This is a genomic window from Nocardioides zhouii, from assembly GCF_004137345.1.
Classification (GTDB): domain Bacteria; phylum Actinomycetota; class Actinomycetes; order Propionibacteriales; family Nocardioidaceae; genus Nocardioides; species Nocardioides zhouii.
Window position 1 is genome coordinate 222907 of sequence record NZ_SDWV01000003.1, and the last position, 56060, is coordinate 278966.

Sequence of the window (56060 nt, forward strand, 5' to 3'; positions counted from 1 at the left end):
ACCTCGCCGCCCTTGTGGCCGGACGCGTCGTCGATCGGGAAGGGAAGCGGGTCGGAGGTGGAGAGCACGACCAGGTCGGTGGCGACCACCTCGATGTCGCCCGTGGCGAGGTTGGGGTTCTGGTTGCCGTCCTTGCGGGCCACGACCTCGCCGGTCACCTTGAGGCAGAACTCGCTACGGAGGCTGTGCGCGACCGCTTCGTCGCGGACGACGACCTGCACCACGCCGCTGGCCTCGCGGAGGTCCAGGAACGCGACCCCGCCGTGATCGCGTCGCCGCGCCACCCACCCGGCGAGCGTGACGGTCTGGCCGACGTGCTCGGCGCGCAGGGCGCCGGCGTCATGGGTGCGGATCACTGGTTCTCCTCTTGATCATGGGGGGAAGTGCTGACGGTGCTGACGATGGTGGGCCGGAGGTCGTGCTCCGGCGGGGCCCAGGTGGACGGGTCCGCGTCGACCTGGGTGCCCGTGCGGATGTCCTTGACCTGGTGACGGATCTCATTCGTGCTGGCGTCGGCCTGGACGAACCAGACGTACGGGATCCCGCGCCGCTCGGCGAAGCGGATCTGCTTGCCGAACTTGGCCGGCGCAGGGGCGGTCTCGCAGGCGATCTCCCGGGCGCGCAGGGCCGTAGCGACCGCGGCGCTGGCATCGCGGTCGTCCTCGGTGTTGAGGGCGACGAGCACGACGCTCGGCACGGGCCGGCTGCCGGACAGCACGCCGTCGGCGATCAGGGGGATGAGGGTGCGGGAGACGCCGAAGGACACGCCGACGCCGGGATAGGTCGTACGACCGTCGCTGGCCAGCGCGTCGTAGCGCCCTCCCCCGCCGACCGACTTCAGCCGCTCATAGCCCGCCATGAAGATCTCCACAACGGTGCCGGTGTAGTAGTCGAGGCCGCGCGCGATGCGCAGGTTGGCCTCCACGTCGACGCTGTCGCCGGCGACGGCGCGGCAGCCCTCGATCACGGCGGCCAGCTCCTCGAGCCCCTCGTCGAGCAGCTCATCGGTGACGCCCAGCGCGCGGACCCGCTCGACGAAGGAGGAGTCGCCGACCCGGATGGTGGCGAGGTCCAGGCAGCGCTGCGCCTGCTCCGGCGTGGTGCCGACCCGCTCGACCAGCATCGTGGCGACCTCGTCGGCCGGGAGCTTGTCGAGCTTGTCGATGACGCGGATCGCGTCGGTCACGTCGTCGATGCCCAGGCCCCGGTAGAAGCCCTGGATGAGCTTGCGGTTGTTGAACTGGAACGACAGCCGCGGGATCGGGAGCCGACGCAGCGCGTCGACCATCACCGACATCACCTCGACGTCGTGGTGGAAGGGCAGCTCGTCACGACCGACGATGTCGACGTCGGCCTGCGTGAACTGGCGGTAGCGGCCCTCCTGCGGCCGCTCGCCGCGCCAGGCCGGCTGGACCTGGAAGCGCCGGAACGGGAACTCGAGGTGCCCCGCGTGCTCGAGGACGTACCGCGCGAACGGGACGGTGAGGTCGAAGTGCAGGCCCAGCTCGGCCTTCGCGTCGGGCGCGGCGGCGATCCGCTGGAGGACGTAGATCTCCTTGTCGACCTCGCCGCCCTTCGCCAGCCGGTCGATCGGCTCGACCACGCGCGTCTCGATGTTGGCGAAGCCGTGGAGCTCGAAGGTGCGCGACAGAGACGCGATCACCTCGCGCTCGACGGCGCGCTGCGCGGGCAGCAGCTCGGGGAACCCGCTCAGCGGGCTGATCTTGCTCATCAGAGGTCCTGGTCGAGGTCGTGGAGGAAGGGGTTGGTGGCGCGCTCGCGCCCGATGGAGGTCTGCTCGCCGTGGCCCGGCAGCACGACGATGTCGTCGGCCAGCGGCAGCACCTTGCCGGCGAGGCTGCGCAGCATCTTCGCGTGGTCGCCGCCGGGGAGGTCGGTGCGGCCGATGGAGCCGGCGAAGAGCAGGTCGCCGGAGAACATCACCTCGGAGACGTCCTGCTGCGCGTACGGCGAGCGGAACGTCACCGAGCCCTCGGTGTGCCCGGGCGTGTGGTCGACGACGAACTTCATGCCGGCCAGCTCGAGCTCGGCGAGGTCGGACAGCTCGCGTACGTCGTCCGGCTCGGCCCACGTGTGGTTGCCGCCGAGCAGCATCTGGGTCGTCTCGGGGCTCATCCCGGCCATCGGGTCGGCCAGCAGGTGGCGGTCGCTCGGGTGGATCCAGGCGGTCGCGTCGTACGTGCCGGCGACCGGGGCCACGCACCACATGTGGTCGACGTGCCCGTGGGTGACCAGCACGCTCACCGGCTTCAGCCGGTGCTCGCGGACCACCTGCTCGACGCCCGCGGCCGCGTCCTTGCCCGGGTCGATGACCACGCACTCGGCACCGGGACCCGTGGCCACGACGTAGCAGTTGGTCCCCCAGGGTCCGGCGGGGAAGCCAGCGATGAACACAGCGTCAGTCCTTGCTCGTATGGCGGGTCGGGGGCAGCGGTCTCGTCGTGCCGGGTCGAGTGGTGAGGTGGGAAGCCTACCGAGGGCCGTCCGGGCCATGACTACGATGGTTGACCATGAGCGCCGACAAGCAGTCCAGCGACGCCGTGGCCCCCGCTGACACAGCGTGGGGCCGGGTCGCCGAGGACGGCACAGTCTTTGTCCGCACCGCTGACGGGGAGCGTTCCGTCGGGTCCTACGAGGCCGGCACTCCGGACGAGGCCCTGGACTTCTTCACCAAGCGCTTCGACGAGCTGGAGGGCAAGGTCCACCTGCTCGAGCAGCGGGTGGCGTCGGGCCGGCTCGCGCCGGAGGAGGCGACCTCCTCCGTACGTGCGCTCCGGGAGCAGGTCGTCGACGCCCACGCCGTCGGGGACCTCGTGTCCCTGGCGGGCCGGCTCGACGCGCTCGCCCCCGTCATCGCGGTCCAGCGCTCGGCCCGCAAGGAGGAGCGCGCGCAGAAGACCGCGGAGTCGAAGACGGAGAAGGAGAAGCTCGTCGCCGAGGCCGAGAAGCTGGCCGAGGGCACCGACTGGCGCAACGGCGCCAACCGGCTGCGCGACCTCCTCGCGACGTGGAAGGAGCTGCCCCGGCTGGACCGGGCCACCGACGACGCACTGTGGCGTCGCTTCTCCACCGCGCGGACGACGTACACCCGGCACCGCAAGGCGCACTTCTCCGAGGAGCACGAGCGCCGCGACGGCGCCCGCGTCATCAAGGAGCGGCTGGCCAAGGAGGCCGAGGCGCTGTCGACGTCGACCGAGTGGGGCCCGACCGCGGGTCGCTACCGCGACCTCATGCGCGAGTGGAAGTCGGCCGGACCGGCTCCGCGCGAGGTGGACGACCAGCTGTGGCAGCGCTTCCGGGGAGCCCAGGACACCTTCTTCGGTGCCCGCGACGCCGCCAACGCGGCGCTCGACGAGGAGTTCGCCGCCAACGCGGACGTCAAGGAGCAGATCCTCGTCGAGGCCGAGAAGCTCGTCCCGGTGACGGACCTCGACGCGACCAAGAAGGCCTTCCGCGACCTGGCCGACCGGTGGGACGCGGCCGGCAAGGTGCCGCGCGACCGGATGAAGGACCTCGAGGCCCGGATCCGCAAGGTCGAGCAGGCCATCCGGGCGGTCGAGGACGAGCAGTGGAGTCGCAGCGACCCGGAGAAGTCGGCCCGCGCCGACGACATGATCGGCAAGCTCGAGGCCGGCATCGCCGAGACGCAGGCCAAGCTGGACAAGGCCACGGCCGCCGGCGACGCCAGGCGCACCAAGGACCTCGAGTCCGAGCTCGCCAACAAGCAGGCGTTCCTCGACATGGCACGCAAGGCCGCCGCCGACTTCGGCTGACCGGGCACTTCGTGCCCGTCCGGAGCACTGACCGGGCACTTCGTGCCCGTCTTGAGTGGTGACCGGGCACTTCGTTGCGCAACACGGGCACGAAGTGCCCGATCACCTCGGCACGAGCACGAAGGGGGAGCTCACCCTTGATTCAGGCGGTGACGCGGTAGGCGTCGAAGACGCCCGGCACCGCGCGGACTGCGCGGAGCACGCCGTCGAGGTGGGCGGCGTCGGCCATCTCGAAGGAGAACCGGCTCTTCGCAACCCGGTCGCGGGTGGTGGAGAGCGTCGCGCTGAGGATGTTCACGTGGGCGTCCGAGAGCGCCATGGTGATGTCGGAGAGCAGGCGGGCGCGGTCGAGCGCCTCGACCTGGATGTTGACCAGGAAGGTCGACTGCGACGTCGGCGCCCACTCGACCTCGAGCACGCGCTCCGGCTGGGTGAGCAGGCTGGAGGCGTTCGTACAGTCGCGCCGGTGGACCGAGACTCCCCCGCCCTTGGTGACGAAGCCGAGGATCGAGTCGGGCGGCACCGGCGTGCAGCACTTGGCGAGCTTGACCCAGAGGTCGTCCACGCCCGGGACGATCACGCCGGAGTCGGTGGGCGAGCGCTTGGCGCGCGAGCGACCGGTGATCGTGACGCCCTCGGACATGTCCTCCTGCGCGCCGTCGTCACCGCCGTGCAGGTCGATGACCCGGCGTACGACGGCCTGGGCGCTGAGGTTGCCCTCGCCGACCGCGGCATAGAGGGCGGAGACGTCTGCGTGGTGGAAGTGCTCGGCCACCAGCGCCAGCACGTCATGGGTCATCAGGCGGGTGAGGGGCAGCCCCTCCTTGCGCATGAGCTTGGCGATCTGGTCCTTGCCGCGCTCGATCGCCTCCTCGCGCCGCTCCTTGGTGAACCACTGGCGGATCTTGGAGCGGGCCCGCGGTGATTGCACGAAGTTGAGCCAGTCGCGCGAGGGCCCCGACGTGGGCGACTTGGAGGTGAAGACCTCGACCACGTCGCCGTTGTCGAGCGTCGACTCCAGTGGCACCAGGCGGCCGTTGACCCGCGAGCCGATCGTGTGGTGGCCCACCTCGGTGTGGACGGCGTACGCGAAGTCGACAGGGGTGGCACCGCCCGGCAGCGGGATCACGTCACCGCGCGGCGTGAAGACGTAGACCTGCGACTGGTTCATCTCGAAGCGCAGGGACTCGAGGAACTCGCCCGGGTCCTCGACCTCGCTCTGCCAGTCGAGCAGCTGGCGCAGCCAGGTGAGGTCGTCCTTGTCGCCGAGGCGGTCGGTGTCGACGCCGGCCTTGCTGTTCTCCTTGTACTTCCAGTGCGCGGCGACGCCGTACTCGGCGCGGCGGTGCTGGGAGAACGTACGGATCTGCACCTCGACCGGCTTGCCGGCGGGGCCGATGACCGTGGTGTGGAGCGACTGGTACATGTTGAACTTCGGCATCGCGACGTAGTCCTTGAACCGCCCCAGGACCGGGTTCCAGCGCGAGTGGATGACGCCGAGTGCGCTGTAGCAGTCGCGGTCCTCGTCGACGAGGATCCGGATGCCGACCAGGTCGTAGATGTCGGAGAAGTCGCGGCCGCCGACGATCATCTTCTGGTAGATCGAGTAGTAGTGCTTGGGCCGGCCGGTGACCTTGGCGTTGATCTTCGCCGCCTTGAGGTCCTGCTCGATCTCGGCGACGACCTCGGCCAAGAACTGGTCGCGCGACGGCGCGCGCTCGGCGACCATCCGTACGATCTCGTCGTAGATCTTGGGGTGGAGGGTCGTGAAGGCGAGGTCCTCCAGCTCCCACTTGAGGGTGTTCATGCCGAGCCGGTGGGCCAGCGGGGCGTAGATGTCGAGGGTCTCGCGCGACGAGCGCTCCTGCGAGGCGGCCGGGACGTAGCGCAGGGTGCGCATGTTGTGGAGCCGGTCGGCGAGCTTGATCACCAGCACCCGGATGTCGCGCGACATCGCCACGATCATCTTGCGGATGGTCTCGGCCTGCGCCGAGGCGCCGTACTGCACCTTGTCGAGCTTGGTGACGCCGTCGACCAGCAGCGCGACCTCGTCACCGAAGTCGGCGCGCAGCGCCTCCAGCGTGTACGGCGTGTCCTCGACGGTGTCGTGCAGCAGGGCTGCGACGAGGGTCGGCTCGGTCATGCCGATGTCGGCCAGGATCGTGGTGACCGCGAGCGGGTGGGTGATGTAGGGGTCGCCGCTCTTGCGCATCTGACCGGTGTGCCACTTGTCGGCCTCGGCGTACGCCCGCTCGAGGAGGGCGAGGTCGGCCTTGGGGTGGTTGGCGCGGACAGCGCGGAAGAGCGGCTCGAGGACCGGGTTCTGGGTCGGCGGACGGGTGCCGACGCGGGCGAGGCGGGCGCGCATGCCGCGCGCGGTCAGGGGTGCCCTGACCTCCTGCGCGGGGACCTGCTCCTCTGCCATGGGTCGAGTCTAGTGAGGCGCCCTGCAGACCTGTGCGCCACTCTCGCCGCGGGAAGGCGTCAGATCGTCAGCAGGGTGGCGATCGGCAGGTCGCCGGTGACCGAGCGCGGGTCGAGGAAGCCGAGCTCCATCAGCACCGAGGCGCCGACGGCAACGCCACCGCAGGCCTCGATGAGCTGCCGGGTCGCCACGACGGTGCCGCCGGTGGCGAGCACGTCGTCGACCATGAGCACCCGCTCCCCCGGCTCGATGGCGTCGCGGTGCACCTCGAGGGTCGCCTCGCCGTACTCGAGCGCGTACGACACGGCGTGGGTGGCACGCGGGAGCTTGCCGTGCTTGCGCACCGGCACGAAGCCGATGCCGAGGGCCAGCGCCACCGGCGCGGCGAGGATGAAGCCGCGGGCCTCCATCCCGACGACCTTGTCGACCACGACGTTGCCGTGGTCGTCACGACCGGCGGCCGCGAGCGCGGTGATGATCGCGGAGAAGGCATGGTGGTCGGCGAGGACCGGGGTGATGTCCTTGAACGTCACGCCCTCCTGCGGCCAGTCGGCGACGTCGACGGTGAGGCGGCTCAGCGCCTCCTGCGCCGTACGCCGGTCAGGCATCGTCGACCGGCCCGTCGACCGGCCCGACGGGTGCGTCGAGCTTCGCGATCGCGGCGCGGGCGATCTCGATCTCGGTGCCCGGGGCGATCTCGAGGCGGGCGCGCTCGTCGTCGAGCGAGCGCACCGTGCCGTAGACGCCGGAGGTCATCATCACGCGCTGACCGACCTCGATGCTCTCCTGCAGGGCGACGACCGCCTTCTGCCGGCGCTGCTGCGGGCGGACCACCATGAACCAGAACAGGGCCAGGATGGCGACCAGGGGAAGAAGTGCGGCGAGGTCGTTCACGGTCGGGGCTCTCCTAGGAGGGTGGGGTGCGTGAGCGCGTGGAGTCTACGCGGCGCTCACCTCTCCACTCACACCTCGTCGAAGAGGGTGGAGTCGATCGTCGGGATCGCCGGCGGGGTCAGGCCGAGGTGGTGCCAGGCGGCGGGCGTCGCGACGCGCCCGCGCGGCGTACGGGCGAGGAGGCCGGTGCGGACCAGGAACGGCTCGGCGACCTCCTCGACGGTCTCGCGCTCCTCGCCGACGGCGACGGCGAGGGTCGAGATGCCGACCGGTCCCCCACCGAAGCGGCGGCACAGCACGTCGAGCACGGCCCGGTCGAGGCGGTCGAGGCCGGACTCGTCGACCTCGAACAGCTCGAGCGCGGCCTGCGCCACCGGCAGCGTCAGCACGCCGTCCGCGCGGACCTGGGCGTAGTCGCGGACGCGCCGCAGCAGGCGGTTGGCGATGCGGGGTGTGCCGCGTGAGCGCCCGGCGATCTCGCTCGATCCCTCGGCGGTGAGGTGTACGCCGAGCAGGCCGGCGGAGCGGTGCACGATCTGGTCGAGCTCGTGGGGCTCGTAGAACTCGAGGTGCGCGGTGAAGCCGAAGCGGTCGCGCAGCGGCCCCGGCAGCAGGCCCGCCCGGGTGGTCGCGCCGACGAGGGTGAAGGGCGGGATCTCGATCGGGATCGCGGTGGCGCCCGGACCCTTGCCGATGATGACGTCGACGCGGAAGTCCTCCATCGCCATGTAGAGCAGCTCCTCGGCGGGCCGCGACATCCGGTGGATCTCGTCGATGAAGAGGACGTCGCCCTCGTTGAGGCCGGAGAGAATGGCCGCCAGGTCGCCGGCGTGGGTGATCGCCGGGCCGCTCGTGAGCCGCAGCGGAGTGCTCATCTCGCTCGCGATGATCATCGCGAGGGTCGTCTTGCCGAGCCCGGGCGGACCGGACAACAGGACGTGGTCGGGCGCCCGGCCGCGGCGGCGGGCGGCCTCGAGGACCAGGCCCAGCTGGTCGCGTACGCGCACCTGCCCGACGACCTCGTCGAGGGTCTTGGGGCGGAGCGCGGCCTCGACGGCGCGCTCGTCGCCGTCGGCATCCGCGTCGGTGAGCCGCTGCAGGTGGCTCAGCTCGGCGCCGCTCAGGTCGGCCTCGGTCAGCTCGTCGTCGACGTCGGTGTCGTCCCAGTCCATCGCTGCCCCCTCACGCCTTGCTCAGCGTGCGGAGCGCGGCGCGCAGGAGGGCGCCGACGTCGGGCATCTCGCCGGCGTCGGGGGCGACTGCCTCGACCGCCCTCTCGGACTCCTTGGTCGACCAGCCGAGCCCGATGAGGCCCTGCTGCACCTGGTCGCGCCAGGGCGCGTGCTGCGTCGCCGCGGCCGCGGCGTGGTGTCCGCCGGTGGGCGGGCCGATGCGGTCCTTGAGCTCGAGGATGATGCGCTGCGCACCCTTCTGGCCGATGCCCGGCACCCGCGTCAGTGTCTTGACGTCCTCGGTCATGATCGCGCGGCGTACGTCGTCGGGGCTCATCACCGCGACGATCGCCTGGGCGACCTTGGGGCCGACGCCCGAGGCGGTCTGCGCGATCTCGAAGATCTGCTTCTCGTCGTCGTCGAGGAAGCCGAAGATCGTGAGGCTGTCCTCGCGCACGACCATGCTGGTGGGCAGCGTGGCCGGCCGCCCGACGCGCAGCGTGGCGAGGGTGCCGGGGGTGCACATCAGCTCGAGGCCGACGCCGCCAACCTCGAGCACGGCGCTGTTGAGCGTGACGGCGGCGACCTCGCCGCGGACGAAGGCGATCATCTGGTTCTCACGATCTTCTGTGCGGCCTTGGCGTTGGCCATGGCCGCCTCGATGCGGGACTGCGCAGCGCCCCGCCAGAGGTGGGTGATGGCCAGCGCCAGGGCGTCGGCGGCATCGGCGGGCTTGGGCGGCTCGGACAGACGAAGGATCCGTACAACCATCGCGCCGACCTGTGCCTTGTCGGCCCGGCCGTTGCCGGAGACGGCGGCCTTGACCTCGCTGGGGGTGTGCATGGCGATCGGCAGCCCGCGCCGCGCCGCGACGACGAGCGCGATCCCGCTGGCCTGGGCGGTGCCCATGATGGTGCTGGAGTCGGAGCGCGCGAAGACCCGCTCGACGGCCACCGCGTCGGGCCGGTGCTCCTCGATCCAGGCGTCGAGGCCGCGCTCGATGGTGACCAGCCGCTCCGCGACCGGCAGCGACGCGCTGGTGCGGATGACCCCCACGTCGACCATCGTCAGCGGGCGCCCGACGCTCCCGTCGACCACGCCGACGCCACACCTGGTGAGGCCGGGGTCGATGCCGAGCACGCGCACGCCCCACCCCTCTCGCCGACCGATCGTCCGAACACCTGTTCGTCCCGGCAACGCTAACCTCCCCCGCCGACGCTCCGGCGTACGACACGCGGGCGCGGGCGCTCTCCCCCGCTCCCGCCCCCGGTCCGCCGCCCCCGCTGTAACGCCGGGTTAGTGCTTGTACCCCCTAGGTTCCTCGGGGGTGGGTACAAGGAGTAACCCGGCGTTACAGCGGGAGTAGGAGTCACCGGCGGCGCTCGACTCGGTACGGCGTGAGGTCGTCGGTGTCCGTCCCGAAGCGCGCGCAGGTGTCGGCGTACTCGCGCGCCGCCCGGGCCAAGGCCGCACGCCGACCCGCGAAGAGGTCGACGTACGTGATCCGCGAGCCGCCCAGCTTGAAGCCCGTGAGGAAGTCGTGGCGCCGCTTCTCCTCTGCCAGCACGACGAGCGGATCGAGCCCGCTCGGATTGTCCGGCCCGTACTTGAGGAGGCCGTCCGCCTCGAAGAAGTGACGCTTCACGACGATGTCGGCGAATGCCGTGGTGAGTCCATCGCTCAGCCCGAACTGGAGCTCTGGTCGGCCGATGCCGAGCTCGAGGACGAAGTCGCGCACCAGCGACTCGAGATAGGTCTCGGCCAGGTGATCAGCGTGCTCGATGCACCACCGCATGCAGCGGCTGTGCGGCCAGCAGTCCATGATCGACAGCACGTCGAGCAGGACCGACCGTGGCACGCCCGCGCGGAGCGCGGCATCGCAGGCGGCAAGCCCGTGGGCACGTCCGTGCTCACGCACCATGTCGAGGGCTGTGCAGGCACGGTCGAGCACGACCAGGCCGTCGACCTCGAGCGTGTCCTTGGCTGCGTATGGCGCCAGGTGGTGCTTCACCCCCGCCCTGACCGCGTCGCCGTGCACTTTGCGCCGGCTGACGTGCACCAACGCCGTACGCGGGTCGGGTGCGCCCATGCCGAGCACGATCGCCGACGAGTCGTGACTGAAGGCGTACGGGGTCGAGGTGAGGCTCAGGGCCGCCGCCCGCATGCGGAGCACAGGCTGCTCCCGGAACGGGTCCAGGCCCGTCCACGCATCGGCGTCGATATACACCCCTCGTCGGAGGCGCACGAGCCTGCCGACGCGTACCAGGCGATCCACGTCGTGGGGGTCCAGCCCAACCTGTGCGAGTTGGGGCGCGCTGAGAAGACCGTGCTGCGACGCCATGAGTGAGACGGCGGGGAGATACATGCGTCCACGGTGGGAGAGACCTCCGACGTCGACGCGTCTTCGAGGCCGATGGCTGTGGACAGCGGCGTACGGGTGCTGGGTGTGGACGGTTTGAGGTCCAGCTCACCCGCTGTAACGCCGGGTTACTGGGTGTACCCACCCCGGAGCACGGGGGTGGGTACAAGCACTAACCCGGCGTTACAGCGGGTGAGGCGGGGCCTCGGTCAGGCGTCGGCGGACTCGAGCTCGGCGAGGACGTCGGCGGGGATGTCGACGTTGGTGAAGACGTCCTGGACGTCGTCGAGGTCCTCGAGGGCGTCGACGAGGTGCATCACCTTGGCGGCGCCGTCGGCGTCGACGGGGATCTCGAGGCTGGCGACGAACTCGACGTCGGCGGAGTCGTAGTCGATGCCGGCGTCCTGGAGGGAGGTGCGTACGGCGACCACGTCGGTGGCCTCGCTCTGGACCTGGAAGGCCTCGTCGAGGTCGTTGACCTCCTCGGCGCCGGCGTCGAGGGTCGCCTCGAGGACGTCGTCCTCGGAGACCTCACGGACGCTGCCGTCGTGGTCCTGCGACTTGGGCACGATCACGACGCCCTTGCGGGTGAAGAGGCGCGAGACCGAGCCGGGGTCGGCCATCGTGCCGCCGTTGCGGGTCACGGCTGTGCGGACCTCCATCGCGGCACGGTTGGTGTTGTCGGTGAGGCACTCGACGAGGATCGCGACGCCCTGCGGGCCGTAGACCTCGTAGGAGATCGTCTTGTAGTCGACGCCGCCCGACTCGGCACCGGAGCCGCGCTTGAGGGCGGAGTCGATGTTCTTGTTGGGGACCGAGCTCTTCTTGGCCTTCTGGATCGCGTCGTAGAGCGTCGGGTTGCCGGCGGGGTCGCCGCCGCCCTGCTTCGCCGCGACCTCGATGTTCTTGATCAGCTTGGCGAAGAGCTTGCCGCGCTTGGCGTCGACGGCGGCCTTCTTGTGCTTGGTCGTTGCCCACTTGGAGTGGCCTGACATGGAGTTCCTCGATCCGTCTGAGTCGGTGCAGTGGTCGTCAGGCCGAGCGCACCAGGTCCACGAACATGCCGTGGACCCGGTCGTCGCTGCCGACCTCGGGGTGGAACGAGGTCGCCATCAGGGGGCCCTGACGGACCGCGACGATCCTACCCGCGGCCGGTCCCGCCTCGACCTGCGCCAGCACCTCGACGTCGTCGTCGACGGCCTCGACCCAGGGTGCGCGGATGAAGACCGCGCGTACGGGATCGACCAGTCCCTCGATGTGGAGGTCCTCCTCGAAGGAGTCGACCTGCCGCCCGAACGCGTTGCGCCGCACGGTGATGTGCAGGCCGCCGATCGTCTCCTGCCCGGTCGCGCCGTCCTCGATCCGGTCGGCCAGCATGATCATCCCGGCGCACGTGCCGAAGGCGGGCAGCCCGCCGCGTACGGCCTCGCGCAGCGGCTCGAGCAGGTCGAAGATCGTGGCGAGCTTGATCATCGTCGTGGACTCACCGCCCGGGATCACCAGCCCGTCGCAGGCCGCGAGCTCGCCGGGACGGCGTACGGAGATCGGGTCGGCGCCCAGCGACCGCAGGGCTGCAAGGTGCTCGCGTACGTCGCCCTGCAGGGCCAGCACGCCGATGGTGGGATTCACGATCGCCGATCCTAGGACTGCCGCGTCGCCGTAGGGTCGGGGCCCATGAGGCTCTCCCGTCCGGCGGCGATGATCACCACCGTCCTGGCCCTCGCGCTCGTCACCGCGAGCACCCCCGCGGCCACTTCGAGCCCGGCCGACGACCGCTCGCGGACCGTCGAGGGATGGCCCGTGCGTACGCCGTCGAGCCTCGGCCTGCGGGGCAGCGCGATCGAGGAGGGCGCGGCCGAGGCGAAGCGCCTGGGCTCCACCTGCTTCGCCGTGCTGCGCCACGGCAAGCTCGCCGGCGAGTGGAACTGGCAGCTCACCCGTGACGTGCCGCGCGAGGTCTTCTCGATCACCAAGTCCGTGACGAGCACGCTGGTAGGCATCGCGATCCGCGACGGTGACCTGCGGCTCGACGACCGCGTGGCGCGCTACGTCCCCGAGTGGCGCGGCACCCCGGCCGCGACGGTGACGGTGCGCAACCTGCTCTCCAACGACAGCGGCCGCTTCTGGTCGCTCCAGTCCGACTACTCCGACCTGCTGCGGGCCCGGAGCCGCACGAGGTACGCCGTCGGGCTGCCGCAGCAGTACGCGCCGGGCACCGCGTGGGCGTACAACAACGCGGCGATCCAGGTGCTCGAGCCGGTGCTGGAGAAGGCCACCGGGATGCCTGTCGCGAGGTTCGCGCGGGAGCGGCTCTTCGAGCCGCTGGGCATGACGCACTCGACCTTCATCACCGACCGCGCCGACAACGCGGCGGTCGTCTACGGGCTGCAGACCACGTGCCTCGACCTCGCCCGCTTCGGTTCGCTCTACCTCGGCCAGGGCAACGTCGACGGCAGACGCCTGCTCGACAGGAGCTACGTGCGCCGCGCGGTCGGCCGGTCGTCGACCGAACACAACGCGGCCTACGGCTACCTCTGGTGGCTCAACCGTCCCGGCACGCTGCGCGGCGCGACCGACCCGGTCGACGCACAGGGCCAGCCGGTCACGCAGGTGACTGGGCAGCTCGCGGCGAGCGCTCCCGAGCAGGTGTACGCCGCGCTCGGGTTCGGCGGTCAGGTGCTGCTGGTCGACCCGACGACGAGCACGATGGTGATCCGCATCGGCGCGCCCGCCCAGCCGGGCGAGGAGGCGTACGGGTTCGGCCGCGCGGCGACCGTGCTGACGGAAGCCCTGCGCTGACGAGCGGGGCCGACTACCAGCCGCGCTCGGAGAGGCGGTGCGGCTGCGGGATCTCGTCGACGTTGATGCCGACCATGGCCTCGCCGAGCCCGCGGGACACCTTCGCGACCACGTCGGGGTCGTCGTAGAACGTCGTGGCCTTGACGATCGCCTCGGCGCGCTCGGCCGGGTTTCCGGACTTGAAGATGCCCGAGCCGACGAACACGCCCTCGGCGCCGAGCTGCATCATCATCGCCGCGTCGGCGGGGGTGGCGATGCCGCCGGCGGTGAAGAGGACGACCGGGAGCTTGCCCGCGGCCGCGACCTCCTTGACCAGCTCGTACGGGGCCTGCAGCTCCTTGGCCGCGACGTAGAGCTCGTCCTCGGCCATGCCGTGCAGGCGCCGCAGCTCGCCGCCGATGGTGCGCATGTGCATGACCGCGTTGGAGACGTCGCCGGTGCCGGCCTCGCCCTTCGAGCGGATCATCGCGGCACCCTCGGTGATGCGGCGCAGCGCCTCGCCCAGGTTGGTCGCACCGCACACGAACGGCACGGTGTACTGCCACTTGTCGATGTGGTTGGCGTAGTCGGCCGGGGTCAGCACCTCGGACTCGTCGATGTAGTCGACGCCGAGCGACTGCAGGATCTGCGCCTCGGCGAAGTGGCCGATGCGCGCCTTGGCCATCACCGGGATCGAGACGGCCTCGATGATCGAGTCGATCATGTCGGGGTCGCTCATCCGGGACACGCCGCCCTGGGCGCGGATGTCGGCCGGGACGCGCTCGAGTGCCATCACGGCGACGGCGCCGGCGTCCTCGGCGATCTTCGCCTGGTCGGCGGTGACGACGTCCATGATGACGCCGCCCTTGAGCATCTCGGCCATGCCGCGCTTGACGCGGCTCGTGCCGTGCTCGATGGGGGTCTCGCCAGACGTCTGGGGGGTGTGCTCAGCCATGCCCTGATCGTAGTGCGGCACCACCCCGGAGGATGCATCGGGATGGGACCTGGTCAGGGCTGGGACGCCGCCCGCTCCAGCGCCTGGCGGCGAACCACCCAGATGCGCTGCGCGACGGTGACGGTGGCGGCGATCGCGAGCGCCCAGAGGGCGACGTAGAGCAGGATCCAGAGGTCGAGCGCGTCGGCGAAGAAGGCCGGGACGAGCATGCCGACGAGGCGGTCGGGGCGTTCGGCGATGCCGACCTTGGCGTCGTAGCCGAGGACGTCGGCCTTCGCGCGGGCGTACGACGTCACGGCGCCCATGACGAGGATCACGAGGCTCAGCGCGAGGTAGAGGCGGCTCTCGTGGTGCCAGGCGAAGAACAGGGCGAGCCCGCCGAAGAGGGCCCCGTCGGCGACCCGGTCGAGCGTCGAGTCGAGGAAGGCGCCGAAGTCGTCCTTGCGGCCCATCTTGCGGGCCATCGCGCCGTCGATGAGGTCGCTGAAGACGAAGGCGGCGATGAAGAGGACGCCCTGCCACACCCAGCCCTGGGCGAAGAAGAAGATCGCCCCGAAGCTCACTCCGAGCGTGCCGACCAGCGTCACCGCGTCGGGACTGATCCCGAGGCGGATGAAGAGGTTGATGAAGGGCGCGAGCATGACGCCCTGCCAGAACTGCTTGAACCTGTCGAGCACGGCCGCAGGCTACCCGTCGAGCAGCGCGGCGCGGACGTCCGCCACCGCCGCGGACGCCCCGGTGACGGTCCAGTCGACGCCGGCGGCGGGTACGACGACGGAGTCGCCGCCCGCACCGCGGATGATCGCCGCGCCCGGCAACCGGTCCCAGTCGGCGACGGTGTGCTGGAAGAGCACGTCCCACTGGCCCGATGCGATCGACATCACGTCCATCGTCCCCGAGCCGAGCATCCGCAGCGTGCCGACCTGGCCGAGTGCCCGGGCGAACGCCTCCCCCACTCCCGTGCCGAAGAACGGTGGGTGGAGATAGGTGACGGCGCACCGAGCCTCGCGCGGGGTCTCCGGCAGCGCGGCGAGCGGAGCGCCGTTGCAGGTGCTCGGCAGGTCGGGCCCGCCGACCCACGTACGGCCAGTGGCGGCGTGGTGCACCGCGCCGAGCAGCACGTCGGACTCGGTCTCGAGGGCGATCGCGCTGCACCACCAGTCGCTGCCGTGGGAGAAGTTGTACGTGCCGTCGACCGGGTCGATGACCCACGTACGTCCGGAGGTGCCGGGCCGCGACGTGCCCTCCTCGCCCAGGATCGCGTCGTCCGGGCGCTCCGCGGCGAGGCGTTCGACGATCAGCCGCTCGGCGGCCGTGTCGGCCTGGGTGACGATGTCGGAGCCGCTGGTCTTGCGGGCGATGTCGAGTCCATCGACCCGGATCCGGGCGGCGAGCAGGGCCGCCTCACGCACCATGTCGGCGGCCAGGGCTGCGTCGGCGCTCAGCCGCGGATCGTCCACGCAGGCCACGGTAGTGCGGGGGGTAGTGTGGCCGAACGGAGCCATCCAGGCTTCCGACCAGGGAGCCCCGATGAGCGACAAGTCGCCACGGCAAGGCATGACCAAGAAGTCCGGCAAGTCCATCAAGGAAAAGCGTGCCGACAAGCACGCCAAGACAGCCGGGAAGAGCGGCGCCGACGAGACGTTCCTGCCGAAGAAGAAGTGAGCCTGCTCAGCCTCGGCGTCATCGGCACGTCTGCCAAGGAGAACGAGCACCGCCTCCCCCTCCACCCCGAGCACCTCTCGCGCCTGGCGCCCGAGGTGGCCGCGTTGACGACGCTCGAGCACGGGTACGCCGCCCGCTTCGGGATCAGCGACGACGACCTCGCCCCGCACGTGGCCGGGTTCGCGTCGCGCGAGGCGATCATCGAGGGCTCTGACGTCGTGGTGCTGCCCAAGCCGCAGCACGAGGACGTGGCCCGGATGCACGCCGGCCAGGTGCTTTGGGGCTGGCCGCACTGCGTCCAGGACCCGACCATGACCCAGCTGGCGATCGACCGCGAGCTGACCCTGATCGCGTTCGAGGCGATGAATCACTGGACCTCCGACGGCCACGTCGGGCTCCACGTGTTCCACAAGAACAACGAGCTCGCGGGCTACTGCTCGGTGCTGCAGGCGATGGAGCTCGCCGGCATCACCGGCGACTACGGCCGCCGGCTCAGCGCCGTGGTGATCGGCTTCGGCGCCACCGCGCGCGGCGCCGTCACCGCTCTCAAGGCCCACGGCGTCGGCGACGTCGCGGTGCTGACCACCCGCGGTGTCGCGGCCGTCGGCTCGCCCATCCACTCGGTGCGGATCCGGCAGTTCGACCACGACCCCGATGGCGCGGGCATCAGCGTCATCACCGACCGCGGACGCGAGCCGCTGGCGGCGTACCTGGCGGAGAACGACATCGTCGTCAACTGCACGCTGCAGGACACGGCCGCGCCGCTGACGTACCTCCAGACCGACGACCTCGCCGACTTCCGCAACGGCAGCCTCATCGTCGACGTGTCGTGCGACGAGGGGATGGGCTTCTCCTGGGCCGTGCCGACCACGTTCGACGACCCGATGTTCACCGTCGGCGGTCGCGTCCACTACTACGCGGTCGACCACAGCCCGTCGTACCTCTGGAACTCGGCCACCTGGGAGAACAGCGAGGCGCTGCTGCCGTTCGTCGAGCGGGTGCTGAGCGGACCCGAGGCGTGGGACGAGTCGGAGACCCTGAGTCGGGCGATCGAGATCCGCGACGGGCGCATCTGCAACCCGGCGATCTTGGCGTTCCAGGGCCGGTCGGCGGAGCACCCCTACCCCGTCGGCTGACCCGCCTCCCACGCGTCCGCGAGCAGGGCGCGCGTGTCCTCGAGCAGCTGCGGGAGCGTCTTTGTCCCGCCGACGATGGTGATGAAGTTGGCGTCGCCGGTCCACCGGGGGACGACGTGCTGGTGCAGGTGCTCCGACAGCGAGCCGCCGGCCGAGCGGCCGAGGTTGAGCCCGACGTTGAAGGAGTGCGGGCTGCTGATCGTGCGGATGGTGCGCAGCGCCTGCTGCGTCATCGCCATCAGCTCGCCGGACTCCGCCTCGGTGAGGTCGGTGAGGTCCGCGACGTGGCGGTAGGGCAGCACCATCAGGTGGCCCGGGTTGTAGGGGTGCAGGTTGAGCACGACGTACGTCGACTCGCCGCGCGCCACGACGAGGGACTCGTCGTCGGGGTGGCCGGGGATCGCGCAGAAGGGGCACCCCTCGTCGTCGACGACCGTGCGGACGTACGCCATCCGGTGGGGCGTCCAGATCCGTTCGAGACCGTCCGCGCCGTGTTCACCCATGTCAGTGATCCTAGGGTGGGCGCATGACCACGATCCGGCCGGCCGGTGCCGCCGACATGGCAGCGGTGGCGGACCTCTGGCACGAGGGCTGGCACTCCGGTCATGCCGGGCACGTGCCCGAGGGGCTGACAGCCCTGCGAACCCTGGCGGCCTTCCGCGAGCGCACTCCCCTGCGCGTCGACGACACGACGGTCGGCGTCGACGACGCGGGCGAGCTGCTCGGGTTCGTGATGGTGGTGGGCGACGAGGTGGAGCAGGTCTTCGTCGGGCCCGCCGCTCGCGGGACCGGTGTCGCTGCCGTGCTGCTTGCGGAGGCCGAGCGCCAGGTCGCCGCTGCCGGGCACGCGTCGGCGTGGCTCGCCGTGGTCGCGGGCAACGCGCGGGCGCGCCGGTTCTACGAGAAGTACGGCTGGGTCGACGAGGGCGACCTGCCGTACGAGGTGACCGCCGGCGGGCAGACGTGGACCTCGCCGTGCCGGAGGTACGTCAAGCCGGTCTGAGCCGGCCCGGGGACGTCAGACGGAGGGGGCCACCACTCGACAGGGCCACCACTCACCCGGTCCGTATGACGTCAGCACGGTCCGTCAGGTCCAGGCCTTCGCCAGCCGCTCGACGATCTCGGTGAGCCGGTCGGGCGACGTCGCGATGTTGAGCCGGACGTGCCCGGTCGAGCCGGGGGCGTACGACGCGCCGTCGCTCAGCCTCACCCGGCCCCGCTCGAGCGCGACCGCTGCGGCGTCGTCGTGGCCGTAGGCGGACGCGTCGAGCCAGGCGAGGTACGTCGCCTCGAGCGGGCGCATCCGCACCTCGGGCAAGTGGGTGGCGAGCAGCGAGCCGAGCAACGACCGCTGCTGGTCGAGACGTTCGACCAGCGAGGCGAGCCACGGGTCGCCGTGGTCGTACGCAGCGAGGGCGGCGACCACGCCGAGGGCGGAGTACGAGTCGTTGCGCGACATCGGCTCCTCGTCGAGCCGGGCGCGGTCGGCCGCCGAGGGCACCACGAGCTGGGCGCACTTCAAGCCGGCGGTGTTGAACGCCTTGGACGCCGAGACCACCGCGACTGCGTGGTCGTGCGTGCCGTCGATCGCGAGGTAGGAGACGTGCTCCGCGCCTGGCAGCACCAGCGGGGCGAAGATCTCGTCGCACACGACGCGGGCACCGTGGCGGAGGACGACGTCGCGGATCCCCTCCAGCTCGGCGCGGGTGAACGCGCGGCCCCACGGGTTGTGCGGCTGGTTCAGGATCAGCGTCTGCGCGCCGTCGGCGAGGAGCCGGTCGAGCCGGTCGAGGTCGATCTCGGCGCGCTCGGCCGAGGCCGGCACCTCGAGCAGGTGCTCGGCCCGACCGGTGATGCCGGCCAGCCGGTGCTGGGCGTTGTAGCCGGGCGTCGGGAAGACCACTCCCTCGGGCCCGCTGAGGACGTCGATCGCCAGGCGTACGCCGCCCGTGACGTCCACGACGGCCCGGACCGCCGCGGCATCCGGCGCCCACCCGAAGTGGCGCCCGGCCCAGCCGGCGTACGCCTCACCGAGCTCGGGGTAGTGATCGAGCGGGTACCCCGTGACTCCGTCGGCGAGCGCCCGCTGGACGGCCTCCAGCACCACCGGGTCGACCGCGTAGTCCATCTCGGCGACCCACGCCGGGATCACGTCGTCGGGCACCGTGCCCCACTTGAGGGGCAGGGCGCGGCGCGCCTCCGCCTCGGTGAGGTCGACGACGGGACGACGTACGTCCGGGGCCACGACGGCGTCAGACCTGCTCGCGCGACGCCACTGCTGCGGCGACCCGCTCGATCGCCTCGGCGAGGGGCACGCCGTTGTCCTGGCGGCCGTCGCGGTAGCGGAACGAGACCGCGCCCTTCTCGACGTCGTCGTCGCCAGCGATCAGCATGAACGGCACCTTCTGCAGCTGCGCGTTGCGGATCTTCTTCTGCATCCGGTCGTCGGACTCGTCCACCTCGACCCGCAAGCCCTGCGCCTTCATCTGCTTGGCGATGTCGAAGAGGTAGTCGTTGTGGCGCTCGGCGATCGGGATGCCCTGGACCTGGACGGGCGCGAGCCAGGGCGGGAACGCACCGGCGTAGTGCTCGACCAGGACGCCGATGAACCGCTCGATCGAGCCGAACTTGGCGGAGTGGATCATCACCGGCTGCTTGCGGGTGCCGTCGGCGGCGACGTACTCGAGGTTGAAGCGGTCGACCGCCGGCTGGTTGAAGTCGTACTGGATGGTCGACATCTGCCAGGTCCGGCCGATCGCGTCCTTGGCCTGCACGGAGATCTTCGGGCCGTAGAACGCGGCGCCGCCCGGGTCGGGCACGAGATCCACGCCGAACTTCAGCGCCGCGGTCTCCAGCACCTCGGTCGCGGTCGCCCACTGGTCGTCGGAGCCGATGAACTTGTCGGGCTTCGAGTCGTCGCGGGTCGACAGCTCGAAGTAGTAGTCGTCGAGGCCGAAGTCCTTCAGCAGGCCGGTGACGAAGGTGAGCAGGTGCTCGACCTCCGCCGGCGCCTGCTCGGGGGTGACGTAGGAGTGCGAGTCGTCCTGGGTCATCGCGCGTACGCGGGTCAGGCCGTGGACGACGCCGGACTTCTCGTAGCGGTAGACGGACCCGAACTCGAAGAACCGCAGCGGCAGCTCGCGGTAGGAGCGCTGCCGCGACCGGTAGATGAGGTTGTGCATGGGGCAGTTCATCGCCTTGAGGCGGTACTCGGCGTGCTCCATCTCCATCGGCGGGAACATGGTGTCCGCGTAGTAGGGCAGGTGCCCCGAGGTGTGGAACAGCCCGTCCTTGCTGATGTGGGGGGTGCCGACGTAGTCGAAGCCCTCCTCGAGGTGCCGGCGGCGGACGTAGTCCTCCATCTCCCGCTTGATCACGCCACCGCGGGGGTGGAAGACCGCCATGCCGGACCCGATCTCGTCGGGGAAGGAGTAGAGGTCGAGCTCGCGGCCGAGCTTGCGGTGGTCGCGGCGCTCGGCCTCCTCGATCCGATGGAGGTGCTCCTCGAGCGCCTCCTTGGTCTCCCAGGCGGTGCCGTAGATGCGCTGGAGCTGCTTGTTCTTCTCGTCTCCGCGCCAGTAGGCCGCCGCGCTGCGCATCAGCTTGAAGGCAGGGATCCGCTTGGTGGTGGGCAGGTGCGGACCGCGGCACAGGTCCGACCACTTCGCCTCGCCGCTGCGACCGATGTTGTCGTAGATGGTGAGCTCACCGGCCCCAACCTCGACGGCAGCGCCCTCGGTGTCGGACGCACCCGCGCCGCCCTTGAGGCCGATCAGCTCGATCTTGTACGGCTCGTCCTTGAGCTCGGTCAACGCGTCGGCATCGGTGGTGACCCGGCGCTCGAAGCGCTGGTTCTCCTTGATGATCTTGCGCATCGCCGACTCGATCTTGACCAGGTCCTCGGGGACGAACGGGGTCTCGACGTCGAAGTCGTAGTAGAAGCCGTTGTCGATCGGCGGGCCGATGCCGAGCTTGGCGTCCGGCCACAGCTGCTGGACGGCCTGGGCCATCACGTGGGCGGTCGAGTGCCGCAGGATGTCGCGGCCGTCGGCGCTGTCGATCGCCACGCCCTCGACCTCGTCGCCGTCGGCCAGCTCGTAGGCCAGGTCCTTCAACGACCCGCCGACGCGGGCCGCGACCACGTCGGCGTCGTCGCGGAACAGCTCCCACGCCTTGGTGCCCGTCGTGACCGAGGTCTCCGCACGCTGATCGGCGTGGATGCGGACGACCTGGATGTCGGACACGAGAGCTCCTTCAGAAGCGTTGGTGGAGGTGCGACGGATGTCCCGGCGAGCCTATCGGCCGGGAAGCGCCGGCCTCACCCGGGTTTCCTCCCACCCGCGTCGGCGCAGACGACCGCGCTGAGGGTGGGCGACCGGGCGATTCCTCGCGCTGAGGAGCGGCGACCGGGCGATTCCTCGCGCTGAGGAGCGGCGACCGGGCGATTCCTCGCCCTGGAGCGCGAGGAAGTGCCCGGTCAGCGCCCTGGAGCGCGAGGAAGTGCCCGGTCAGTGGGCGCCCTGCAGGTTGAGGACGACGACGCCGGTGATGATCATGCCGAGCGCGGCGACCTTGAGCGGGTTGAGCGACTCGCCCAGCCACACGGCGCCGATCACGGCGACCGCAGCCGTGCCGAGGCCGGCCCAGATGGCGTACGCCGTGGACACGGGCATGTGGCGCACCACCAGCGCGAGCAGCCAGATCGAGGCTGCGTAGCCGAGGACGACCAGCGCCGACCACAGCGGGTCCTTGAAGCCCTGGGTGCGCGGAAGTGCCGCCGTGGCGGCGACCTCGGTGGCGATGGCTGCCAGCAGCAGTCCGATGGCGGCGTACATGTCTCCTCCTCAGGCATGTGTAGCAGGTGCTACACACGCACTGTAGCACCTGCTACAGTCACGCCGTGGCCAAGGACCCCGAACGCCGTCAGGTGTGGACGCGAGAGGCGACCGACTACGCCCTCGCGCACGGCCTGATCGGCCTGAGCCTGCGACCGCTGGCGGCCTCGCTCGGCACGAGCGACCGGATGCTGCTCTATCACTTCGGCACCAAGGACGACCTGGTCGCCGCCATCCTCCGCGAGTCCAACGACCGCGCAGTGGCGGGCGTGGCAGGCCTCCCGCCGTCGCGGGACCTGCGGGCCGCCGTGCACGACCTGTGGGCCCGCGTCCGCTCCCCCGGCCTCGAGGCGTGCAGCCGGTTGTACGTCGAGGCTGCCGCGCTCGGCCTCCTGGGTCACGAGCCCTACGCCAGCGTGGTGCTCGAGGCCAACGCGCGCTGGTACGGGTCGCTGGTCACCCACCTGACGAGGTCGGGCGTCGCCCGGCCCCTCGCCAAGCGGGCCGCGACGATCACCGACGCCGCCTTCATGGGCTTCCAGCTGGACGCCCCGCTCTACACCGGCACCCCCGCTGCGAAGCGGGCGGTGGTCGACCTCGCCGAGGCCGTGGCTGCGCTGGAGCGCTGACTCAGGCGGCGTGCGCCGACCGGCGGGCAGCCCGACCCATGACCTGGGTCTGCTCGGTGCCGCACCAGCACGTGAACGTGACCTCGATGCCGTGGTCCGTGTTGGTCATCGAGCTCACCTGGCTCTGGAAGATGAGCACTCGGGTGGCACACACCTGGCAGTTGTTGTCGAACATCGCTGACCTCCTCAGATCTGGTTGCGTAGATCAATCGTCCCCGATTCGGATCTCTAGGGGTAGCCTCGGTTTCCAGCGGCATCCAAAGGAGATTCCTATGCTTTCATTGCACCAGCTGCGCTGCTTCCTCGCGACGTACGAGCACGGGTCGCTCACCGCCGCGGCCGAAGAGCTGGGCTATGCGCAGCCGTCGGTGTCCGAGCAGGTCCGGGGTCTCGAGAAGACGCTCGGCGTGCCCCTCTTCCGGCGGGTAGGGCGAGGCGTCGTGCCCACCACGCTGGCCGACACCCTGCGTCCGTACGCCGAGCAGGCCATCGCCGCGGCCGAGGAGGCGCGACGGGCGGTGCAGAGCGCGGTGTCGCTGGAGAGCGGCACGATCCGGTTCGGGATGTTCGGCGCCGCCCGGTTCTACGCCGGGTCGCAGATCGTGGCCGACGTGCTCGAGCGCTACCCCGGAGTCCGCGTGGAGCTGATCGGCCAGCACTCCAACGAGGTCCAGGAACAGCTGCGCCGCGGACACCTGGAGGCCGCGATGATCGCCGTCACCAGCGTCGAGAGCGAGGGGATGACCGTGATCCCGGTGGCCCGGGACGAGCTCGTCTACATCTCGGCCGATCCCGAGCGACTCGCCTCGCCGGTCACCGCCGCGCGACTCGCGAAGGCGCAGCTGATCATGCCGGAGACGACGTGGCGGTCCACCGACTCCGTCCGGATTGTGCTCCGCCGCTTCCTGCACGAGGCGGGCTACAACCCGCAGACCCGCATCGAGGTGGAGGAGGCGGAGACCGCTGTCGACCTCGTCGGGCGCGGCTTCGGCGACTCGGTCATCCCCCGCGGCGGCGCCGTACAGCTCATCCCGCAGCTCGCCCCGCACGTCGGCTACGTCTCGCTGCGTCCGCGGCAGTACGACGTGATGGCGATTGTGCACCGGGCCGGTGCGGTGCTGTCGCCGGCGGCCCAGGTCATGATCGAGGTGGCGACCAGGCACATCCAGTCGATCGCGGAGCCGATCTGATCCCACCCGCGCGGGTGGCGGCGGCGGTGAAGTCGCAGGATCCGGGTACGTCGCACCATGTCGGTCGTCCAGTCCCCGAAGCATCTCGCCGCTCCACCCCTGACCATCGCGTCGGTGCCGTCCGGTCACGTGTACGTCCGGCACCTCGCGCCACTCGCCGGGCACGGAGCCGTCCGGCTGCCCGACCCCGACCCGAACCGGCCGGACCGGCCGGCCGGGGCGACGTGGTGGCCGCCGGTCATGCTCGACCCGGAGTGGGCGCGCACGGCCGAGTTCGACGTGTTCCACCTGCACTTCGGTTTCGACGCCTGCCCGCCCGAGCGGCTGGACCGGCTGACCCGCGTCCTGCGCGGGCGGGGCAAGCCGTTCGTCTTCACCGTTCACGACCTCCGCAACCCACACCACGACGACCGTCGGCTGCACGACGAGCAGCTCGACGTGCTCGTACGCGCCGCTGATGCGCTGGTGACCCTGACTCCCGGTGCGGCGCGCGAGATCGAGGCGCGCTGGGACCGGACGGCGATGGTCGTCCCGCACCCGCACGTGGTCGACCTGCCGACCATGTCGCGGGCCCTGGCGGTGCGACCCGGGTCGCGCCTCCGGCCGTTCCGCGTCGGCCTGCACCTCAAGAGCCTGCGCGCCAACATGGACCCGATGCGGATCCTGCCCACGCTTGTGGAGACGGTCGCCGGTCTTGACGACACCGTGCTGCAGGTCAACTGCCACCGCGACATCCTCGACGCCGACGGCGCCCGGCGGGACGCGGAGCTGGCCGCCTGGCTGCGACGGGAGGCGGCCGCCGGGAGGCTCGAGCTGGCCGTGCACGACTACTTCTCGGATGACGACCTCTGGTCCTACCTGGCGTCGCTCGACCTGTCGGTACTGCCGTACACGTTCGGCACCCACTCGGGCTGGCTCGAGGCGTGCCGTGACCTGCAGACGACGGTGCTCGCCCCGAGCTGTGGCTACTACGCCGACCAGGGGCCGATCCTCGACTACACCAACAACGGCGACGACTTCGACGCCGACTCGCTGCGCGACGCCGTCGTGCACGCCCGGACCGAGCGCCCCCACCTCGGCGCCACCGTCGAGGAGCGCACCGAGCAGCAACACCTGGTCGCCCAGGCCCACGAGGACCTCTACCGCGAGGTGAGCGGATGAGCGTGCGGCTGCCGGGCGAGCGACTGCGGATCTGCCTGGTCGCCAACTGTCGCTTCCCGATCTCCGAGCCCTTCACCGGCGGACTGGAGTCGATGACGTGGCACCTGGCCAGTGAGCTCGTCCGGCGTGGCCACGAGGTCGCGGTCTTCGCCGCCCCCGGCTCCGACCCCGGTCTCGGCGTGACCGAGCTGGCCGTCGACGTGATGCCCGAGCGTCCCGGTCGCCACGACGTCGGCGCGCCTCCGTACGTCGAGGTCGCGGAGCACCACGCCTACCTGTCGCTCATGCTCCAGCTGAGCGGGCACGAGGGCGTGGAGTTCGACGTCCTCCACAACAACAGCCTCCACTACCTCCCGGTGGCGATGGCGCGCTCGCTGCCGATGCCGGTCCTCACCACCCTGCACACCCCTCCGCTGTGGTGGCTGGAGTCGGCGGTGCAGATGGATGGCGGCAGCAGCTCGTTCGCCGCCGTCTCGCGGCACACCGCTGCGGCGTGGGCACCGATCACCGAGAGCACGGTGGTCCTCAACGGTGTCGACGTGGATCAATGGCCCGCCGGTCCCGGCGGCCCGAGTGCCGTGTGGTCCGGCCGGATCGTGGAGGAGAAGGCGCCGCACCACGCCGTCCTCGCCGCCCGCCGGGCCGGCATCCCGATCGTGCTGGCGGGGCCGACCCTCGACCGCGACTACTTCCGGGAGTCGGTCGAGCCGCTGCTCGGTCCGGGCGCGACGTACGCCGGACACCTCCCGCAGTCGGAGCTCGCGGCGCTGGTGGGTCAGGCGGGCGTCGTGGTCGTCACCCCCGCGTGGGACGAGCCCTACGGCCTGGTCGCCGCCGAAGCACTGTCGTGCGGGACTCCGGTCGCGGCCTACGCCCGCGGTGGCCTGCCCGAGGTGCTCACGACCGACACGGGCCGACTGGCCGACGCCGGCGACGTCGACGGGTTGGCCCGGGCGATCGGCGAGGCGCTGGAGCTCGACCGCGCGCGCTGTCGCGGGCACGCCGTCGCGGAGCTCTCGCTCGGTCGGATGGTCGACCGCTACGAGGACCTCTACCACCAGCTGCTCGATCGCCGGCTCGCCGCGTGATCGGCTACTACGTCCACCACCACGGCAACGGCCACCTCCACCGGGCGATGACCGTCGCGCCGCACCTGCCGGACGTCGTGACCGGCATCTCCTCACTCCCCCGCCCGGAGTCGTGGACCGGCCCGTGGGTGCAGCTCCCACGCGACGACGGAGCGCCGGGCTACGACGCGGCGGACGTCACGGCGCAGGGCCTCCTGCACTGGGTCCCGATCGGCGACCCCGGCCTGCGCGGACGGATGTCGACGATCGCGGCGTGGATCGAGGAGCACGCGCCCACGGCGATGGTCGTCGACCAGTCCGTGGAGGTGTGCCTGCTGGCTCGGCTCCACGGCATCCCGGTGGTGGCGCTCACCGCACCCGGACGGCGTACGGACGCTGCCCACCGACTGGGCTTCGGCTCCGCGTCCGTGGTCGTCGGCGCCTGGCCGGCCGGCCTGACCCACCGCCTCCTTCCCGGGCTCGACGCGGACACCAGCGACCGCGTGCACGCCGTCGGGGCCGTCTCCCGCTTCGGGGTGGCACCGGGCCGAAGCCGTACGCCCGGTCGGCGACCGCACGCCGTGCTGCTCGCCGGGACCGGCGGTGACGGCTTCACCCGCGCGAGCATCACTCGGGCGCAGGAGCAGACCCCCGACTGGGACTGGACGGTGCTGAGTCGCACGCTCGGCACCTGGCACCGCGACCCCGCCGCCGTGCTGGCGACCGCCGACGTCGCGGTGCTCCACCCGGGCCAGAACTCCCTCGCCGAGGTCGCCTCGCTGCGGCTGCCCGCGATCGTGGTGCCGGCAACCCGGCCGTTCCACGAGCAGCACGTCACCGCAGCGGCGCTCAACGACGGGTGGCCGGCAGTCGTGGTGGACGCCGTGCCCACCACCGGCTGGCGCGACCTGCTCCACGAGGCACTCTTCCTCGACGGCGAGGGCTGGTCCGAGTGGTGCGACGGCGGGGCGCCGACCCGGATCACCCAGGTGGTCGCCGGCGTCGTCGACGCCGAGTGCGCGGCATGAGCACCGCAGTGGTGACCGTCGTCCACGGCCGGCACGACCACCTCGCCCGGCAGCGAGCCTCGCTCGCCGCCTCGGCCGTGCCACCCGACCACCACGTCGTCGTCGCGGTCGACGACCCGGTCGTGGCTCGAGCCGACTGGTGCAGCGCATCCGTCGCCGGACACCCGCTCGGCCTCCCGATCGCAGCCGCGCGCAACCGCGGAGCACAGGAGGCCGTCGACAGGGGTGCCGACGTGCTGGTCTTCCTCGATGTCGACTGCCTCGCCGACCCCAGCCTCGTGGAGTCGTACGCCGACGTGGTGCGCGACGAGCCGGGCACCGTGTGGTCCGGTCCGGTGACCTACCTCGACCCACCGTCCGCCGGCGGCTACGACGTACGGTCCTTGCGCACCCTCGACTCCCCGCACCCTGCGCGGCCGGCGCCCGCCATCGGCGCGCGCATCCGCGGGGCGGACCCCGACCTGTTCTGGTCCCTGTCCTTCGCCTGCACGGTCGACGCCTGGCAACGCACCGGGGGATTTTGCGAGTCGTACGTCGGCTACGGCGGCGAGGACACCGACTTCGCCCGCCTGGTCGTCGATGCGGGGCTCGACCTGGGCTGGGTGGGCGCGGCGCGCGCGTTCCACCAGTGGCACCCGGTGTCGCGACCGCCGGTGGAGCACGTCGAGGACATCGTCCGCAACGCCGAGATCTACCGGAGGCGCTGGGGCACCACGCCGATGCTCGGATGGCTCGAGGCCTTCGCGGAGCGCGGGCTGGTCCGTCGCGACGACGCCGGATGCTGGCGGCTCGTCGTGTGAAGGGCGGCTGACGGGGCACTGGATAGGTTCGACGCACCACCCGGGACGGCGACCGACGCCGCGCGACGCAGGAGGGGACTGATGAGCTCCACAGCCTCGCCCGCCACCCGTCCCGTCCGAGGGGGCATCGACGGGCTGGTTCGCGCCGCGCACGCGGGACCCGCTCTCGCGGTGACCGTCCTCGCCGGACTGCTCGCCGTCGCCCAGGACCTGCCCGCCGGCCGCGCCGCGCTGGTGGTCGCAGCTGTGCTCACGGGCCAGCTCACGGTGGGCTGGAGCAACGACCTCATCGACCAGGGCCGCGACCGTTCGGCCGGACGCTCCGACAAGCCGCTCGCGACGGGCGCCGTCCCGGTGCGGATGGTGCAGGCGTGCTGCGCCGTCGCTGTCGTCTGCTGCGTGGCCCTGTCGCTGGCCTGCGGCGTCGCCGCCGGTCTCGTGCACCTCACCTGCGTGGCGGCGGCCTGGGCCTACAACCTCCGGCTCAAGTCGACCGTGTGGTCGTGGGTGCCGTACGCCGTCGCCTTCGGGTTGCTGACCGTCTTCGTCGCCCTGGCCGATGAGGCACGGCCGCCGTGGTGGTGGCCGGTCGGGGCCGCGCTGCTCGGCGTCGGCGCGCACCTGCTCAACGTGCTGCCCGACCTCGACGACGACGCCTCGACCGGCGTACGCGGCCTTCCGCACGTGCTCGGCCCACGCCGCATCGCTCCGATCGCCGCGACCGTGCTCGTGGCCGCCACCGTTGTCGTGCTCGTCGGCGCAGCGCCCGCGACCCTCGTGGTGGTGCCGTCGGCAGCCGTCGTCCTGGCGCTTGCGCTGGTCGTGGTTGCGGGCAGTGGACGTCGTCCGTTCGTCGCGGCCATCGGCATCGCCCTGGTCGACGCGGCACTGCTGGTGGTGGCCCGATGACCACCGAGACCTGGGACCTCGTCGTCGTCGGGGCCGGCCCCGCCGGGGCCAGCGCCGCCCTCGGCGCCCTGACCGAGGACCCGTCGCTGCGCGTCCTGCTGCTCGACCGCAGCGACTTCCCCCGCGACAAGTCCTGCGGCGACGGCATCGCCCCGCACGTCGTCGACGCCCTCGCCGAGGTCAGCGCCGCCGACGTCGTCGACGACTGGTCGCCCGTACGCGACCTGGAGCTCGCGCACGGCGACGTCGCGGTCGCGGGGCCGATGCGGCGCGATGCGTACGTCGTGCCGCGCCGGGTCTTCGACGCGCGCCTCGTCGAGCACGCCGTCGCCGCGGGCGCCGTGCTGCGCCGGCACCGGGTCACCTCGCTCACCGTCGACGGCTCTGGCCCGCTCCTCTCCGGCGAGCTCCGCGCCCAGGTCGTGGTCGGCGCCGACGGTGCCCAGTCCCTCGTGCGGCAGGCACTCCTCGGCCGCCGCCGCGAGCGCCGGGCCATCGCCATCCGCGGCTATGCGCCCGTCACCGACGAGATCCGCGGCCGCCAGGTCATCCGCTACGGCGACCGCGCGCTGCCGTCGTACGCCTGGGCCTTCGACCGCGGCGACGGCCTCGCCAACGTCGGCTACGGCGAGCTGCTGCCCGACGGGACCTCCGGTGCCAGGCCACCCAGCCGCCGGCTCCTCCTCGACCAGCTCGAGCAGCTCGTGCCCGGGGCCGCCAGCACCGGCAGCGACTGGCGCGGCCACCACCTGCCGCTGAGCAGCTGGCGCTGGGAGCAGCCCGACGGACCGGTCCTCCTCGTCGGCGACGCCGCCGGGCTGGTGAACCCGATGACCGGCGAGGGCATCTACTACGCCGTCGCCACCGGGATCGCCGCCGGGCGCACCGCCGCCCGCGCGGTCGCCCTCCGACGCCCCGAGGCCGCCGGCGCCCGCCACCGCCGCGTGGTGCGTACGCTCCTCGGCTCGCACCTGCGCCACACCTGGGTGGCCTCCCGGCTCGCGCAGTCCCCGCGCATCGTCGACGCCGGGATCCGCGCCGCCGGCCGCGACCGCCACGTCTTCGACGCCCTCGTCGAGATCGGCCTCGGCGACGGCCGCATCGACCGTCACCTGGTGGCCGGGCTGACCCGCAGCCTCGTCCCGCTCCCCCGACTCCGACCCGCAAGGACATCCGCATGAGGATCCTGGCCGCCCGCGGCGCCCTCCCCGAGCACTCCTACCCCCAGGCCGAGATCACCGAGGCCTTCGCCTCCGTGATCTCCGAGCGCAGCCTCGACCACGCGCTGCTGCGGCGGTTCCACCGCAACTCCGGCGTCGAGCGGCGGCACACGGTGCTGCCGCTGGCCGACTACGCGACGCTGGGCGACTTCGGCCACGCCAACGACCTGTTCATCGAGCACGCCGTCGAGCTCGGCGCGCAGGCGCTCGTTGACGCGCTCAAGGCCGCCGACCTCACGCCGTCCGACGTCGACCTCATCGTGACCGCCACCGTCACCGGGCTCGCGGTGCCGTCGCTGGACGCCCGCATCGCCGGGGTCGTCGGGCTGCGCGAGGACGTACGCCGGATGCCGCTGGTCGGCCTGGGCTGCGTGGCCGGCGCCGCCGGGATCGCCCGCGTGCACGACTACCTCCTCGGCCACCCCGACCACACCGCCGTCCTCGTCGCGGTGGAGCTGTGCTCATTGACCCTGCAGCGCGACGACACCTCGGTGCCGAACCTCGTCGCCAGCGGCCTCTTCGGCGACGGTGCCTCGGCCGTCGTCGCCGTCGGCGACGCGCGTCACGGGGGCACGGTGCGGGTGCTCGACTCGCGCAGCCGGCTCTACCCGGACAGCGAGCGCACGATGGGCTTCGACGTGGCGGGCTCCGGGCTGCGCATCGTCCTCGACGCCGAGGTGCCGACGCTGGTCGAGCGCTTCATCCGCGACGACGTCGACGCCTTCCTCGCCGACCACGGGCTCACCCGCGACGACATCGGCTGGTGGGTCTGCCACCCCGGCGGCCCCAAGGTCATCGAGGCCCTGGAGGCGGCGCTGGAGGTGCCGCGCGAGGCCCTGCAGCTCACGTGGGAGTCGCTCGCACGGGTCGGCAACCTGTCGTCGGTCTCGGTCCTGCACGTCCTGGAGGACACCCTCGCGCAACGCCCGCCCGAGCCCGGCAGCCACGGCGTCCTGCTCGCCATGGGACCGGGCTTCTGCTCCGAGGTCGTGCTGCTGAGGGCCGAGTCGTGACCACGCTGCTCGCCTTCACCGTCCTCGTCGCCCTGGTCGGGCTGGAGCGGGTTGCGGAGCTCGTCGTGTCCACCCGCAACGCGGCCTGGAGCCGCGAGCGCGGCGGCGTCGAGAGCGGGCTCGGCCACTTCCCCTTCATGGTCGTGCTGCACACCGCGCTGCTCGTCGGGGCGCTCGCCGAGGCCTGGCTGCGCCGACCGGACGTCCCTTCGCTCCTCGCCTGGTCGATGCTGACGCTGGTGGTCGCCTCGCAAGCCCTGCGCTGGTGGTGCATCGCGACCCTCGGCCGCCGGTGGAACACCCGCGTCATCGTCGTCCCGGGTCTGGCCCCGGTCTCGTCCGGCCCCTACCGCTTCCTCCGCCACCCCAACTACGTCGCCGTCGTCGTCGAGGGCGTGGCCCTCCCGCTCGTGCACGCCGCGTGGATCACGGCCGTGGTCTTCACGGTGCTCAACGCCGGCCTCCTCGCCGTACGCATCCGGACCGAGAACGTCGCGCTCGCCACGTTGCCGCCCGTCTCCGGACCAGCCGAGCACGCCGATGCGTGACCTGGTCGTCGCCGGCGGCGGACCGGTGGGCCTGGCGTCGGCCCTCCACGCGCACCGCGCCGGGCTCTCCGTCGTGGTCCGCGAGCCGCGGGACGGCCCGATCGACAAGGCGTGCGGCGAGGGGTTGATGCCCGGTGCCGTCGCGGAGCTGGCCGACCTCGGCGTGCACCCGCCCGGACGCGCGCTCACCGGCATCCACTACCTCGACTCGGCCGGACGCGGCGTCGGCGCGACGGCCCGCTTCGCCGCCGGTCCGGGACGCGGCGTACGCCGGACCACGCTCCACGACGCCCTCGCGGCGGCGGTCGCAGCCGCCGGCATCCCCGTCGAGCAGCGGGCGGTGCAGGACGTGCGCCAGCTCGACGACCGGGTGCTCGTCGACGGTGAACCCGCCCGCTACCTCCTCGCCGCAGATGGGCTGCACTCGCCGGTCCGTCGGCTGCTCGACCTCGACGCCCCCGCCCCTGCCCGCTCCCGACGCCGGTTCGGGCTGCGGTGCCACGTCGAGCAGGCGCCGTGGACGTCGTACGTCGAGGTGCACTGGTCACCGCGCGCCGAGGCCTACGTCACGCCCGTCGCCGACGACCTGGTGGGCGTCGCCGTGCTCGGCGAGGCGGGGTCGCGGTTCGAGGACCTGCTCGCCGACTTCCCCGTGCTCGGGGAGCGGCTCACCGGCACCCGGAGTCGCGTGCTGGGCGCGGGCCCCCTCCGTCAGCGGGCCCGCACCCGCACCGCGGGCCGCGTCCTGCTCGTCGGCGATGCCGCGGGCTACGTCGACGCGCTGACCGGCGAGGGCATCGCGCTCGGGCTGGCCCAGGCACGCGCGGCCGTCGACTGCCTGGTCGCCGACCGGCCCGAGCACTACGACGCCCGGGCGCGACGGCTCGGGCTGCGCCACGAGCTGCTCACCCACGCCCTCCTCCGCGCCACCGCGCACCCGCCCGTACGCCGCGTGCTCGTGCCGGTCGCGACCCGCCTGCCGTGGCTGTTCAGCGCCGCCGTCAACCAGCTCGCCCGACCCGCCGGAGGCACCGCATGAGCACCCCACGACCTTCTTCTCCTCCGCTGCGCTCCCCCGAACAACGCTGCGGGGACCCCGCATGAGCACGACCCTCCACGAGCTCGTCGTGCTCCTCGACGAGCAGGGCCGCGCGGTCGGCACGGCCGACAAGGCCGCGGTCCACCACGCCGACACCCCCTTGCACCTCGCCTTCTCCCTCTACCTCTTCGACGACGACGGGCGGTTCCTCGTCACCCGGCGCGCACTGGGCAAGCGGACCTTCCCGGGCGTGTGGACCAACAGCTGCTGCGGCCATCCCGCCCCGGGCGAGGCCCTCGCGGACGGCGTACGACGACGGGTGCGGCAGGAGCTCGACGTGGACGTCGCCGACCTCCGGCTCGCCGTCCCGACCTTCCGCTACCGCGCCGAGCAGGACGGGGTCGTCGAGAACGAGATGTGCCCCGTCTTCATCGGCCGGGTCGCCGGCCGCGTCGCGCCGGACCGGACCGAGGTCGAGGAGGTCAGCTGGGAGCCGTGGGCCGAGTTCCGCACCGGGGTGCTGGACGGCACGCGGGCGGTCTCGGTGTGGTGCCGCGAGCAGGTCGCGCACCTTTCTGCCGAGCCGTTCGCGGCGCCCCCCGGGCGTCAGGACGACCTCCCGCCGGCCGCCCATCCCCAAGGGTGAGACACCTGACTGGACCTTTCGGCGTTCGGGAGGCGGGCGGCCCCGCTCTGTGACACCCTGCGCGCAGGGCCTCGATTGCGGGCTGCCCCTGGTTGGCTGTTGGAGGAGCGCCCGTGTCCGAGATCGGCTCCGCGACAAGCGTCGGCGTGCCGTCGCAGAGGGAGCCCACCGAGATGTCCGCCGCCCTGGACGAGGAGAGCGACCGCGTCGCACTGCGCCTCGCCATCGACGCGGCCGGGGTCGGTGCCTTCGTCTGGGACCTGGTCAGTGGCCGGCTGAGGTTCGACGACCGGCTGCTCGAGCTCTTCGGTCTCGACGAGTCCACGTTCGGAGGCTCCATCGAGGCGTTCAACGAGTGCGTGCACCCCGACGACCTGCCGCGGGTGAACGGGGCGATCGAGCGAGCGATCACCCGGTGCGGTGACTACGCCGCCGAGTACCGCGTGGTCCTGCCCGGTGGCGGGGTCCGCTGGATCGAGGCGCGCGGTCGAGCCTTCTCCGACCGCCCAGATGGGCCCGCCGTACGCCTCGTGGGTGCCGCGTACGACACCAGCGAGGTGCGCGAGGGCGAGGCCCGGCTCGGCCGCGTGCTCGAGTCGATGTCGTCGGCCTTCTACCAGCTCGACTCCGACTGGAAGTTCACCTACGTCAACTCCGAGGCGGAGCGGCTGCTCGGCGCCGGCCGCGAACAGCTCGCGGGCGAGTCGATCTGGTCGGCCTTCCCCGCCGCCGTCGGCAGCGCCTTCGAGGTGAACTACCGCGAGGCCGTGACAACGGGTCGTCCGGTGACCTTCGAGGCCTACTACCCGCCGCCCCTCGACGCCTGGTACGAGGTGCGCGCCTGGCCCGTGCCCGAAGGCCTCGCCGTCTACTTCCTCGACATCACCGACCGCCGCGAGGCCCAGGACGCACTCGCCCGGTCGGCGCGGAGGCTTGCCCTCCTCGCTGCCGTCTCCGAGGGACTCACCAGCACCCTGGACCCGCTCGAGCTCGTGCGCCGGCTGGCCGGCCTCCTCGTCCCTGACCTCGCGGACTGGTGCCTGGTCACGCTCGTCGCCGACCCGCACGCCTCCGACTGGCGTCGCGGGCTCGAGGACGTCGGCTGGGCACACGTCGACCCGGCGATGCACGAGACCGTGCGGGAGTACTCCGCCCTCCGCCTGCGGGCGATGACCGACGAGTCCTACCTGGCGTGGACCATCCGCGAGATGACCTCGACCCTGATGGAGTCCGACGCGGCCGACCAGGTCGCCGCCGTGCTCCGCGAGGGAGCCGCCCGCGACCGGCTGCTGGAGCTCGACCCGCAGTCGGGCGCGGCGGTGTCGCTGGTCGCACGGGGCCGGACCGTCGGGGTCGTGACCGTCTTCCGCGGTGCCGGCCGCCGCGCCATGAACGCGGACGACGTCGCCCTGCTCGAGGACATCGGCGCCAGAGCTGCGCTGGCACTGGACAACGCTCGTCTCTACGAGGCACAGCGAAATGTCTCGGAGGCACTGCAGCGGAGCATGCTCACCGACCCACCGCAGCCCGACCACCTGCAGATCGTCACGCGCTACTCCCCCGCCAGCGACGTCGCCCGCATCGGCGGTGACTGGTACGACGCGTTCCTCCAGCAGAGCCGCGGCCCCGGCGGCCGCGACGTGGTGGTCGTGGTCGGTGACGTCGTCGGCCACGATGTGGAGGCGGCTGCCGCGATGGGGCAGGTCCGCGGCCTCCTGCGCGGGATCGCTGTACACAGTGGCTACGCCCCCGCTGCCGTCCTGTCTGGCGTCGACGAGGTGATGGACACGCTGCGTCTCGAGACCACGGCCACCGCCGTCGTGGCACGTCTCGAGCACCACCCGCGCCCCGGTGCCGAGCTGGGTGAGCAGGTCGTGCTGCGCTGGGCGCATGCCGGGCATCCGCCCGCGCTGCTCATCCGGCCGAACGGCGAGGTCACCCGGCTCGCTGACGTCGAGGACAACGACCTGCTGCTCGGCCTCGACCCGCACACCCGACGTGTCGAGCAGGTCGCCTTCCTCGAGCCCCACGCCACTTTGGTCTTCTACACCGACGGACTCGTCGAGCGGCGCGACCGCGACGTCGAGGAGGGCATTGTCGCCCTCACCGAGGTGCTGCGCGAGCTCTCGCCCGCCACCCAGGACCTCGACGAGCTCTGCGACCAGCTGCTCGAGCGGATGATCGGCGAGCAGCCCGAGGACGACGTCGCGCTCCTCGTGGTGCGGTGGACCCCGGAGACCGGCGAGGCCTGACCACACGCTCGTGGCCAGGCCGTCGGCAGGTCAGCTGATGAGCTCGTCGAGCCGCGAGTAGGCCTCGGCGTCGCCGGAGATGACCTCGCTGACCCCGCCGTCGATCGAGACCGGGACGTCCCCGGCGACGGTGATCCGGCGCATCTCGCGGGGCTCCGACCCGAAGTCCGCGACGGCGTAGTGCTGGGTGGCCCGGTTGTCCCACATCGCGACGTCGCCGTGCTGCCAGGTCCACCGGATGGTGTTCTCCAGCCGCGTGATGCGGTTCTGCAGCAGGTGGTAGAGCGCGGACGACTCCGAGCTGTTGAGGCCGTCGAAGGACTTCACGAAGTTGCCGAGGACGAGTGACCGCTCGCCCGTCTCGGGGTGGACGCAGACGACGGGGTGGCGGGTCTCGAAGACGGCACTCGCCGCGACGGCGAACGACCGGACGGCCCGCCGGGCTGGACCGACGAGGGCGTCGCCCGACGCGGTGAGCCGCACACCCCGTCCGTGCCGCTCGAAGAACGTCGAGCCGAGCTCGTGCTCGAGCGTGCGCATCGAGTACGACAGCGAAGGCTGAGCGCTCCACCCCTGGCGCGCTCCCGCCGCGCCAGCCCGAGCGTGAGCAGCGCCGTCCACGGGAGACGTCGGGCCGCGGCGGCGGCAGTGCCCAGGTGTCTGTGAGGGCGACGAGCGGCGCCAGTGCGCCTACTGGGACGGCGACGGATGGCAGCGCGACCCCGAGAAGGCGGACATCCTGATCCCAGCCGTCGGCGACGGGCTCGACGACCCGACCCGCTACCGCCCACGGTTCCTCAGGATCGACCTGCCCGACTGATCCCCCGCTGCTTGAAATCTGCACTTCCTGGGTGAACGGGTGTTTACCGTCCGCTGGGTCGGGTAAAGGACGAGTGCTGACTCGGGTCGGCACCACCGACCCACGAGGAGATGCAGCAGTGAGCAGCGCGCCGCACGACGCCAGCACCAGCCCGGAAGCGACCGCGGTCGCACAGGACCTGATCGAGTCGTTCGGGCAGGACCCCGAGCTCTATGTGCCCGGCACGGTCTCGACGCTGCCCGGCACCCGGACGACGACGTACGACCTGGCCTGTGGCCCCCGGTGCCCCCACGAGGACGGGCAGTGCCACCGCACCCACGCGGCGTGGCTCAGTGACGCGCCCCTCCACGCGCTCCTGAACGCCACCACCCCCCGCAGCGAGGGCGGGCGGAGCACCCGTGTCCCCGCGCAACGCCGGCGGGCCTGACGCCGCAGGCGGCTCGGGAGGCCCCGTGAGCGCAGGACACTGGCACGCCGACGTCGGCTCTGGCACGTTGGTCGAGTGACTGCTGACGGTGCCCCTTCCGCCGTCGCGCGGGAATGGAGCGCCGAACCGGTCGACGTGCTCCTCGCCGACGGCACGGTCGCAGTGATCCGCTCCCTTGTCGAGGAAGACCGTGCCGCGGTCCTCGGGCTGCACGAGTCCGTCTCGGTGGACACGCTCCGGCTGCGATTCTTCTCGCCCAGCCGGGAGACCGGTCGTCGCTACGTCGACCACCTCTTCTCCCCCGACAACACCTCCTCGGCCGCCCTGGTGGCGCTCGTCCGCGGCCGCATCGCTGGCCTGGCGACAGCCGAGGTGCTCTCCCCCGACAGTGCCGAGGTCGCCTTCCTGGTCGCCGATGAGGACCGCGGCCGCGGCCTCGGCAGCCTGCTGCTGGAGCACCTCGCCGCACTCGGCCGGCGCTACGGCGTCAGCCGCTTCGAGGCCGAGGTCCTCGGCGACAACTACGGCATGCTCCACGTCTTCCGCGCGGCCGGCTTCGCGACCACCCGCACGACGGTGGCCGGCGAGGTGGAGGTCGCGCTGCGCACGGATGCCTCCCGCGAGGCCGTGGAGGCCGCCGACCGACGCGAGTGGCGTGCCGCGGCGCGGTCGCTCCGCCCGCTGCTCCACCCGACCAGCGTGGCGGTCGTCGGCGTACGCCGCTCCGCGGGCGGCTTCGGCCACGGCGTGCTCGACGCGATCCGCAGCTCGTCCTACGCCGGAACGCTCTACGTGATCCACCCCGAGGCAGAGTCGATCGACGGCCTCCCGACCAGCCGAAGCCTCGGCGACCTCGACGAGCCGGTCGACTTGGTCGTGGTCGCCGTTCCTGCCGACGGGGTCGCCGACGTGCTCCGCGACGCCGCCGCGAACCGCGCGGGCGCCGCGATCGTGATCTCGTCCGGCTTCTCAGGGACCGGGAGCGACGAGCGTCGACGGGAGCTGCTGGCAATCGCCCGCGCGCACAGCCTCCGCCTCGTCGGTCCCAACTCCCAAGGCGTCCTCGACAACGGTGAGGGCCTCAACGCCACACTGCTGCACGACGTGCCCGAGGTCGGCGGGCTGGCGGTCGCCTCCCAGTCAGGCGGCATGGGCTTCGCGCTCCTCGACCTCGCCCGCGACGTGGGTCTCGGCGTGCAGTCCTTCGTCTCCCTGGGCGACAAGGTCGACGTGTCCAGCAACGACCTGCTCGCCGCCTGGATGGACGACGACGGAGTCGCCGCCGGCGCCCTCTACCTGGAGTCGTTCGGCAACGCCCTCAAGTTCGCTCGCACCGCTCGTCGCTTCGCCGAGCAGAAGCCGCTGCTGGCAGTGGTCGGGGGGCGGTCCCGGGCCCGTCAGGACACGACCGCTGCGTCCACCATCGGCGTGGGCGTCGACGCGCTGCTCGACCAGTCCGGGGTGATCGCCTGCCGAACGGGCGCCGAGCTGACCGAGACCGCACTGCTGCTGGTGGAGCAGCCGCTCCCGGGCGGGTTCCGGGTGTGCATCGTCTCCAACACAGGCGGCGTGGGCGCGCTGACCACCGACCGTGCCGACCTCCAGGGCATGGTCGTCTCCACGACCTCCGGCGAGCTGGGCGCGGCGCTGCGCGCGGCGGTCCCGGGCGCAGTCGACGTCCGCAACCCGATAGACCTCGGAGCCGACGTCACCCCCGCCGAGCTCACGGTCGCGCTGCGTGACGTTCTCGAAGCCGGCGAGGCCGATGCCGTCCTGGTCCTGCTGGTCGCCAACCGCCTCACCGATCGCGACGCCCTGTTCTCCGCCGTCGCCCGGGCGCGGTCCTCGGGCGCCGGCGTCCCGCTGCTCCTCGTCACCCCCGGGGCCGCGTTCGACGCGGCTCGGCGCCTCCCGGGCGTCACCGGCTACCGCACGACCGATGCGGCGATCGGGGCGTTGGGTCGGGCCATGCGATACGCCGCGTGGCGACGCGTACCGGCCGAACAGCCGGAGGTCGAGCTGGGCACCCGCGGTGTCCATGCCCGCACCTGGGTGCGCTCGCGACTCGCCGCGCGCAGCGGCCAGCCGGAGTGGCTCGCGCCTTCCGCGCAGTCCGAGCTGTTGGCGCCCTACGGCATCCACCTCGTCGGCCGTCTCGCCGCCGGCCCCGACGAGGCGGAGGCGGTGGCGACGGAGATCGGCTACCCGGTGGCGGTCAAGGTGGCCGACCCGACGGTGCTGCACAAGTCCGACCGCGGGCTGGTGCGGGTCGACGTGCGCACCGGCAGCGACGTGGCCGACGCAGTGCGACGCTTCGCCGACGAGCTGGGGCACGACCGCGTCGACGTCCTGGTGCAACCGGTGGTGCCCGGACACGTCGTCTCAGTGGGCCTCGTGCACGACCCGCAGCTCGGCCCGCTGGTGAGGGTCGGGGGCGGGGCGGCTGGACCGTCCGGCAGCTGGGCCGAGGAGGTGCTGCTGCTGCCACCCGTCGAGGCGACCGACGCTGCCCGCGCGGTGCGCGCCCTCAGGATCTGGCCGCAGATGGTCGGCGACCACGGACTCGCGGAGGTGGACATCGCCCCGCTCGAGGCACTGGTGAAGTCCGTGGGTCAGCTGGCCGCCGACGTGCCTCACGTGGCGGCCCTCACGCTCGAACCCGTGGTCGTCAACGCCCACGGGCTCTTCTGCGTCGACGTCAAGGTGCGCATTGCCGAGCCACCCGAACTCGACACGGGCGTCCCGCGGCGGCTCCGCTCCTAGCCCTGCCCCTCGTCCGGTGCGAGCCTGCGCACGACGGCGATCGCCTGCCGGGCGATCTCCCCTTCCTCGTCGGTGGGCACGACGAGCACCGAGACGTCGGACCCGTCGGCCGAGACCACGCGGGCGTGAGGCGCCTGCGCGTCGTTCAGCCCTGGGTCGAGGACGATCCCGAGCCGCTCGAGCCCTCCGAGGGCCGCAGCTCTCAGCTCCGGGCTGTGCTGGCCGACGCCACCAGTGAAGACCACGGCGTGCAGCTCGCCGAGCGCGGCGTAGTAGGCGCCGACGTACTTGCGCACGCGGTAGGCGTAGACGTCGAACGCCAGCATGGCCGCCGCGTCGCCCGCCGCCCGTCGCTGGGTCACCTCGCGGAAGTCGTTGACCCCGGCCAGGCCGAGCAGCCCCGACTCGCGGTACAGCGCGCGGTCGATGTCGGCGACGGACGAGCCCAGCTCACGGTGCAGGTGGCCGTGGATCGCCGGATCGAGGTCACCGGAGCGGGTGCCCATCACGAGCCCCTCGAGCGGCGTGAGCCCCATCGAGGTGTCGACCGACCGCCCCCTGCGTATCGCGGTTGCAGACGCCCCGTTGCCCAGGTGCAGTACCACGAGGTTGGTGTCCTCGACCGCGCGGCCGAGCAGCTCCGCCGCGCGACGCGTGACGAAGGCGTACGACGTGCCGTGGAAGCCGTAGCGCCGGATCCGGTGCTCGTCGCGCCAGGCGAGAGGCACGGCATAGGTGTAGGCGTGCTCCGGCATCGTCTGGTGGAAGGCGGTGTCGAAGACCGCGACCTGCGGCACCTGGGGGAAGAGGCGCAGCGCGACCCGGAGTCCCTCGAGGTTGGCCGGGTTGTGCAGCGGCGCGAGCGGGACGAGGTCCTCGACCGTGTCGAGCAGGCGATCGTCGACCAGGGCCGGCTCGGAGAAGATGTCGCCGCCGTGCACGACGCGGTGCCCGACCGCGGTCAGGGTGTCCTGGCCGATCTCCGGCCCGTGGCGTTCGAAAGCCTCCACGGCCGAGCGCAGCGCGTCCTCGAAGTCCGCGACCCGGCGCTCCTCGGTGTGCGTCTGGCCACGGACCGAGTGCGTGAGGATCCCACTGTCCTCTCCGATCCGCTCCACCGACCCGGACGCCTCGGGAGCCCCGGAGCCGCCGTCGAGAAGGCTGTACTTGAGCGACGACGACCCCGCGTTGAGGACCAGCACCCGGTCCGTCACGACTGTGCCTGTGCCTGGATCGCGGTGATCGCCACGGTGTTGACGATGTCGCGCACCAGGGCGCCGCGCGACAGGTCGTTGACGGGCTTGCGGAGACCCTGCAGCACCGGGCCGACGGCCAGGGCGCCAGCCGAGCGCTGCACCGCTTTGTAGGTGTTGTTCCCCGTGTTGAGGTCGGGGAAGACGAACACCGTGGCTCGCCCCGCCACGGCCGAGTCGGGCAACTTGGTGCGCGCGACCGCGGCATCGATGGCAGCGTCGTACTGGATGGGTCCCTCGACGAGCAGGTCCGGCGCTCGCTCACGGACGTACGCTGTCGCCTCGGTGACCTTCTCGACGTCGGTGCCGCTGCCGGAGGTGCCCGTCGAGTACGACAGCATCGCGATCCGCGGCTCGACACCGAAGGCGGCTGCGGTGCGGGCCGAGGCGATGGCGATGTCGGCCAGCTGCGTGGCGGTGGGGTCGGGGTTGACCGCGCAGTCGCCGTAGACGAGCACCTGGTCGCGCAGGCACATGAAGAACACCGACGACACCACCGACACCTCGGGGACCGTGCGGATCACCTCGAGCGCCGGGCGGATCGTGTGAGCAGTGGTGTGCACGGCGCCGGACACCATCCCGTCGGCGAGGCCGAGCTCGACCATCATCGTGCCGAAGTAGGAGACGTCGACCACGATGTCCCGGGCGGCTTCGAGGTCGATGCCCTTGTGCGAGCGCCGCAGGTGGTACTCCCGTGCGAACCGCTCGCGCATCTCCTCGTCGTAGGGGCTGAGGAGCCCGGCGGCGGACACGTCGATGCCGAGGTTGGCGGCCTTCGCGCGGACGATCATGGGGTCGCCGAGCAGCGTCAGGTCGGCGACGTTGCGGCGCAGGAGGATGTCGGCGGCGCGCAGGATCCTCTCGTCCTCTCCCTCCGGCAGGACGATGTGGCGGCGGTCGGCGATGGCTTCGTCGAGGACCCGGTGCTCGAACATCAGCGGCGTCACGACCGATGTGCGAGCCACCTCGAGTCCGTTCAGGAGCTCCTCGCCGTCGACGTTCTCGGCGAAGAGGGTCAACGCCGTCGCGATCTTTCGCGGCGAGTCCTTGTCCAGCCGGCCGCGGCGGTTGGTCAGCGCGGTCGAGGTGGCGTGCGTGCCGAGATCGGTGGCGATCATGGGCAGCGCCACCTCGAGCCCGTCCAGCAGTCGACCCACCTGCTCGGGCAGGTCGATCCCGCCGTTGAGGACGATGCCGGAGATCTGCGGGAAGCTGGCCGACTGGTGGGCCGTGAGGACGCCGAGGACCACCTCGGGACGGTCGCCGGGGGTGACGACGAGCGCACCGTCGAAGAGCCGGTCCAGGACGTTGGGCAGGGTCATCGCCGCGACGACGAGGCCGGGGACCTCGCGTGCCAGCTGACTCTCGTCGCCACGCACCAGGCGACCGTTGCACGCCGCCATCAGGTCACCCACCGAAGGTGCGCTGAGGAGCGGCTGCTCGGGAAGGGCGAAGGCCGGCACGCCGTCGCGGCGCAGTGCCGCCGCGGTCCGGTCGGTGGCCGCGGGGTCGACCCGGTTGGCGATGACTGCGAACAGCGTCGCGTGGTGGGCGGCCAGCTCGGACTGCGCCATCGCGGCCGCCGTGCACAGCTGGTCGACACCGCGCCCCTGGCCGTTGAGCACGAGCAGGACCGGCACGCCGAGGTTGGCAGCGACCCGGGCGTTGAAGCTGAACTCCGCCGGCGCCCCGACGTCCGTGTAGTCGCTCCCGACGATGACCACGGCGTCACTCTGCTCCGCGACCTCGTGGTATCGCGCGACGATGCGGTCCATCGCCCCGTCAGGGTCGGCGTGCACCTCGTCGTAGCTCACGCCCGCGCACTCGTCGTACGTCAACGAGACAGCGTCGTGCGAGACGAGCAGGTCGAGCACGTAGTCGTGGACGTCGCCCGTCGACGCCTCGGCACGGACCACGGGCCTGAACACCGCCACCCGCGCCACACGGCGCGACAGCTGCTCCAGCACTCCGAGCGCCACCGCGGACTTACCGGTGAAAGCTTCCACACCGGCCACGTACACGCTGCGTGCCATCGCCCGAGCCTAGCGGCTGCCGTCAGAACAGCGGGGGCACGAAGGTCTGTTCGTCCATCGGCGGCCGGACGTACGGCACGTCGATCACCTCGGGCAGCTCCACCCGAGCGGGTGCGACGTCCTCGTAGTCGAACTGGGCGAGCAGGTGGCTGATGCAGTTGAGCCGTGCTGCCCGCTTGTCGTCCGACGGGACGACGTACCAGGGCGCCTGCTTGATGTCGGTGTGCTGGAACGTGGTGTCCTTCGCCATCGAGTACCTGACGTACAGCTCGCGCTCGGCAAGGTCCATGTCGGACAGCTTCCAACGCTTGAGGGGCTCCGCATTGCGGGCCTCGAAGCGCCGCTGCTGCTCCTGGACACCGACCGAGAACCAGTACTTCAGCACCACGATGCCGGACCGGACCAGCATGCGCTCGAACTCGGGACAGCTGCGGAGGAACTCCCGGTGCTCGTCCTCCGTGCAGAAGTCCATCACCCACTCGACGTTCGAGCGGTTGTACCAGCTGCGGTCGAACAGGACCATCTCGCCCGCGGCCGGTAGGTGCTCGACGTAGCGCTGGAAGTACCACTGGGTGCGCTCGCGATCTGTGGGCTTGGGCAGCGCGACGATCCGCACCGTGCGGGGGCTCGTGCGCTCGGTGATGCGCTTGATCACTCCGCCCTTCCCCGCCGACCCACGGCCCTCGAAGATGACCAGCACCTTGAGGCCCTGGGACTGGATCCAGTACTGCAGGAGCACGAGCTGCTCCTGCAGGCGCTCCATCTCGGTCTCGTAGGACGACGACCGCAGGCGTCCTTTCGCGGAGTAGCGACCGTCGTCGCTGCGGTCAGGGTCGGTGGGAGGCTGGTCCGTGTCCTGCTGCGCGCTGGGACTGCCGCTCATCTGTTCTCCTGACATCGGCGGGATGCTGCTCATTGTTCCGGAGGATTCGTGAGGCGCCAGGTGCGCTCGGAGACCTCGCCCTGAGGTCACAGCCAGTCCTTGCGCTTGAAGGCGATGAAGAGACCCCCGGACAGACTCACGATGAGAGCCGACGAGGCGATGAAGCCCGACTCGGCGGCGAAGCCCGGGTAGGGCAGGTTCTGCCCGTAGAACCCCGTGATGGCCGTCGGCACCGCGATGATCGCGGCCCAGCTCGTCACCTTCTTCGTGATGATGTTGAGACGGTTGCCCTGGATCGTCAGGTTGGTCTCCACGATGGTGGCGACCAGGTCGCGCAGGCTCTCGGTCCACTCGGTCGCCCGCAGGACGTGGTCGTAGACGTCCTGGAAGTAGGGGGTCATCTCGTGCGGGACCAGGCCGACGTCACGGCGCATCAGCGTGTTGAGCACCTCACGCATCGGCAGCACCACCCGGCGCAGGTGGACCAGGCTCTTGCGGAGCTCGAAGCTGCGTCTCTGGACGTCGCTGTCGTGGGGTCGATCGTCGAAGAGGAGGTCCTCGAGGTCCTCGATCTGGTCGTCGAGACCCTGGACGGCGTCGAAGTGCCCGTCGACCACGTGGTCCAGCAGGCCGTGCACGAGCGCACCCACGCCGTACGCCGTCAGGTCGGCGTTGCTGTCCCACCGCTCGAGGAGCTCGTCGAGAGGGAAGGCGTCCTCCTTGCGGACGGTGACGAGGGCGTTGTCGGTGATGAAGGCGGCGATCTCGCTGGTGAGCAGCTCACCTGACCGCACGTCGAGGCGCACCGCGTAGACGGTGAGGAAGTCGTGTCCGTCGTAGCGGGAGAACTTCGGTCGTTGTCGTTCACTCATCGCGTCCGCCACAGCGAGCGAGTGCAGGCCCAGCTCGTCCGCGACCTTCTGCAGGTCCACCGGGTCCGGCGGGCACAGGTCCACCCAGACGACACCCGAGTCTCGTAGGTGCTCCGACACGGCTTCGAGGCCGAACGCCTCGTCGACGAGCACCCCGTTCCGGTAGCAGCGGGTGTGCTGTGGCACCCGGGCGGTGCGGGAGCTCTGCGCGGCGACCACTACGGCGTCTCCGACGCCGTGACCCTGAGTGCGCCCCTGATCAGCACAGCCGACAGGAGCAGGAGGCATGCCCCGAGGATCGACAGGGCCGCGACGACCCACCACATGGCCGGGAGCTCGGCGCCCACCGACACGTCGACCGCCACGTTCGCGCTGCCGTCGGCGTTCATCACGACCACCGTCCAGTCGCCGTCGTCGACGGACCAGACCAGGTCCTGGGTCCCGCTTCCGGCGGACTGGGCAGACCAGCGGAGCGCCTCGGCGGGCGCCGTCCCCGGAGCCCCGCCGGACGAGTCCTCGTAGACCGGAGTGCCACCGGTGTCGGCGGCGTCGAAGTCCACGACGACCGTGTGACCGACGTCCGCGAGGTAGGCCCTCACCTCGTCCGTGGGGCCGATCCCCACGAAGACGGGCGCCCCGTCCAGGGCCGCCACCCGCACCCTGGTCTCACCGAGGAGCCGGTCCGGGATGAAGCCTGCGCCGTCGTCGATCTTCGTCTCGAGGTTGACCGAGCTGAGGGCGTACGTCGCCGTCGTGAGCTCCTCGTCCGCGGACATGTAGAACCCGTCGTCGTCCTGGAAGGTCCCCTGGAGCACGGCCAGGGTCGCTCCTCCTGCCAGCAGCCCGCCGGCCGCTGCGAGGGTGAGGCAGCCCAGGACCATGGTCACCACGCGACCGGCCGACCAGGTGCTCGCCGGCGCCGGAGGAATGGCGGGTGCCGGGCGGACAGGCGCGGGTGCCCGGCTCGACGCGACGTACGACGTGATGGTGACGGGCGAGCCCGGGTCGGCTCCGCCCATGTCCAGGCGGAAGGGCGGGTAGTCGTCGGTCATGAGACCGGCGTACGCCGCGACCCGCAGCACCCAACGGTTCAGGCCGAGGACCAGGTCGAAGATCGAGGACGGATAGCGCCCGGTGAAGAGCAGGACGACGCCCGCGACCAGCACGAGGACTCCGATCAGGCCACCGCCCCACATCCACGGCGCCTGCTCCCCCGACGTCGCCTCGTTGGCGACGTAGACCGATCCACCGACGAAGATGCCGACGACCGCGTAGTGCGGAAGGGCCAGGAGCCACCACTTCACCAGCACCAGGCCGCGCGACAGGCGCTCCGGGTAGGCGATCTCGAGGTGCGCGGGGTACTCAGGGACGTCAGCCAGGGTGAACGGCGGGTAGCGATCCGTGGCCAGGGCGCCGTACGCGTAGTACGCCACGCGCCAGCTCCAGCGCAGCACTCCCACGTTGAAGTCGAAGATGCCCCGCGGATAGCGCCCTGTGAACGCGATGGCGAAGAACGCCACGATGCTCAGCACGGCGAACGCCAGCCACAGGAACGCCAGGACGACGTAGTGCGGGATGATCAGAAACCACTTGACGAGCCAGAGCCAACGGCTGAGCCCCGGCTCCGGGGACGCGTCCACGCGGACGGGGTAGGTCGTGGTGCTCATGGTCCTGCCTCTCTGGGATGTGGTCTCAGCGTGTGGCGAGCGAGGCCCCGGAGACAGAGCCGAAGGTCACCGTCGGTCCGGGATGCTCCACCCGTTCGCGGACGATGAGCACGGTGCACGGGGCGTGCTTCAGGACTCCCCTGCTGACCGACCCGAGAAGGACGCGGGGCAGGCCGTGACGGCGGCATCCCATCACCAGGAGCTCCGCGTCGCGTGCCGCCCCGGTGATTGCCAGGACCGTCGGACCGACAGGCAGGCTCACCTCGACACTGACGTCCGGATACCTCTCCGCCCAGCCAGCCAACGCCTCCGAGACCAGGATCGCCTCTTGGTTGACCTGGTCAGCGCGGGTATCCGGAGTGCGGCTCACCGTCGCCCGGGTCCAGGAAGCATGGATCACACGCAGGTCGACGCCCCTCAACGAGGCGTGGTGGAAGGCATGGGCCAGGGCGACCTTCGACGTCGACGATCCGTCGATGGCGACTGCCACCCCGTGAGCGGTCGAGGTTGCCCGGGTCGGCCCACGGACGACGGCCACGGGACACACTGCCTGGCTCACGACCTTCGAGGCGACCGCACCGAGCAGTGACCCCGTCCACGCGTTGTGGCCACTTCGCCCCAGCACGATGCTGTGTGCGTCCGACGAGTACGCGACCAGGGACCGAGCCGCCGGTTCGAGATCACTGTGCGTGGTGACGACGAGTCCGGGAGAACGCTCCGCGGCGCGCAGCTTCGCAGCAGCGAGGTTCTTGTCCGCCACGGCGCGTGCCTCTCGCGCGATCATGGCATCCACGAAGCCGGCGTCCGGGTCATCACCATGGGACCCATGTACGCCGGCGCTGAAGACGTGGAGCCGAAGGCCCTGGAGAGATGCAGCGTCGACCGCCCAGTCCAGTGCGGCGTCGCTGTTCGCGGAGCCGTCGATGCCGACGACGATGGTCTCAGTGCCGATGCTGTTCATACCGTCGATGCTTGCCCGCTCCACGGAGCACGGGCAGAGGCGAAGGCCCTCGGAGCCCGGGACGACGGACCTCAGTGCCGCACTACGCGGCGCCGACGGTCGTCACTCGGAGCGAGCCGCGACGAGGTCCGCCCGAAGGACCTCCACCAGGGTCTCGCCCCAGGCCCGGGCGCGCTCGCGCTCACCTGGATGCACCGGGCCAGAGATCCCGTCGACATAGAAGCTCGAGCGGTCCACCACCGTGAAGCCCCGCGCGCCGAGGATGCGTGCGGCACTTCGGGCAGCCGACCCCGGAAGGTGCCTGACCCGCGACACCCGGGTGTCGAAGAGCGCGACGCGCGGAAGTCGGGCCTGGTCCTCATCGACCTGCAACCCGGCCAACCACTCGCGCAGGCCCATGGTCGCACGGTCGAGCTGGGCGCCCTTCGCCACGGCCTCGGTGCGAGAGGCCGGTCGGCTCAGGGTGAACGCATGGGTGGGAGCGCCCAGCACCACGAGGTCGCACGGCGGCAGCGGTCGACCCGGGATACTTGTCACGTCGCCCGAGACGACCTCCGCACCGGCGGCGACCAGGCCCACGCTGACCTCGGCGGCCAGACCTGCCGTGTTCCCGAACATGGACTCGTGCACGACGACGACCTTCATGGGGTTCCTCTTCCGATCTCGGCTGTTGGTGAGCCCAGCCTCGGCGCTCATGCGCCACAACCGCAGAGGCCTTCGACACCTGCGGTCGGGACGGTCGACTCTGGCAAGGAGTGCGAGATCGGCACAGGCTGGAGCTACGCCACCAGACGGAGGACCGCATGAGGACGAGCAAGGCCAACACACCCCGCACGTTCACCGACCTCGGCGCCGACGAGTGCTGGAGGCTCGTGGGAGTTCACGGCGTCGGCCGCGTGGTGTTCGCCGGGGCCACGTACACGCGAGTCGTGCCGACGACCTACGACGCGATCCACGGCACGGCGTACTTCCGCGCGCCGACCTTCGGGGAGCTCGCACGCCGCGCCGACGGCCACGAGGTGTTGTTGTGCGTCGACAACGTCGATCGCCATGACCTGACCGGTTGGTCGGTCGAGATGACCGGGACAGCGCACCGGGTCGAGGACGCCGCCACCGTGGCGACGTTGTGGTCCCTCGGGCGCCCTCAGTCGTGGTTCCCGGGCCTGCAGACCCAGTGGATCGCGCTGCCTGTTGCCCAGGTGCGGGGCCAGCGGGTCAGCGACCACCGGTATCGACGCGGATCCACCCACTCGGGCACGATCAGCGACGGTCACCCCGTGGCGTCGGACGGTCGCCGCCTCACGGTCTGGGAGAACGAGGGTGGACAGGTCCGGGAGCTCCCCTACCGAGGGTGACGACCGCGGGGGGCCTGCGGCATGAGCCCAGGTGAGTCAGCGAGCGAAGCAGAAGTAGCCGCCCACGAGGGACGGAACCAGTCCGAAGACGAGCCAGGGGGTCACGGGGCTCCTGCGGTGGATCGCGAAGCCGGCGGCGAGGGCGAGGCAGCCCATGACGCCGGCGATGACGAGGAGCCCGATCCGCGACGACGCTGGGAGGGAGTCGGTGTAGTAGGCAGCGAAGACCATGCCGCCCGCGAGGTGGGAGATGATCGAGACTGCCAACACCGACATCACCCAGCGCTGCACCACCTCGGTGCTGTGACGTGAGGGCACGGTCGACATCTCTCCGGGGACCATCAGGTGCCTGCGCGTCTTCTGCGGCGCTGCGGTGGGGTAGCTCACCGGAGGGTCCGTAGCCGGCGGTCGGAGATCTGCCGCACCCGGGCGATGACTCTGCGGGCCTGGTCGCCCGTGACGGGTCCACGCGTGAGGTGCACTCGCTCATCGGGGCGGCGAGGTGCTGGCCGGGTCCGGTGGACCTGGGGGTGACGGGGTCGGTCATGTGATCGCATGGCTCTGGCTTCCTGTGGTGCGTGCCACGGCGTCGGCCAGCAGCTGCCGGGCGGCGTTGATGGCTTGTGGCGTGTCGGGCAGGATGCGTCCGGCTGCGCGCAGGGGGCCGGCGACTCCGATCGAGGTGAGAACCGCCTCATGCGCCGGAGCAAGAGCCGAGAGCAGGACCGGGATCCCGCGACGCTGGAGCCTGGTGATGGTGTCGCCGAGGACGTGCGCACCGGTGGCGTCCAGGGTGGTGACGCGCGACATCCTCAGGATGACGACGTCGACCTCTACCAGGTCCGGCAGCTCGAGCAGCAGCCGATGGGCCGCGGCGAAGAACAGCGGGCCATCGATGCGGTAGGCGACGACGTGCTCGGCGAGCAGGGCGCGCTCGTCCTCACTGTGGTCGTCCGAATCGAGAGTGACTTCGTCGATCCGGGCACTGCTGGCGACGTTGCGGAGGGCGAGGACGATCGCGACGGCGACGCCGACTCCCACGGCCGCGACCAGGTCCAGAGCGACGGTCACGGTGAACGTCAGGCAGACGATCAGGCCGTCGGAGGGGGTCGAGCGGACCAGGGCGATCAAGGAGCTCGCCTCGACCATCCGCACGCAGGTCGCGAAGAGCACGCCGGCCAACGCGGCCAACGGGACAGAAGAGACGAGAGGCGCCGCGACGAAGACCAGGACCAGCAGAATCACGGCGTGACTGACCGCCGCCAGCCGCGAGCCAGCACCGGCGCGGACGTTGACGGCCGTACGGGCGATGGCTGCCGTGGCCGGAATGCCGCCGAACATGGGGACGACGATGTTGGCCAGCCCCTGGCCGAAGAGCTCCCGGTCGGGGTCGTGACGTTCGTTGACCGTCATGGCGTCCGCGACCGTTGCGCTGAGCAGGCTCTCCAGCGCGGCGAGTGCAGCGATGGCCAGTGCCGATGTGGCCAGCACGCTGATGGCGCCGAGATCCACGAAGCCCAGCGAGGGCGCCGGAAGGGTGGAGGGGAGATGTCCCAACGTGTCCAGCCGCAGGTTGCTGTAGTGCGCCGCCGCCGTGGCAATGGCTATGCCGATGAGGGAGTACGGCACGCGGGGGTGCCACCGCGCGCCGACCAGCATGATCGACATCACCCCGAGCGCCACGGCCGGCGCGGCGAAGTGGGGGTGGTGGGCGAAGCGAACAGCCGCGTCCGCTGCGGCCGCCCAGACCTTGTCGCCGGTGGCGTTGGTGACGCCGAGGGCCGAGGGCACCTGCTGCAGGGAGATCACCACGGCAATGCCGGCGGTGAAGCCCTCGATCACCGATACAGGCAGGTAGCGGACGAAACGGCCCAGCCGAGCGAAGGCCATACCGACGAGCACCAGACCAGCGAGGAAGCCCACCATGAGGACCCCCGTTGCTCCGTGCGCATGAACCACGGGGATGAGCACGACGGTCATCGCGCCGGTGGGACCTGACACCTGGATGTTGGACCCACCGAAGAGCGCTGCGAGGACCCCAGCGACGACGGCGGTGGCGAGCCCGGCCTGCGCTCCCAGTCCCGAGGCCACTCCGAACGCGAGGGCAAGCGGGAGGGCGACGATCGCCACCGTGAGTCCAGCGACCAGGTCCTGACGGGGGTTGCGTCGCATCGCCATGAGGTCGCCGGGGCGGGGCAACAGCCCGCGCAGACCTTCGTACGACGTGCGAGCAGCGGTGCTGAGCGAGCCGAGCGTACGAACCGTCCCGGCGCTCCTCACCTGGACGCGGCTGAGTCGCGGAGATCCGCGAGAAGGTCCTGCTGGTCAGCCGCCAGGGCGGCGAGGATCCGACGCCCGTCGTGGAGAAGCCGGGCGATGTCAGCGGTCGTGAGCGAGTAGAGCACGGTCGCACCCTCGCGAGAGGACCGAACCAGGCCGGCGCGGCGAAGGACTGCGAGCTGTTGGGACAGGTTCGAGGCCTCGACCTCGATCTCGGCCAGCAGCTCGTGCACCGGCCGCGGCCCGTCCTGCAGCAGCTCGAGGACGCGGATGCGGGTCGGATGGCCGAGAGTCCGAAACAGCTCCGCCTTGATCTCGTACAAGGGCATGTTGCCCATTCCGTACTCCGTCCCGGTGCTGGCTTACTTGCATCATACATCACATGAAGATGTCTTCAACAACACCGGCCAGGTCGACTGGCTGACGGCCGTGTTCCGCGCCATCCATGTCGCAGGGTCCGTACCGGCCAGCGGTCAGCTCCGCACGGCCACGGTCAGGAGGACCGCCGAGTCCTCCACGGCATCGAGGGCGTGCCGGGAGTCCGGGATGGTGAGGAGGTCGCCGGGCGACCCGTTCCACTCGTCCGTGCCCGCGCGCAACGTCACGCGGCCGTGCAGGACCTGCAGGGTCGCCTCACCCGGGTTCTCGTGCTCGTCGAGCCTCGAGCCTGCGCGGAGCGCGATCAGGGTCTGCCGCAGGGAATGCTCGTGGCCTCCGTAGATGGTGTGGGCGCTCCGCCCGCTCGACGCCTCACCCGCGGCTGCCAGGTGGTGTCGGACCAGAGCCGTCAGTGATTCCTTCTGCATGGGGCTCTCCTTGTGTCGGTTGCGGTGGGACGTCGAGAAGGAAGCTCGGTGAGCTCCTGCGGGCCTTGTCCACGGTCGCCCACCCGGTCGCGCCGAGCGTGACCACGGACACCGGGAAGATTCCGAGGTCCTCCCGCTCGACGTGGGTGTCGAGGTCGTCGAGGAGCTGTGACACGTCCGCGGCGAACGAGGTGGCGTCGACGTCGAGCGCTGCCACGACGGCTGCGAGGTCGCGGTGCTCTGCCTCGAGCGCCTCGATCTCGTCGATGAACTCGTCCTCGTCACGCATGGCCAGGAAGATCCCGGCCTCCTCCCGTCGGACGTGCCGGTCGAGATGCGCCACGAGTCCCGACAGGAGATGCATGGCGCCGCGACAATCGCCGGCCCCCAGCGCCTGCCGGACGTAGTGGCCCTCGTCCGCGAGAGCGGTGTGCTCGTCCATCAGCTCGGCGATCGCCGGCACCTCCCGGCAGCCGCAGTACTCACACACCTAGCCCACCCGGTCCCATCCGCGGCGAGGGCGGTGACTGCCGAGCTCTTGGTCGCGGCTGCGGTAGACGATGTAGGGACGCGTGAGGTAACCCAGCGGCGCGCTGAACACGTGCACCAGACGCGTGAAGGGCCACAACGCGAAGAGCCCGAAGGCCACCAGGGCATGGAGCTGGAAGCCCAGCGGCGCGTCCCCCATCAGGTCGGCGTCAGGCTGGAAGGCCAGGAAGGAACGGAACCAGACCGACACCCCCTGGCGGTAGTTGTACTCACCACCGATGGTGAGGATCGAGCCGGCCACGGTGTTCCACATCCCCAACAGGATCGCGACGATCAGGAAGGCATACATCACCTTGTCCATGACGGTCGTCGCCGAGAAGACCGGACCGACAGTGCGGCGCCGGTAGACCAGGATGGCCAGCCCGACCACGGTCGCGATCCCGGCCAGCAGGCCGCCGCCAACAGCGGCGACGTGGTAGGCGTGCTCACCGATGCCCACTGCGTCGGTCCACGACTGCGGGATCAGCAGCCCGAAGACGTGGCCGCCGACCACGCCGAGCATCCCGAAGTGGAACAGTGGGCTGCCGATGCGCAGCAGCCGGTTCTCGTAGAGCTGAGACGACCGCGTCGTCCAGCCGAACTTGTCGTAGCGGTAGCGCCACAGGTGCCCCGCGACGAAGACCGTGAGGCAGATGTAGGGGACGACCACGAAGAGGAAGTCGTTCATGCGAGCACCCCGGGGAAGGACGGCATGGGCAGGAGCGTCGGTCCGGAGGCCGCACCCGGGCTGAACTGCGGACTGGCGAACGGCGCCAGCCCCACCTCCTCCTCCGGTGGACCCTCGGCCGCGAGCCGTCGGACGGCGTCGCGCTCCTCGCCGCGCAGCGGCGGCAGCGTCGCCGTGACCGCGTCGATGAGGCTGGCCCAGGGCGAGTGCATGTCGCGGAGAGAGAGCCGCAGCAGCTCGAGACCGGCCCTGTGGTCCAGCATCAACTGTCGCCCGAGGTCGCGGTCGATCGTGGCCGCGAACTCGAGCACGACGCAGAGGTGGTCGGGCAGCTCGGCGTCGTCCAGCTCGAAGCCGGTTCCGAGGTAGGTCTGCTTGAAGCGCAGCAGGGCCATCCCCCGCTTGCGGGTGTCACCGTGTGCGAAGTACGTCAGGAAGAGGTTGCAGCGCCGCCGGTTGTCGAACGTCTCGACGTAGTCGGCCTGGAGCTCGGGCAGCGGCGTCGACTCGAGATGGGTCAGGAACTCGCGCAGCGAGTCACCCACCCCCGGTGGCAGCGTCGCGGCTGCCGTCCTGACGAGCGCGGCGTGGACCAGCACCTCCTCGTCGGGGTAGTCGAGGAGGAGGGACACCGACTGCCACACGACGGTCAGCTGGTCGGGCGAGAGCCCCGACCTCGTCCGACGGCCGCTCACGAGCCCGACCTCTTCGACGGGAACAGTCCGGGAGGGGACCCCTTCCCGTCCCAGTTCAGCAGGTTGATCCGGGCACCCTTGTCCTCCGGCCCCGCCAGCGAGTCGGAGGTCTGCCGGTCCTGCAACATCTGGAAGTTCTCGACCGCGATCGGCGTCGGCACTCCGGAGCCCTCGCCGAAGAGGTCCTGCTGGCCGCCGCCGTACTCCGAGACGGAGCACTCGGTGGACAGCTCCTCCAGCGAGTGAGCCTGCTCGGTGTGCGCGGCGGGGATGACGTAGCGCTCGTCGTACTTCGCGATCGCGAGCAGGCGGTACATGTCGTACATCTCCTCCTCGGTCATGCCGACCGCGGCCGGGATCGAGGCGTCGGGGTCGCGGCCCATGTTGATGTCGCGCATGTAGCAGCGCATCGCAGCGAGCTTCTTGAGGACCGCGTCCACCGGCGCCACGTCACCGGCCGTGAACAGCTCGGCGAGGTACTCGACCGGGATCCGGAGCGCGTCGATGGCCGCGAAGAGGTTGCCCTTGTCCTCGGCGTCCTCCCCCGTCTCGGCCACCACGTCGACGACCGGCGAAAGCGGCGGGATGTACCAGACCATGGGCATGGTGCGGTACTCCGGGTGCAGCGGCAGGGCCACCTTGAAGGTGTTGATCAGCGCGTAGATGGGCGAGCGCTGGGCGGCGGCTATCCAGTCCCTGGCGATGCCCGCCTTCTCCGCCTCGCGGATCACGTCGGCGTCGAACGGGTCGAGGAAGACGTCGCGCTGCGCCTCGTAGAGCCCGTGATCCTCCTCGGTGGAGGCTGCCTCCAGCACCTTGTCCGCGTCGTAGAGCATCAGGCCGATGTAGCGCAGGCGGCCGACACACGTCTCGGCGCACACCGTGGGCAGGCCGACCTCGATGCGCGGGAAGCAGAACGTGCACTTCTCGGCCTTGCCCGTGCGGTGGTTGAAGTAGATCTTCTTGTAGGGGCAGCCGGACACGCACTTGCGCCACCCGCGGCACTTGTCCTGGTCGACGAGGACGATGCCGTCCTCCTCGCGCTTGTAGATCGCGCCGCTGGGGCACGAGGCCGCGCAGGACGGGTTGAGGCAGTGCTCGCAGATCCGGGGGAGGTAGAACATGAAGGTCTGCTCGAACTCGAACTTCACCTTCTCGGCGATCTTCGCGAGCATCGGGTCGCGGTGCGCCGTCTCGGTCGAGCCTCCGAGGTCGTCGTCCCAGTTGGCCGACCACTCGATCTTCATGTTCTTGCCGCTGATGAGCGACTTCGGGCGGGCGACCGGAGTGTGCTCCTGGGCCGGCGCGTCGGTGAGCGTGGAGTAGTCGTAGGTCCACGGCTCGTAGTACTCGCCGATCGAGGGCAGCTTGGGGTTGGAGAAGATCGTGAGCAGGTTCTTGAGCCGACCACCTGCCTTGAGGACCAGGCGTCCGCGGTCGTTGAGCTCCCAGCCGCCCTTCCACTTCTCCTGGTCCTCGTAGGTCCGCGGGTAGCCGAGGCCGGGGCGCGTCTCCACGTTGTTGAACCAGATGTACTCGGTGCCGGAGCGGTTGGTCCACGCCTGCTTGCACGTGACCGAGCAGGTGTGGCAGCCGATGCACTTGTCGAGGTTCATCACCATCGCCATCTGGGCCATCACTCGCACGGCAGTGCCCCCTCGGTGGTCGAGTGGCGAGCGCCAGCGAGCGTATCGAGACCCATGTCAGTACTCCACGTCTTGCGAGCGCTTGCGGATGATGGTGACCTCGTCGCGCTGGTTGCCGGTGGGGCCGAGGTAGTTGAAGGCGAAGGTCAGCTGTGCGTAGCCACCGATGAGGTGGGAGGGCTTCACCAGCAGGCGCGTGAGCGAGTTGTGGATGCCTCCGCGCTTGCCCGACGTCTCCGCGAGCGGTACGTCGATGAGCCGGTCCTGGGCGTGGTACATGTACATCGTTCCTTCCGGCATCCGGTGCGAGACGATCGCCCGGGCCACGACCACACCGTTGCGGTTGACGGCCTCGATCCAGTCGTTGTCCTTGATCCCGACCTTGACCGCGTCCCGGTCGCTCATCCAGATGTTCTGGCCTCCGCGGGACAGCGAGAGCATGAAGAGGTTGTCCTGGTACTCCGAGTGGATCGACCACTTGTTGTGCGGCGTGAGGTATCGCACGGTCAGCCCCTCGACCTGCCCGTTCGATCCGTCGGAGACGTTCCCGAGGTTGGGCTCCGCGAACAACGCGGCCATGTTGAGCGGTGGCCGGTAGACCGGCAGGCCCTCGCCGAGCTCGGTCATCCAGTCATGGTCCAGGTAGAAGTGCATGCGTCCGGTGAGGGTGTGCCAGGGCTTCTTGCGCTCGACGTTGATCGTGAAGGGCGAGTAGCGCCGACCACCGGTCTCCGAGCCCGACCACTCCGGTGACGTGATCACCGGGACCGGCGGGCCCTGCGTGTCGGCGAAGGTGATCTGCTTGCCCTCGTGCTCCTCGGCCAGGTCGGCCAGCCGTACCCCCGTCCGCTTCTCGAGGGTCTTGAAA

At 71.1% G+C, this 56060-nt stretch carries 58 protein-coding genes and 1 pseudogene (2 of these 59 only partly in view); 21 read left to right on the forward strand and 38 right to left on the reverse strand.

Annotated elements, in window-relative coordinates; genetic code table 11:
- The 3 genes in view from aspS to EUA94_RS04370 are tightly spaced (each overlapping or abutting the next) and all read right to left on the reverse strand, a layout consistent with a single transcriptional unit that may run on beyond the window.
- Positions 1-356: the beginning of an aspartate--tRNA ligase gene (aspS, locus tag EUA94_RS04360; RefSeq protein ID WP_129425042.1), read on the reverse strand. Its footprint begins 1438 nt before the window's first position; only the first 356 of its 1794 coding nucleotides appear in the window; it begins with the start codon at positions 354-356; its stop codon lies beyond the left edge, outside the window.
- Complete coding sequence (gene hisS / locus EUA94_RS04365; RefSeq protein WP_129425044.1) at positions 353-1732, reverse strand: histidine--tRNA ligase; 1380 nt, start codon at positions 1730-1732, stop codon at positions 353-355. Before hisS ends, aspS begins: the two co-directional genes overlap by 4 nt.
- Positions 1732-2415, reverse strand: a complete 684-nt coding sequence (locus tag EUA94_RS04370; protein WP_129425046.1) for an MBL fold metallo-hydrolase — start codon at positions 2413-2415, stop codon at positions 1732-1734. The genes hisS and EUA94_RS04370 overlap by 1 nt, the downstream gene beginning before the upstream one ends.
- Before the next feature lie 116 nt (positions 2416-2531).
- Here EUA94_RS04370 and EUA94_RS04375 point away from each other — a divergent pair, with 116 nt between their 5' ends.
- Complete coding sequence (locus EUA94_RS04375) at positions 2532-3794, forward strand: DUF349 domain-containing protein (protein WP_129425048.1); 1263 nt, start codon at positions 2532-2534, stop codon at positions 3792-3794.
- A gap of 142 nt (positions 3795-3936) precedes the next feature.
- Here EUA94_RS04375 and EUA94_RS04380 read toward each other — a convergent pair whose 3' ends face one another.
- From EUA94_RS04380 to pdxT, 10 genes and pseudogenes are all read right to left on the reverse strand, one after another.
- A complete protein-coding gene (locus EUA94_RS04380) occupies positions 3937-6219 on the reverse strand; it encodes a RelA/SpoT family protein (protein WP_242494666.1) in 2283 nt (760 codons plus the stop codon).
- A 59-nt stretch (positions 6220-6278) separates the two neighbouring features.
- A complete protein-coding gene (locus tag EUA94_RS04385; protein WP_129425050.1) occupies positions 6279-6827 on the reverse strand; it encodes an adenine phosphoribosyltransferase in 549 nt (182 codons plus the stop codon).
- A complete protein-coding gene (yajC, locus tag EUA94_RS04390; protein ID WP_129425052.1) occupies positions 6820-7113 on the reverse strand; it encodes a preprotein translocase subunit YajC in 294 nt (97 codons plus the stop codon). The genes EUA94_RS04385 and yajC overlap by 8 nt, the downstream gene beginning before the upstream one ends.
- Positions 7114-7181: 68 nt before the next feature.
- Entirely contained in the window at positions 7182-8285 is a 1104-nt protein-coding gene (gene ruvB / locus EUA94_RS04395) for a Holliday junction branch migration DNA helicase RuvB (RefSeq protein WP_129425054.1), read from the reverse strand.
- Positions 8286-8295: 10 nt separating this feature from the next.
- Entirely contained in the window at positions 8296-8895 is a 600-nt protein-coding gene (gene ruvA, locus EUA94_RS04400; protein WP_129425056.1) for a Holliday junction branch migration protein RuvA, read from the reverse strand.
- Positions 8892-9431, reverse strand: a complete 540-nt coding sequence (gene ruvC, locus EUA94_RS04405; RefSeq protein ID WP_129425058.1) for a crossover junction endodeoxyribonuclease RuvC — start codon at positions 9429-9431, stop codon at positions 8892-8894. The genes ruvA and ruvC overlap by 4 nt, the downstream gene beginning before the upstream one ends.
- A gap of 223 nt (positions 9432-9654) precedes the next feature.
- Positions 9655-10458 carry a hypothetical protein gene (locus EUA94_RS04410; RefSeq protein WP_242494667.1) on the reverse strand — a complete coding sequence of 268 codons (804 nt, stop codon included), beginning with the start codon at positions 10456-10458 and terminating at the stop codon, positions 9655-9657.
- Between the two features lie 60 nt (positions 10459-10518).
- Positions 10519-10650 (reverse strand): annotated as a pseudogene (locus EUA94_RS23090) (type IV toxin-antitoxin system AbiEi family antitoxin domain-containing protein); the annotation flags it as partial.
- Positions 10651-10853: 203 nt separating this feature from the next.
- The gene (locus tag EUA94_RS04415; RefSeq protein ID WP_129425062.1) at positions 10854-11639 is read right to left on the reverse strand and encodes a YebC/PmpR family DNA-binding transcriptional regulator; all 786 of its coding nucleotides are present in this window, start codon (positions 11637-11639) and stop codon (positions 10854-10856) included.
- Positions 11640-11676: 37 nt separating this feature from the next.
- Positions 11677-12276: a pyridoxal 5'-phosphate synthase glutaminase subunit PdxT gene (gene pdxT / locus EUA94_RS04420; RefSeq protein WP_129425197.1), complete on the reverse strand. Its 600-nt coding sequence runs from the start codon at positions 12274-12276 to the stop codon at positions 11677-11679.
- Positions 12277-12318: 42 nt separating this feature from the next.
- Between pdxT and EUA94_RS04425 the strand changes: the two genes are divergently transcribed.
- Positions 12319-13443: a serine hydrolase domain-containing protein gene (locus EUA94_RS04425; protein ID WP_129425064.1), complete on the forward strand. Its 1125-nt coding sequence runs from the start codon at positions 12319-12321 to the stop codon at positions 13441-13443.
- A gap of 13 nt (positions 13444-13456) precedes the next feature.
- Here EUA94_RS04425 and pdxS read toward each other — a convergent pair whose 3' ends face one another.
- Genes pdxS through EUA94_RS04440 form a run of 3 tightly spaced genes read right to left on the reverse strand, consistent with a single transcriptional unit; the run spans position 13457 to position 15837 of the window.
- Positions 13457-14377 carry a pyridoxal 5'-phosphate synthase lyase subunit PdxS gene (pdxS, locus tag EUA94_RS04430; protein WP_129425066.1) on the reverse strand — a complete coding sequence of 307 codons (921 nt, stop codon included), beginning with the start codon at positions 14375-14377 and terminating at the stop codon, positions 13457-13459.
- A gap of 53 nt (positions 14378-14430) precedes the next feature.
- Complete coding sequence (gene pgsA / locus EUA94_RS04435; RefSeq protein ID WP_129425068.1) at positions 14431-15054, reverse strand: phosphatidylinositol phosphate synthase; 624 nt, start codon at positions 15052-15054, stop codon at positions 14431-14433.
- A gap of 9 nt (positions 15055-15063) precedes the next feature.
- Complete coding sequence (locus EUA94_RS04440) at positions 15064-15837, reverse strand: inositol monophosphatase family protein (protein ID WP_242494668.1); 774 nt, start codon at positions 15835-15837, stop codon at positions 15064-15066.
- A gap of 70 nt (positions 15838-15907) precedes the next feature.
- Here EUA94_RS04440 and EUA94_RS22865 point away from each other — a divergent pair, with 70 nt between their 5' ends.
- The gene (locus tag EUA94_RS22865; protein WP_277986077.1) at positions 15908-16042 is read left to right on the forward strand and encodes a hypothetical protein; all 135 of its coding nucleotides are present in this window, start codon (positions 15908-15910) and stop codon (positions 16040-16042) included.
- On the forward strand, positions 16039-17178 hold the full coding sequence (locus EUA94_RS04445) for a N(5)-(carboxyethyl)ornithine synthase (protein ID WP_129425072.1): 1140 nt from the start codon (positions 16039-16041) through the stop codon (positions 17176-17178). Before EUA94_RS22865 ends, EUA94_RS04445 begins: the two co-directional genes overlap by 4 nt.
- Here the strand turns inward: EUA94_RS04445 and EUA94_RS04450 are convergent.
- Entirely contained in the window at positions 17163-17681 is a 519-nt protein-coding gene (locus tag EUA94_RS04450) for an HIT family protein (RefSeq protein ID WP_129425074.1), read from the reverse strand. The genes EUA94_RS04445 and EUA94_RS04450 overlap by 16 nt on opposite strands.
- A 23-nt stretch (positions 17682-17704) precedes the next feature.
- Here EUA94_RS04450 and EUA94_RS04455 point away from each other — a divergent pair, with 23 nt between their 5' ends.
- Positions 17705-18181 carry a GNAT family N-acetyltransferase gene (locus tag EUA94_RS04455; RefSeq protein WP_129425076.1) on the forward strand — a complete coding sequence of 159 codons (477 nt, stop codon included), beginning with the start codon at positions 17705-17707 and terminating at the stop codon, positions 18179-18181.
- Positions 18182-18265: 84 nt separating this feature from the next.
- Here EUA94_RS04455 and EUA94_RS04460 read toward each other — a convergent pair whose 3' ends face one another.
- The 3 genes from EUA94_RS04460 to EUA94_RS04470 all read right to left on the reverse strand — a co-directional run bounded on the left by EUA94_RS04460 (position 18266) and on the right by EUA94_RS04470 (position 22013).
- Entirely contained in the window at positions 18266-19423 is a 1158-nt protein-coding gene (locus tag EUA94_RS04460) for a MalY/PatB family protein (RefSeq protein ID WP_129425078.1), read from the reverse strand.
- Positions 19424-19430: 7 nt separating this feature from the next.
- Complete coding sequence (gene thrS / locus EUA94_RS04465; RefSeq protein WP_129425080.1) at positions 19431-21422, reverse strand: threonine--tRNA ligase; 1992 nt, start codon at positions 21420-21422, stop codon at positions 19431-19433.
- A 264-nt stretch (positions 21423-21686) separates the two neighbouring features.
- Positions 21687-22013, reverse strand: a complete 327-nt coding sequence (locus EUA94_RS04470; protein WP_207210391.1) for a DMT family transporter — start codon at positions 22011-22013, stop codon at positions 21687-21689.
- 65 nt (positions 22014-22078) lie between these two features.
- Between EUA94_RS04470 and EUA94_RS04475 the strand changes: the two genes are divergently transcribed.
- On the forward strand, positions 22079-22642 hold the full coding sequence (locus EUA94_RS04475; RefSeq protein ID WP_129425081.1) for a TetR/AcrR family transcriptional regulator: 564 nt from the start codon (positions 22079-22081) through the stop codon (positions 22640-22642).
- 1 nt (position 22643) lies between these two features.
- Here EUA94_RS04475 and EUA94_RS22040 read toward each other — a convergent pair whose 3' ends face one another.
- A complete protein-coding gene (locus EUA94_RS22040; protein WP_165356799.1) occupies positions 22644-22817 on the reverse strand; it encodes a hypothetical protein in 174 nt (57 codons plus the stop codon).
- 97 nt (positions 22818-22914) lie between these two features.
- Between EUA94_RS22040 and EUA94_RS04480 the strand changes: the two genes are divergently transcribed.
- The 12 genes from EUA94_RS04480 to EUA94_RS04535 all read left to right on the forward strand — a co-directional run bounded on the left by EUA94_RS04480 (position 22915) and on the right by EUA94_RS04535 (position 35515).
- Positions 22915-23832, forward strand: coding sequence for a LysR family transcriptional regulator (locus tag EUA94_RS04480; protein WP_129425083.1), 918 nt, complete (start codon positions 22915-22917; stop codon positions 23830-23832).
- A gap of 57 nt (positions 23833-23889) precedes the next feature.
- A complete protein-coding gene (locus EUA94_RS04485; RefSeq protein ID WP_129425085.1) occupies positions 23890-24993 on the forward strand; it encodes a glycosyltransferase family protein in 1104 nt (367 codons plus the stop codon).
- On the forward strand, positions 24990-26081 hold the full coding sequence (locus EUA94_RS04490; protein WP_129425087.1) for a glycosyltransferase family 4 protein: 1092 nt from the start codon (positions 24990-24992) through the stop codon (positions 26079-26081). The genes EUA94_RS04485 and EUA94_RS04490 overlap by 4 nt, the downstream gene beginning before the upstream one ends.
- On the forward strand, positions 26078-27088 hold the full coding sequence (locus EUA94_RS04495; RefSeq protein WP_129425089.1) for a glycosyltransferase family 28 protein: 1011 nt from the start codon (positions 26078-26080) through the stop codon (positions 27086-27088). The genes EUA94_RS04490 and EUA94_RS04495 overlap by 4 nt, the downstream gene beginning before the upstream one ends.
- Positions 27085-27888, forward strand: a complete 804-nt coding sequence (locus EUA94_RS04500; RefSeq protein ID WP_129425091.1) for a glycosyltransferase family 2 protein — start codon at positions 27085-27087, stop codon at positions 27886-27888. The genes EUA94_RS04495 and EUA94_RS04500 overlap by 4 nt, the downstream gene beginning before the upstream one ends.
- An 81-nt stretch (positions 27889-27969) precedes the next feature.
- Complete coding sequence (locus tag EUA94_RS04505; protein WP_129425093.1) at positions 27970-28797, forward strand: UbiA family prenyltransferase; 828 nt, start codon at positions 27970-27972, stop codon at positions 28795-28797.
- A complete protein-coding gene (locus EUA94_RS04510; protein ID WP_129425095.1) occupies positions 28794-29978 on the forward strand; it encodes an NAD(P)/FAD-dependent oxidoreductase in 1185 nt (394 codons plus the stop codon). The genes EUA94_RS04505 and EUA94_RS04510 overlap by 4 nt, the downstream gene beginning before the upstream one ends.
- A complete protein-coding gene (locus tag EUA94_RS04515; RefSeq protein WP_129425097.1) occupies positions 29975-31030 on the forward strand; it encodes a type III polyketide synthase in 1056 nt (351 codons plus the stop codon). Before EUA94_RS04510 ends, EUA94_RS04515 begins: the two co-directional genes overlap by 4 nt.
- The gene (locus EUA94_RS04520) at positions 31027-31578 is read left to right on the forward strand and encodes an isoprenylcysteine carboxyl methyltransferase family protein (protein ID WP_242494669.1); all 552 of its coding nucleotides are present in this window, start codon (positions 31027-31029) and stop codon (positions 31576-31578) included. The genes EUA94_RS04515 and EUA94_RS04520 overlap by 4 nt, the downstream gene beginning before the upstream one ends.
- On the forward strand, positions 31571-32617 hold the full coding sequence (locus EUA94_RS04525) for an NAD(P)/FAD-dependent oxidoreductase (RefSeq protein ID WP_129425099.1): 1047 nt from the start codon (positions 31571-31573) through the stop codon (positions 32615-32617). The genes EUA94_RS04520 and EUA94_RS04525 overlap by 8 nt, the downstream gene beginning before the upstream one ends.
- A 61-nt stretch (positions 32618-32678) precedes the next feature.
- Entirely contained in the window at positions 32679-33263 is a 585-nt protein-coding gene (gene idi, locus EUA94_RS04530) for an isopentenyl-diphosphate Delta-isomerase (protein ID WP_129425101.1), read from the forward strand.
- Positions 33264-33376: 113 nt separating this feature from the next.
- Positions 33377-35515 carry a SpoIIE family protein phosphatase gene (locus EUA94_RS04535; RefSeq protein WP_207210392.1) on the forward strand — a complete coding sequence of 713 codons (2139 nt, stop codon included), beginning with the start codon at positions 33377-33379 and terminating at the stop codon, positions 35513-35515.
- 30 nt (positions 35516-35545) lie between these two features.
- Here the strand turns inward: EUA94_RS04535 and EUA94_RS22870 are convergent, their stop codons facing one another.
- Positions 35546-36136, reverse strand: coding sequence for a TauD/TfdA family dioxygenase (locus tag EUA94_RS22870; RefSeq protein WP_277986078.1), 591 nt, complete (start codon positions 36134-36136; stop codon positions 35546-35548).
- A gap of 317 nt (positions 36137-36453) precedes the next feature.
- Between EUA94_RS22870 and EUA94_RS04545 the strand changes: the two genes are divergently transcribed.
- Positions 36454-36762, forward strand: coding sequence for a hypothetical protein (locus EUA94_RS04545; protein WP_129425102.1), 309 nt, complete (start codon positions 36454-36456; stop codon positions 36760-36762).
- A 75-nt stretch (positions 36763-36837) separates the two neighbouring features.
- Positions 36838-39525, forward strand: coding sequence for a bifunctional acetate--CoA ligase family protein/GNAT family N-acetyltransferase (locus EUA94_RS04550; RefSeq protein WP_129425104.1), 2688 nt, complete (start codon positions 36838-36840; stop codon positions 39523-39525).
- On the opposite strand, the gene EUA94_RS04555 is transcribed toward EUA94_RS04550, so the two are convergent.
- From EUA94_RS04555 to EUA94_RS04585, 7 genes are all read right to left on the reverse strand, one after another.
- A complete protein-coding gene (locus tag EUA94_RS04555) occupies positions 39522-40739 on the reverse strand; it encodes an acetate/propionate family kinase (RefSeq protein ID WP_129425106.1) in 1218 nt (405 codons plus the stop codon). The genes EUA94_RS04550 and EUA94_RS04555 overlap by 4 nt on opposite strands.
- The gene (pta, locus tag EUA94_RS04560; protein ID WP_129425108.1) at positions 40736-42811 is read right to left on the reverse strand and encodes a phosphate acetyltransferase; all 2076 of its coding nucleotides are present in this window, start codon (positions 42809-42811) and stop codon (positions 40736-40738) included. The genes EUA94_RS04555 and pta overlap by 4 nt, the downstream gene beginning before the upstream one ends.
- Before the next feature lie 22 nt (positions 42812-42833).
- Positions 42834-43694: a polyphosphate kinase 2 gene (gene ppk2, locus EUA94_RS04565; RefSeq protein WP_129425110.1), complete on the reverse strand. Its 861-nt coding sequence runs from the start codon at positions 43692-43694 to the stop codon at positions 42834-42836.
- Positions 43695-43780: 86 nt separating this feature from the next.
- Entirely contained in the window at positions 43781-44752 is a 972-nt protein-coding gene (locus tag EUA94_RS04570) for a magnesium transporter CorA family protein (RefSeq protein WP_242494670.1), read from the reverse strand.
- A 32-nt stretch (positions 44753-44784) separates the two neighbouring features.
- The gene (locus EUA94_RS04575) at positions 44785-46233 is read right to left on the reverse strand and encodes a DUF4389 domain-containing protein (protein ID WP_129425114.1); all 1449 of its coding nucleotides are present in this window, start codon (positions 46231-46233) and stop codon (positions 44785-44787) included.
- Between the two features lie 25 nt (positions 46234-46258).
- On the reverse strand, positions 46259-47194 hold the full coding sequence (locus EUA94_RS04580; protein WP_129425116.1) for a universal stress protein: 936 nt from the start codon (positions 47192-47194) through the stop codon (positions 46259-46261).
- 102 nt (positions 47195-47296) lie between these two features.
- The gene (locus EUA94_RS04585) at positions 47297-47839 is read right to left on the reverse strand and encodes a flavodoxin family protein (RefSeq protein ID WP_129425118.1); all 543 of its coding nucleotides are present in this window, start codon (positions 47837-47839) and stop codon (positions 47297-47299) included.
- A gap of 158 nt (positions 47840-47997) precedes the next feature.
- Here EUA94_RS04585 and EUA94_RS04590 point away from each other — a divergent pair, with 158 nt between their 5' ends.
- Entirely contained in the window at positions 47998-48549 is a 552-nt protein-coding gene (locus EUA94_RS04590; RefSeq protein WP_129425120.1) for a pyridoxamine 5'-phosphate oxidase family protein, read from the forward strand.
- Between the two features lie 36 nt (positions 48550-48585).
- On the opposite strand, the gene EUA94_RS04595 is transcribed toward EUA94_RS04590, so the two are convergent.
- The 9 genes from EUA94_RS04595 to EUA94_RS04635 all read right to left on the reverse strand — a co-directional run.
- Positions 48586-48936 carry a hypothetical protein gene (locus EUA94_RS04595; RefSeq protein ID WP_129425122.1) on the reverse strand — a complete coding sequence of 117 codons (351 nt, stop codon included), beginning with the start codon at positions 48934-48936 and terminating at the stop codon, positions 48586-48588.
- Between the two features lie 156 nt (positions 48937-49092).
- Positions 49093-50829, reverse strand: a complete 1737-nt coding sequence (locus EUA94_RS04600) for a SulP family inorganic anion transporter (RefSeq protein ID WP_207210393.1) — start codon at positions 50827-50829, stop codon at positions 49093-49095.
- Positions 50826-51158: an ArsR/SmtB family transcription factor gene (locus tag EUA94_RS04605; RefSeq protein ID WP_242494671.1), complete on the reverse strand. Its 333-nt coding sequence runs from the start codon at positions 51156-51158 to the stop codon at positions 50826-50828. The genes EUA94_RS04600 and EUA94_RS04605 overlap by 4 nt, the downstream gene beginning before the upstream one ends.
- A gap of 144 nt (positions 51159-51302) precedes the next feature.
- Positions 51303-51635: a cupin domain-containing protein gene (locus EUA94_RS04610; protein ID WP_129425126.1), complete on the reverse strand. Its 333-nt coding sequence runs from the start codon at positions 51633-51635 to the stop codon at positions 51303-51305.
- Entirely contained in the window at positions 51580-52125 is a 546-nt protein-coding gene (locus EUA94_RS04615; RefSeq protein WP_129425128.1) for a hemerythrin domain-containing protein, read from the reverse strand. Before EUA94_RS04615 ends, EUA94_RS04610 begins: the two co-directional genes overlap by 56 nt.
- Positions 52126-52851, reverse strand: coding sequence for a respiratory nitrate reductase subunit gamma (gene narI, locus EUA94_RS04620; RefSeq protein WP_129425130.1), 726 nt, complete (start codon positions 52849-52851; stop codon positions 52126-52128).
- Entirely contained in the window at positions 52848-53546 is a 699-nt protein-coding gene (narJ, locus tag EUA94_RS04625) for a nitrate reductase molybdenum cofactor assembly chaperone (RefSeq protein WP_129425132.1), read from the reverse strand. The genes narI and narJ overlap by 4 nt, the downstream gene beginning before the upstream one ends.
- Positions 53543-55192: a nitrate reductase subunit beta gene (gene narH, locus EUA94_RS04630; protein WP_129425134.1), complete on the reverse strand. Its 1650-nt coding sequence runs from the start codon at positions 55190-55192 to the stop codon at positions 53543-53545. Before narH ends, narJ begins: the two co-directional genes overlap by 4 nt.
- 57 nt (positions 55193-55249) lie before the next feature.
- Positions 55250-56060, reverse strand: the 3' portion of a protein-coding gene (locus EUA94_RS04635) for a nitrate reductase subunit alpha (RefSeq protein ID WP_129425136.1). Its footprint extends 2894 nt past the window's final position; 811 of the gene's 3705 nt are visible here — the last part of the coding sequence; its start codon lies off the right edge, out of view — the gene reads right to left on this strand; its stop codon occupies positions 55250-55252.

What these genes read in the sequence shown, in the direction of transcription:
- hisS (WP_129425044.1), bottom strand. Translation starts at nt 1,732, where the DNA reads ATGAGCAAGATCAGCCCGCTGAGCGGGTTCCCCGAGCTGCTGCCCGCG.
- EUA94_RS04375 (WP_129425048.1), top strand. Translation starts at nt 2,532, where the DNA reads ATGAGCGCCGACAAGCAGTCCAGCGACGCCGTGGCCCCCGCTGACACA.
- EUA94_RS04380 (WP_242494666.1), bottom strand. Translation starts at nt 6,219, where the DNA reads ATGGCAGAGGAGCAGGTCCCCGCGCAGGAGGTCAGGGCACCCCTGACC.
- EUA94_RS04385 (WP_129425050.1), bottom strand. Translation starts at nt 6,827, where the DNA reads ATGCCTGACCGGCGTACGGCGCAGGAGGCGCTGAGCCGCCTCACCGTC.
- ruvB (WP_129425054.1), bottom strand. Translation starts at nt 8,285, where the DNA reads ATGGACTGGGACGACACCGACGTCGACGACGAGCTGACCGAGGCCGAC.
- ruvA (WP_129425056.1), bottom strand. Translation starts at nt 8,895, where the DNA reads ATGATCGCCTTCGTCCGCGGCGAGGTCGCCGCCGTCACGCTCAACAGC.
- EUA94_RS04415 (WP_129425062.1), bottom strand. Translation starts at nt 11,639, where the DNA reads ATGTCAGGCCACTCCAAGTGGGCAACGACCAAGCACAAGAAGGCCGCC.
- EUA94_RS04425 (WP_129425064.1), top strand. Translation starts at nt 12,319, where the DNA reads ATGAGGCTCTCCCGTCCGGCGGCGATGATCACCACCGTCCTGGCCCTC.
- pdxS (WP_129425066.1), bottom strand. Translation starts at nt 14,377, where the DNA reads ATGGCTGAGCACACCCCCCAGACGTCTGGCGAGACCCCCATCGAGCAC.
- EUA94_RS22865 (WP_277986077.1), top strand. Translation starts at nt 15,908, where the DNA reads ATGAGCGACAAGTCGCCACGGCAAGGCATGACCAAGAAGTCCGGCAAG.
- EUA94_RS04450 (WP_129425074.1), bottom strand. Translation starts at nt 17,681, where the DNA reads ATGGGTGAACACGGCGCGGACGGTCTCGAACGGATCTGGACGCCCCAC.
- EUA94_RS04455 (WP_129425076.1), top strand. Translation starts at nt 17,705, where the DNA reads ATGACCACGATCCGGCCGGCCGGTGCCGCCGACATGGCAGCGGTGGCG.
- EUA94_RS04470 (WP_207210391.1), bottom strand. Translation starts at nt 22,013, where the DNA reads ATGTACGCCGCCATCGGACTGCTGCTGGCAGCCATCGCCACCGAGGTC.
- EUA94_RS22040 (WP_165356799.1), bottom strand. Translation starts at nt 22,817, where the DNA reads ATGTTCGACAACAACTGCCAGGTGTGTGCCACCCGAGTGCTCATCTTC.
- EUA94_RS04480 (WP_129425083.1), top strand. Translation starts at nt 22,915, where the DNA reads ATGCTTTCATTGCACCAGCTGCGCTGCTTCCTCGCGACGTACGAGCAC.
- EUA94_RS04485 (WP_129425085.1), top strand. Translation starts at nt 23,890, where the DNA reads ATGTCGGTCGTCCAGTCCCCGAAGCATCTCGCCGCTCCACCCCTGACC.
- EUA94_RS04490 (WP_129425087.1), top strand. Translation starts at nt 24,990, where the DNA reads ATGAGCGTGCGGCTGCCGGGCGAGCGACTGCGGATCTGCCTGGTCGCC.
- EUA94_RS04500 (WP_129425091.1), top strand. Translation starts at nt 27,085, where the DNA reads ATGAGCACCGCAGTGGTGACCGTCGTCCACGGCCGGCACGACCACCTC.
- EUA94_RS04505 (WP_129425093.1), top strand. Translation starts at nt 27,970, where the DNA reads ATGAGCTCCACAGCCTCGCCCGCCACCCGTCCCGTCCGAGGGGGCATC.
- EUA94_RS04510 (WP_129425095.1), top strand. Translation starts at nt 28,794, where the DNA reads ATGACCACCGAGACCTGGGACCTCGTCGTCGTCGGGGCCGGCCCCGCC.
- EUA94_RS04515 (WP_129425097.1), top strand. Translation starts at nt 29,975, where the DNA reads ATGAGGATCCTGGCCGCCCGCGGCGCCCTCCCCGAGCACTCCTACCCC.
- EUA94_RS04525 (WP_129425099.1), top strand. Translation starts at nt 31,571, where the DNA reads ATGCGTGACCTGGTCGTCGCCGGCGGCGGACCGGTGGGCCTGGCGTCG.
- idi (WP_129425101.1), top strand. Translation starts at nt 32,679, where the DNA reads ATGAGCACGACCCTCCACGAGCTCGTCGTGCTCCTCGACGAGCAGGGC.
- pta (WP_129425108.1), bottom strand. Translation starts at nt 42,811, where the DNA reads ATGGCACGCAGCGTGTACGTGGCCGGTGTGGAAGCTTTCACCGGTAAG.
- ppk2 (WP_129425110.1), bottom strand. Translation starts at nt 43,694, where the DNA reads ATGAGCGGCAGTCCCAGCGCGCAGCAGGACACGGACCAGCCTCCCACC.
- EUA94_RS04575 (WP_129425114.1), bottom strand. Translation starts at nt 46,233, where the DNA reads ATGAGCACCACGACCTACCCCGTCCGCGTGGACGCGTCCCCGGAGCCG.
- EUA94_RS04580 (WP_129425116.1), bottom strand. Translation starts at nt 47,194, where the DNA reads ATGAACAGCATCGGCACTGAGACCATCGTCGTCGGCATCGACGGCTCC.
- EUA94_RS04585 (WP_129425118.1), bottom strand. Translation starts at nt 47,839, where the DNA reads ATGAAGGTCGTCGTCGTGCACGAGTCCATGTTCGGGAACACGGCAGGT.
- EUA94_RS04590 (WP_129425120.1), top strand. Translation starts at nt 47,998, where the DNA reads ATGAGGACGAGCAAGGCCAACACACCCCGCACGTTCACCGACCTCGGC.
- EUA94_RS04605 (WP_242494671.1), bottom strand. Translation starts at nt 51,158, where the DNA reads ATGCCCTTGTACGAGATCAAGGCGGAGCTGTTTCGGACTCTCGGCCAT.
- EUA94_RS04610 (WP_129425126.1), bottom strand. Translation starts at nt 51,635, where the DNA reads ATGCAGAAGGAATCACTGACGGCTCTGGTCCGACACCACCTGGCAGCC.
- narI (WP_129425130.1), bottom strand. Translation starts at nt 52,851, where the DNA reads ATGAACGACTTCCTCTTCGTGGTCGTCCCCTACATCTGCCTCACGGTC.